Here is a 57,671-nt window from a genome sequence, read left to right as displayed (position 1 = left end):
ACCGCACCAGAAGCAGGTGGAGAAGTTCCTGGGGCTCAAGGTGGACGGCAAGCAGTCGACCGCCGACTGCAAGAAGATCCGCGCCTTCCAGAACGAGCACGGCATCACCCCGGCGCTCGGCTACGCGGGACCGCTGACGTGGCGGACGATGAACACGATGCTGGAGCAGCGGGCCGCCGGGAAGAACCCGAACAAGGCCGGCAAGTGCCCGGTGGACAAGGGCCGGATCGCCTGTGTGGATCTGACCCGGCAGCTGAGCTGGATCCAGGACGGGAAGAAGCTGGCGTTCGGTCCGGTCCCGGTGCGCACCGGGAAGGACGGGGACGAGACCCGGACCGGCGCCAAGAAGATCTACTGGCGGAATATCGACCATGTGTCGTCGATCTACAAGGTCAAAATGCCGTACGCGCAGTTCTTCGACGGCGGTCAGGCGTTCCACTCGGTGACCAAATCCGTATGGAACCCGCCGGGCTCCGCGGGCTGCGTCAATATGCGTCACGCGGATGCGAAGGCGTACTGGAAGCGTCTGAAGAACGGCGACGACGTGTACGTATACGGGCGTAAGCCGGGAACCTGAGCCCTCGTTGTCAGTGCGCTCCTGTAGGTTCCGAAGAGCCGGTGCCGATGGGCGACAGGGGTGGATCCGATGAGCGAACTGGCGACAACCGAACAAGTGAATTCCGAGTTGGAGAAGTACCGGCGGGAGCTGACCGGTTACTGCTACCGCATGCTCGGTTCGTCCTTCGAGGCGGAGGACGCCGTCCAGGACACGCTGGTGCGCGCCTGGCGGAATATCGAGAAGTTCGAGGGGCGTTCGTCGCTGCGGTCCTGGCTCTACCGCATCGCGACGAACGTCTGTCTCGACATGCTGAGCGCGGGCAGCCGCCGGGCCCGCCCGATGGATCTCTCCGGGCCCACCCCGGTGGCGCAGGCCCGGCTCAGCGCGCGGCCGGAGGCGACCTGGCTGGAGCCGGTTCCCGATGGGCGGGTGCTGCCCTCGGCGCCGGATGCGGCTGACCCGGCGGACCGGGCGGTGGAGCGGGAGTCGATCCGGCTGGCGTTCATGGCCGCGCTCCAGCATCTGCCGCCCAAGCAGCGCGCGGTGCTGATCCTCCGCGAGGTGCTGGCGTGGAAGGCCGCGGAGGTGGCCGAGCTGCTGGACACCTCGGTCGCCTCGGTCAACAGCGCGCTCCAGCGGGCGCGGGCGACGCTGGCGGAGTCGCCCCCGGTCGCGAGCGATCCGGCCGATCCGCTGGACGACGAGCAGCGCGCGCTGCTGGAGCGCTATGTGGCGGCCTTCGAGGGATATGACATGGAGGCGCTGACGAAGGTCCTCCATGACGACGCCACACTCTCGATGCCGCCGTACGATCTCTGGCTCCAGGGCCATGAGAACATCGTCGGCTGGATGCTGGGCGTGGGCTCGGTCTGCCGTGGCTCGCGGCTCGTCCCGACCGTGGCCAACGGGATGCCCGCGTTCGCCCACTACCACGCGGCGGAGGACGGCGACGGGCATACGCCCTGGGCGCTGATGATCATGGAGATCCGCGACGGGAGGATCGCCGGGATCCATTCCTTCCTGGACACGGCCCGTTGGTTCCCGCTCTTCGATCTGCCGGACCGGCTGGCCGGGGAGAGCGGATAGCGGCTGCCCGGGACCCGGGCCCTTCGACGGCCCCGGGCCCCGGGGGCGGCCCGGGACCCGGGGTCCACTCCCCAGCCGCCGCGATCGGCCGCTGCGATCAGCGGCGGCTTCTCTTCGGCACGGTCCATCAGACGGGCTCCAGACCGGCCAGCGTCAGCAGGGCGAGCAGTTCGGGCCCCGCGTTCCGCATCCGGACCCCGCGCCCGGCCCTGCGGGCGGTGAGCCGGAGCCTCGCCACCGCTTCGACGGTGGCGAGGTCGGCCCGGGTCAGCGCGGCCAGATCGCACACCACATCGTCGGCCCCGGCCCCGTACAGCGCGCGCAGCCGCTCACAGAGCGGCGGCACATCGGCGAGGGTGACGCGAGGGGGCATCACGAGAACAGCGGGGCCGAGAAGGTCAGCGGGGCCGACAAGGACGGCCGGGTCGGCGGGAGTGACCGGGCCGGCGGGGTCGGCGTTTTCCATGCTCATGTCTGGTGTGACCGGCCGGCCGGGCGCAACTCATCGGTGCGCCCGGGCCGGTCCGCCGGACGGGGGCCGGCGCACAGCCGCGCCGACCCCCGTCCGGACCGAGGACATCGCAGGTCAGGCGATGCGGTCCAGCACGATCGGGTTCGGGGTGAAGCCGGTGCCGGCCGGGGCGATCTCGTACGCGGACTCCAGGGACTTCAGCGCGTAGTCGAACTTCTCCGGGGTGTCCGTGTGAAGGGTCAGCAGGGGCTGGCCCGCCGTCACCGGCTCACCCGGCTTGGCGTGGAGTTCGACGCCCGCGCCCGCCTGGACCGGGTCCTCCTTGCGGGCGCGGCCCGCGCCCAGGCGCCAGGCGGCGATGCCGACGTCATAGGCGTCGAGACGGGTGAGCACGCCCGAGGAGGGGGCGGTGATCACATGCCGCTCGCGGGCGACGGGGAGCGCGGCGTCCGGGTCGCCGCCCTGGGCCGCGATCATGCGCCGCCAGACGTCCATCGCCGAGCCGTCGGCGAGCGCCTTCGCCGGGTCGGCGTCCTTCAGGCCCGCCGCGTCCAGCATCTCCCGGGCGAGGGCCAGCGTCAGCTCGACCACATCGGCCGGGCCGCCGCCCGCCAGGACCTCGACGGACTCGCGGACTTCGAGGGCGTTGCCCGCGGTGAGGCCGAGCGGGGTGGACATGTCGGTGAGCAGGGCGACGGTCTTCACCCCGCTGTCGGTGCCGAGCGCGACCATGGTGGAGGCCAGTTCACGGGCGTCCTCGATGGTCTTCATGAACGCGCCGGTGCCGACCTTGACGTCGAGGACCAGCGAGCCGGTGCCCTCGGCGATCTTCTTGGACATGATCGAGGAGGCGATGAGCGGGATGGCCTCGACGGTGCCGGTGACATCGCGCAGCGCGTAGAGCTTCTTGTCGGCCGGGGCCAGCCCGTCGCCCGCCGCGCAGATCACCGCGCCGGTGCCGGACAGGACGGAGAGCATCTCCTCGTTGGAGAGCAGCGCGCGCCAGCCGGGGATGGACTCCAGCTTGTCCAGGGTGCCCCCGGTGTGGCCGAGCCCCCGGCCGGAGAGCTGCGGCACGGCGGCTCCGCAGGCGGCGACCAGCGGCGCGAGCGGCAGGGTGATCTTGTCGCCGACCCCTCCGGTGGAGTGCTTGTCGGCGGTGGGCCGGGAGAGCGCGTCGAAGTTCATCCGCTCGCCGGAGGCGATCATCGCGGCCGTCCAGCGGGCGATCTCCGTACGGTTCATTCCGTTCAGCAGGATCGCCATCGCCAGGGCCGACATCTGCTCGTCGGCGACCTCACCACGGGTGTAGGCGTCGATCACCCAGTCGATCTGCTCGGGGCTCAGCTCCCCCCGGTCCCGCTTGGTGCGGATGACGGAGACGACGTCCATGGATTCCTCCAGAAGGCGGTTCTAGGGTCCCCACGCGCTCTACGCGCATAGAGACCGAGGGTAAAGGCCGCGGCCCCTCCACCGGAGCGGAGGGGCCGCGAAAGGCGTTACGCCAGATGCGCCGGGCCGAACGGCTGGGGCAGCAGCTCCCCCAGCGTCACGATCCCGCCGGGGGTGTCGAGCAGCAGCTCCGGCCCCCCGAACTCGTACAGCAGCTGACGGCAGCGTCCGCAGGGCACCAGGGCCTGGCCCCGGCCGTCCACGCAGGTGAAGTGGGTCAGCCGCCCGCCGCCGGTGGCCTGGAGCCGGGAGATAAGTCCGCACTCGGCGCAGAGCGAGAGCCCGTAGGAGGCGTTCTCCACATTGCAGCCGGTCACCGTGCGGCCGTCGTCGACCAGGGCGGCCACCCCGACCGGGTAGCCCGAGTAGGGGGCGTACGCATGGGTCATCGCCTCACGCGCCAGCTCCCGCAGGGCCGCCCAGTCCACGGCGGGCGCCGTCACTTCCCTTGCCCCTTGCGATAGCGCATGCCGTCCGCCTTCGGCATTCGCAGCCGTTGTGCGGAGAGCGAGAGCACCAGCAGCGTCACCACATAGGGGGTCGCGCTCACGAACTCGGTCGGGACCGTGTCCGTGGAGAGGAACCAGGCCAGTACGCCCACGCCGATGACGGCGCTGACCACGGCCTGCACCAGGCTCTTGCGGTAGAACTTCCAGGCCGCGAGCCCCAGCAGCACGACCACCAGCAGAAGCAGCAGCGCGTGGACGGACTCGCCGCCGCTGCGGAGCTGGAGGGCGTCCGCGTAACCGAACAGGCCCGCGCCCATGGCGAGACCGCCGGGCCGCCAGTTGCCGAAGATCATGGCCGCGAGGCCGATGTAGCCACGGCCGCCGGTCTGGCCCTCGTTGTAGATGGACGCCGTGACCAGCGAGAGGAACGCGCCGCCGAGACCGGCCATACCGCCGGAGACGATCACCGCGATGTACTTGTACTTGTAGACGTTGACGCCCAGCGACTCCGCGGCGACCGGGTTCTCACCGCAGGAGCGCAGCCGGAGGCCGAAGGAGGTCTTCCACAGCACCAGGAACGTCATCACGAAGAGCAGCGCCGCCACGATCGTCAGCAGCGACAGATTGGTGACCAGGCCGCCGAGCACGCCGGCGACGTCCGAGACGAAGAACCACTCGTGCTTCTCGATGGACCGCAGCCAGCTGGAGAGACCCGGCAGGGTGATCGAGGCGATCTCCTCGGACGGCGGGGACTGCTTGGGGCTGCCGCCCTTGAGCGCGGCTTCGCCGGAGTTGAACCACAGCTTGGCGAAGTAGGTGGTGAACCCGAGCGCCAGGATGTTGATCGCGATACCGGAGATGATGTGGTCGACGCCGAAGGTGACGGTGGCCACCGCGTGCAGCAGACCGCCGAACATACCGCCGGCGATGCCCGCGAGCACACCGATCCACGGGTCGGTCTGCCAGCCGGCCCAGGCGCCGAAGAAGGTGCCCAGGATCATCATGCCTTCGAGGCCGATGTTCACCACGCCCGCGCGCTCGGCCCACAGACCGCCGAGACCGGCGAGACCGATCGGCACCGCCATTGCGATCATGGCGCTGATCTGGCCGGACGAGGTGACGTCCTGTGCGCCGGTGATCAGCCGGACCGCGGAGAGCGCGAGCAGCGCGCCCGCGATGATCAGCAGGATGACGGGGAAGGACAGCCGGGTGCGGCCGGCTTTGCCGCCGCTCACCTTGGGCGCCGCCGCGGGCGGCGGCGTGGAAGTCGCCGTGGCGCTCACGCCGACACCTCCTGCTTGTCGGAGTTACGGGCCTGGGCGGCGAGCTTCGCGCCGACCTGCCGCTGCTGGCGCTTGAGGCCGTAGCGGCGCACGACTTCGTAGGCGATGACGACACAGAGGACGATCACGCCCTGGATGACGCCGACGATCTCCTTGTCGTAGCCCTGGAATTCGAGCTGACCGCTGCCGCGCTCCAGGAAGGCCCAGAGGATCGCGCCGAGGGCGATGCCGATGGGGTGGTTACGGCCGAGCAGGGCGATGGCGATGCCCGTGAAGCCGATGCCGACCGGGAAGTCGCCGCTGTACTCGTAGCTGTCGTTGAGCAGCGTCGGCATGCCGACCAGACCGGCCATCGCGCCGGAGATCAGCATGGAGGTGACGACCATCCGCTTCACATTGACGCCGCTGGCCTCGGCGGCGGAGCCGGACTGGCCGACCGTGCGCAGATCGAAGCCGAAGCGGGTCCGGGAGAGCGTGAACCAGTAGGCGATGCCCGCGATGATCGCGACCACGATGAATCCCCAGACCGGGGACGGGGTGGTCGGGAACTCGAAGAAGTGCGAGGACTCCGGGATGGGCTTGGTGGAGACCTTGGTGCCGGCGGTGTCCAGATGGCCGAGCCGGCCTTCCTGGAGCAGATAGCCGATGATCGCGGTCGCGATGGCGTTCAGCATGATCGTGGAGACGACCTCGCTGACCCCCCGGGTGACCTTGAGGAGACCGGCGATACCGGCCCACATCGCGCCGACGATCATCGCGCAGAGGATGATCAGCGGGATCTGCACCGGGCCGGGCAGCGTCAGCGCGCCGCCGAGGGCGGCGGCGAAGAACGCGGCGAGCCGGTACTGGCCGTCGACGCCGATGTTGAACAGGTTCATCCGGAAGCCGACGGCGACCGCGAGACCCGCGAGGTAGTAGGTGGTGGCCTTGTTCAGGATGTAGACCTGGCTGTCCGACTTCGAGCCATAGTCGAACATGATGGCGAAGGCGTTGAACGGCTCCTTACCGGTGGCCAGCAGCACCAGGGCGGTGACCAGGAACGCGACCACGATCGCGAGCAGTGGGGCGGCGATCCCCAGGAGCACCCGCTCCTTGTCGAACTTCTTCATCGGTCCTCTCCCCCGTCCCGGGGGCCGTCGCCTTCGGCGTCGCCGTCCGCCCGTTCGGGGGCGTCGGAGGCGTCGTCGGCGGCGGAGGCGTCGTCGGTCTCGTTGGTCTCGTGGGCTTCCAGATGGCCGGAGGCCGCGCCGGTCATGGCGGACCCCAGCTCCTCCGGGGTGATGTCGGCGGGATCGGCGTCCGCCACCAGTCGGCCGCGGTACATCACGCGGAGGGTGTCGGAGAGCCCGATCAGCTCGTCCAGGTCCGCGGAGATCAGCAGCACGGCCAGGCCCTCACGGCGGGCCTCGCGGATCTGGTCCCAGATCTGCGCCTGTGCGCCGACGTCCACACCCCGGGTGGGGTGGGCCGCGATCAGCAGCTTGGGGTTGTGGCTCATCTCCCGGCCGACGATCAGCTTCTGCTGGTTGCCGCCGGAGAGCGAGGCCGCGGTGACGTCGATGCCGGGGGTGCGTACGTCGTACTCCCGCACGATCCGCTCGGTGTCCGCGCGGGCCGCCTTGAGGTCGAGGAACGCGCCCTTGCTGTTGGGCTTCTCGGTGACATGGCCGAGGATGCGGTTCTCCCAGAGCGGGGCCTCCAGCAGCAGACCGTGGCGGTGGCGGTCCTCGGGGATGACCGCCATGCCGTCCTCACGGCGCTTACGGGTCGGCGTATGCGCGATGTCCTGGCCGTCCAGGGTGAGAGCGCCTTCGTCCAGAGCGCGCATGCCCATGATCGCCTCGACCAGTTCGGACTGGCCGTTGCCCTCCACCCCGGCGATGCCGAGGACCTCGCCCTTGTGGATGGTGAAGCCGATGCCGTCGAGCACCGCGCGGACGACGCCGTCGGGGTCGGTCGCGGTCATCCGCAGGCCGTCGACGGTGAGCATCGGCACATCGGTGACGGTGGACTCACGGGTCTCGGGCGAGGGCAGCTCGCTGCCGACCATCAGCTCGGCGAGCTGCTTGGGCGTGGTGCCGGCCGGGTCGGCGGTGCCGACCGTGGTGCCGCGCCGGATCACCGTGATCTCGTCGGCGACGGTGAGCACCTCACCGAGCTTGTGCGAGATGAAGATGACGGTGAGGCCCTCGGCCTTGAGCTCCCGCAGATTGTCGAAGAGGGCGTCGACCTCCTGGGGCACCAGCACCGCGGTCGGCTCGTCCAGGATCAGGGTGCGCGCGCCGCGGTAGAGGACCTTGAGGATCTCCACCCGCTGGCGGTCGGCGACTCCGAGTCCTCGACCATCACATCGGGGCGGACGTTGAGGCCGTACGCGTCCGAGATCTCCCGGATCTTGGCGCGGGCCCGGTCCCCGATGCCGTACAGCTTCTCGGAGCCGAGAACGACGTTCTCAAGGACGGTGAGGTAGTCGGCGAGCATGAAGTGCTGGTGCACCATGCCGATGCCGCGGGCGATGGCGTCTCCGGGGTTGTGGAAGGAGACCTGCTCACCGTCGACCGCGATGGTGCCCTCGTCCGGCTTCTGCATGCCGTAGAGGATCTTCATCAGGGTGGACTTGCCCGCGCCGTTCTCGCCGACCAGGGCGTGGACGGTGCCGCGGGCCACGGTGATGTCGATGTCGTGGTTGGCCACGACCCCGGGGAATCGTTTGGTGATGCCGCGGAGCTCTACGGCATGGGGACTGCTGGACGCTTTGATGGCGCACTCTCCAGGGCGGGAGCTTGAGCTTGAGGGGTAGAGGCGGTGGTGGCGAAAACTATCGCGAAGAGGGGAAGCTACGCGCGTAGCGCCGCCAAATCGTTGAAGGGCCGGGCACGGTGGGGGGATGCCTTGCGTGCGTCGGGGCCCGGAGGAACGGCTCGGCCGCTCGTCCGGGCCCCGATCAACGGTCCGGTCAGGTCGTGGTCTTGACCTTGATCTCGCCGTCCACGATCTTCTTCTTGACCTCGTCCAGCTTGCTCTGGATGTCCTTGAGGTGGTCGCCCGTGGTGGTGAGGCTGACGCCGTCCTCCGCGAGGGAGTAGGTGTGCGTGCCGGTCAGCGGCTTCTTGTCCTTGACCGACTTGGCGAGCTCGTAGACGCCGGTGTCGACGTTCTTGACGACCGAGGTCATGATCGAGGCCGCGTACTTCGACAGGGCCGGGTCCTTGGCCTGGTCCGAGTCGACGCCGATGGCCCAGGTGCCCTTCTCGGCGGCGACGGCCTGGATGGCGCCGGCGCCGGAGCCGCCAGCGGCCGTGTAGATCACGTCGATGCCCTTGTCGAGCATGCCCTGGGCAGCGGCCTTGCCCTTGTCGGGGCTGCCGAAGCCGGAGAGGTCCGTACCGGTGGTCAGGTACTGGATCTTCACCGATGCCTTCGGGTCGGTGTCCATGACGCCCTGCTCGAAGCCCGCGGCGAACTTCTTGATCAGCGGAAGGTCCACACCGCCGATGAAGCCGATCTTGCCGTCCTTGGACTTCAGCGCGGCGGCGACGCCGGCGAGGTAGGAGCCCTGCTCCTCGGTGAAGACGATGCTGTCGACGTTCTTGGCGTCGGCGACCGAGTCCACCAGGCCGAAGCTGACCTTGGGGTACTTGGGCGCGATCTCGTCGATCGTGTCCTTGTAGGCGAAGCCGACGGCGATGACGGGGTTGTAGCCGCCCTCGGCCAGCGAGGAGAGACGGGCCTCACGGTCGGCCGGGGTCTCGCCGTGCTTGGCGGTGAGCTCCTTGGTCTCGGCGCCGAGGTCGGCCTTGGCCTTGTCCAGGCCGCGGGCCGCGGAGTCGTTGAAGGAGTTGTCGCCACGGCCGCCGACGTCGTAGGCCATGCCGATCTTCAGCTTCTCGCTGTCCGTCTCCGCCGTATCGGTGGAGGACGCACCGCAGGCGGTGGCGGTGAAAGCGAGGGCCGCGGTGGCGAGACACGCGGTAGTGATCTTGGATACCCGGCGCAAGAGGAGGGGTCCCTTCGAGACTGACCGAAAGCGCCTCTTCCGGCGCTGGTTTTGCCGCGATCGTAACGCGCGTAGATGTCAGTTAAAGACCTGTTCATGAGTCGTTATCGGATCGTCGCGAACAGGGCTTCAAAGCGACTCAGCGTAGCGCGGCGGGCACGCGGAACATAGTCTTCGGCGGCTTCGGAATCGCTGGTCAGGGGGGTGCGCGGGGGTGGGTCGCCTGCGGTACGGGGGTGGGGGTCCCCACCCCCGTACCGCAGGGCACAGGGGTGGGGCCGGGCACCGCCTGTGCCGCAAGGCGCAGGGGCACCGCCCGTGCCTCTAGTCGAGTCCGCCGTCGATCAGGGCCGCCGCCGTGAAGAGCTCGACGCCGACCTCGATGGCCCGCTCGTCGGCGTCGAAATCGCCGCGGTGCAGATCGCGCTTGACGGTGTCCCCCGGCGTCCGGACGCCGAGCCTGGCCATCGCGCCCGGGACCCGCTCCAGATACCAGGAGAAGTCCTCCCCGCCCAGGCTCTGCTCGGTGTCCTCGATCGCGTACGAGCCCCGGCGCACCGACTGCGCCGCACGCAGCAGTTCGGTGACGGCCGGGTCGTTGACCACGGGCGGCACACCCCGGATATAGGTGATCTGCGACTTGGCCCGGTGGAGCGCGGCGATCTCGTCGATGGCCGCGTGCACCAGATCGGGCGCGGCACGCCAGCTCGGCAGATCCAGGCAGCGCACGGTCCCGGAGAGCTCGGCGTGCTGCGGGATCACATTGCAGACATGGCCCGACTGGATCCGCCCCCAGGTGACGGAGAGCCCCGAGCGGGCGTCCACCCGGCGGGCGAGCAGCGCGGGGACCTCGGTGGCGACCTTCGCCGCCGCGGTGACCAGGTCGGTGGTCAGATGGGGGCGGGCGGTGTGGCCGCCGGGCCCGTCGAGGGTGACTTCGAGCCGGTCGCAGGCGGAGGTGATGGGGCCGGGGCGCAGCCCGATGACTCCCGCGTCGACCCGGGGGTCGCAGTGCACTCCGATGATCTTGCCGACGCCTTCCAGCACTCCTGCCTCGATGGCTTCGGTCGCACCGCCGGGCAGCACCTCCTCGGCGGGCTGGAAGATCAGCCGCACCGGGCGGGGCAGCAGTCCGCGCCGGTCGAGCGCGGCCAGGATCAGGCCCGCGCCGAGGACCGCCGTGGTGTGCACATCGTGGCCGCAGGCGTGCGCCCGGTCGGGGATGGTGGAGCGGTAGGGCACCCCGGTCTTGGTGTCGGGGATGGGGAGCGCGTCGATGTCCGCGCGAAGGGCCAGAAGTGGCGTTTCTCCGTCCCAGTCGCCGATGTCGCACAGGAGTCCGGTGCCGGTGGAGAGCACCCTCGGCCGCAGCCCGGCCTGCTCCAGACGGGCCTTGAGAGCGGCGGTGGTACGGAACTCCTGGTTGCCCAGTTCGGGGTGCATATGCAGATCACGACGGAACGCGATCAGCTCGGCGCGCAGGGTTTCGGACAGGGTGCCGGGCAGTGCGACGCCCCCCGGCACATCGGTTTCGGACTCGCGGGACATCAATTGGTTCACCTGTTGAAGAGTAAGCCGTGGCAGGGGCCAACTGACCACTGATCAACAAAAGTTCAACCCGATAGGGGAAGGAAAGAGGGCCCCTCAGGCGCATGACAGTGGGCCTCCGTGGGTAGACTCGCGCCCCTTTCGACCGTACTCCACCTCGGAAGACTCCGCTTCGGGACGGTGGCGTCCGGGTGGGGCGGCGGGTCCGGTTCAGGGCCGTTCACTTCAGGCCCACTTCGGCAGTTCTTCCCGTACTCCGTCAGATCGATTCAAGGGCGCCTTCAGGCCGTACGGTCGCCCCGGCCGTCACCGTCATGGTCGTCCCGGCCGCCGCAATCGTCCCGGCCGCCCCGGTCGGGCGGCGGCCCGGGCTCAGGGCGGCCGGACAGTGGTCTTCAAGCCGGGGCGGGCAGCCGGCGCACATTCCGCGCGGTGCCCGTGACGGCCGCCAGAAAGCCCTGGGCGCGTGGCGCGGCGGTCTCCCTCAGCCACTCCGGGGCGATCTCGCAGACCGCGACCGTGACCCCCGCGCCCGTGAGCGCCAGCGGCAGGGTGTGGACCACGGTCGAGGGGAAGCTCAGCACGGTGGAGCCGATCGGGCCCCGCCGGGCCACCAGTTCCAGCGGGAGCTCCGGGCGGACGATCTCCAGACCGGTCTCCCGCGCCAGCCGGTGGAGCTTGTCGGGGTTCTCGCGCCGGTGGGCGAAGTAGCGCCGCGCACCGTGCGCGCGGGCGAGCGCCGAGACCGCGTCCGCGTACTGGCCGGGGTCGACGATCCCCGTCTCCACCAGCGAGGTGCCGACGAGATCCGCCCCCTCGAACGTCGTCGGCGGGCCGAAGCGGAAGCGGGTCCAGGCGAAGGTGTTCGCGGTGACGACGATGCCTTCGGGCGGCTCCACGGGCATCGCGGTGAAGACCTCGACGCGCCGGGTGCGGGAGGGCGCCAGCCGTCGGCGGGCCAGCGAGGTGACCGGCGCGAGCAGCAGCTCACGGGGGCCGCGCGCGTCGCGCCGGTGCCAGCGGACCAGCTTCTCGCCGCGCGCCAGCTGGGCCGCGAACTCCATGGTGGCGGTGCCGTCGTCGACCACGGTCAGCTCCTTGTCGCCGACGAGCGTCAGGAGCAGCTGCACATAGCGGGAGAAGGGGTCGCCGATGACGACCCGCTCGGCGCGGCGCAGCATCGGCGCCAGGTCGCGTATCGCCTTCAGGGGCGCGCTCGCCCCGCCGCGCGCCTCCTGCCAGCGCACGGCGGCCCCTTCGTCCCGGGCCAGCTCCGCCATGCGGCGCAGCTGGCCCCGTGACATGGGGTCGGTGGGCGAGAGCACCACGATCGTCAGCCCGGCCGCGGGCCCGCGCGCGGTCCAGGTCGCGTACGGCTGGGCATGGGCCCACTCCAGGACGTTCAGAAGCTGGACCGGACTCTCGACGAAGGCGAGATTCACTGGAGTTCACCTCGTGATGGGGGAGGGTGCGGACTGTTCCGTGCCAGGGCCCGGCCGTACGGGGAGGGCCTGGCCGTACGGCTGGAAAGGGGGCGGGGTCAGACGGCCACGGGCCGGCGGTCGTCCGCCTCCGCGACCACGCCCGCGACCCGGCGGAGCTTCTTCATCGGCGCGCGCTCCGAGTCGTAGACCTTCTTCACCCCGTCGCCGAGGGCGGCCTCGATGGTGCGGATGTCGCGGACCAGCCGCTGGAGGCCGCCCGGCTCGACCGAGGCCGCCTGGTCGGAGCCCCACATCGCCCGGTCGAGCGTGATGTGGCGCTCCACGAAGGCCGCGCCGAGCGCGACGGCGGCCAGGGTCGTCTGGAGGCCGGTCTCATGGCCGGAGTAGCCGATCGGGACGTTCGGGTACTCGCTCTGGAGGGTGCGGATCACCTTGAGGTTCAGCTCCTCCGCCTTCGCCGGGTAGGTCGAGGTGGCGTGGCACAGGATGATGTTGTCGCTGCCGAGGACCTCGACCGCGTGCCGGATCTGACGGGGCGTCGACATTCCGGTGGAGAGGATGACCGTCCGGCCGGTGGCGCGCAGGGCGCGCAGCAGTTCGTCGTCGGTGAGCGACGCGGAGGCCACCTTGTGCGCGGGAACGTCGAACTTCTCCAGGAAGGCGACGGCCTCGGTGTCCCAGGGGGAGGCGAACCAGTCGATGCCGCGCCGCGCGCAGTGCTCGTCGATCCGGCGGTACTCCTCCTCGCCGAACTCGACCCGGTGCCGGTAGTCGATGTAGGTCATCCGGCCCCAGGGGGTGTCGCGCTCGATGTCCCACTGGTCGCGCGGGGTGCAGATCTCCGGGGTGCGCTTCTGGAACTTGACCGCGTCGCAGCCCGCTTCGGCGGCGGCGTCGATGAGGGCGAAGGCTTTCTCCAGATCGCCGTTGTGGTTGATGCCGATCTCACCCGTGACATAGACGGGGCAGCCCGGCCCGGCGGTCCTGGCGCCGAGGGTACGGAGGAGGGACGTGCTCATGGGTGGTTCCTCACTGTGCGGGGGTGGTGTGCTGGGACTGGTCGGCGGCCGGGGCCCCGGGCCCCGGCCGGTGGTGGGGAGTGAGCTCCGGGCCGAGGAGCCAGGAGGCGATCTCGCGGATCGCGCCCTCGCCGCCCCGGGCGGCGGTGACCGCACGGGCCGCCGCCCGTACCGGGTCATGGGCGTTCGCGACGGCGACGGGCCAGCCGACGAGGCCGAAGCACGGCAGGTCGTTGACGTCGTTGCCGGCGTAGAGCACCCGCTGCGGGTCGATCCCCCGCTCCTCGCACCACTCCTTGAGCGCGAGGTCCTTGCGGTCGATGCCGTGCAGCACGGGGAGCCGGAGTTTGCGGGCGCGGGCGGCGACCACCGGGTTCCGCTCGCTGGACAGAATCAGCAGGGGGAGGCCCGCGGTGCGCAGCCGGTCGATGCCGAGGCCGTCGCCGCGGTGGACCGAGACGGTCTCGCGGCCGTCCGCGTCGATATGGACGCGGTCGTCGGTCTGGGTGCCGTCGAAGTCGAGGACGACGGCGTCGATGTCGTCGAGCCGGGGCAGACCTCCCCCGGCCGCTGCCGCTGCCGCCGGATGGTTCGCGTCGTCGAGCAGGGGGGCGAGCGCGCGGGCGCGGGCCAGATCGTGGTGGTCGTCCACTTCGAGGACCCGGGCGGGGTCGGCGGGTACGAGAGCGGTGCGGCCGAAGAAGCGGTGCCGGGCCGTACGGAAGCCCGCGGCGTCCATGGCGTACGCGGCCCCGGTCTCCAGGAAGTCCAGCGGCCGGTCCTGGCGGCGAGGGCGGACGGCGGGATCGTGGTTGACGCCGCGTCCGGGAGGGGGCGTGGCGCGGGCGGGCGCGGGGGGCTGTGCGGGGCTGCCGACCACCGCCGGTCCCTCGCGCTCGCCGTCACGCCCGCCTTGGCCGTCGCCCTCGCGCTCGCCTTGGCCGTCGCGCCCGCCCTCGCGCTCGCCCTCGCCCTCGCCCTCGCCCTCGCCCTCGCCCTCGCCCTCGCGCCAGACGAACCCGTGGAACGGCGCCACGGTCACCGCGCTGTCCGCGCCGTCCGCGACGACGGCGGCGGCGACGCCCTGCACATCGTCCCGGGTGAGGAACGGGCTGGTGCACTGCACCAGCAGCACCGCCCGTACCCGCTCGCCGCTCAGCGCCTCGAAGGCGTCCATGGCGTGCAGCACCGCCGTCTCGCTCGACGCCGTGTCACCCGCGATCTCCACGGGCCTGACGACGACCCGCGCGCCCGCGCTCCGGGCCGCCGCCGCGATGCCCGGGTCGTCCGTGGAGACCACGACATCGGTGACGAGCGGGGCGGCGAGGGACTCCCGTACGGCACGGGCCACCAGCGGCACCCCGCCCACGGGCGCGAGGTTCTTCCCCGGGACGCCCCGGGAACCGCCCCGGGCGGGTATCACGGCGAGGACGGTCATCGGCTGCTCTCCTGAGTCGTTCGCGTCGTTCGCGTCGTTCGCGTCGTCTGGTCCGGTGTGCGCGCTCGGCGCGCCCGTGCTCACAGCTCGCCCATCCGCCGGATCACGGGGGCCACCCGCTGGACGCCCTGCCGGTACGCCCCGCGCGCCGCGCCCCGTACGGCGCCGCGCACCACGCCCCGTACACCGCCGGGCTCCGCCTTCCGCGCACCGCCCGCCAGCGGGGTGCCGTCGGGGGCGAGATGGTGGCGCGCGAGCAGTCCGGGCAGATAGCCGGGGGCGCTGACGGGCGTGTAGTACGGGGCTATGGGAGGCAGTTCGTCCCGCGCCAGCAGTTCGGCGACCCGTGTCCGCGCCGTGTCGAAGGCCGTCTCGTATCTCCCGTCCGCCGCCACACCCTGTCCGGCCAGCCAGTACGGGTCGGGGGCCGGCCGGTGTCCGGCGTCGATACGGTCGAAGGAGGTCAGCAGCCCGGAGCCGAGGAAGTGATGGTTGCCGAGGGCCTCACGGACGCCGAGGTCGGTGAGGACGGCGGTCGGGATGCCCCGGTGCAGTGACTCCAGCGCCGCCGTGGACGAGACGGTGATCAGCAGATCGGCGCGGTCGAGGACCTCGCCCATATGCCCGTACACCAGCCGGAGGTTGGGCGGGACGCCGCCGGGGAGCCGCTCGGCGAGCCGCTGGTACGGGAGTTCTTCGAGGTGGGTGGTGTGCTCCCCGGGCCTGGAGCGCAGCTTGAGCAGCACCTCCCGGCGGGGGTGGAGCCGGGCGTGCCCGGCGAGCCGGCGCAGCAGATACAGCCGGTCGGCGCGGGTGGCGGGCACGGACGGCTGGGCGGCGAAGACCAGGGTGTCGCGCCCGGCCTCGGGCCGGTACGGCGTGCCGCCGAGGAAGGGCAGCGCGGCCTCCACGACGCCCGCCGGGTCGGCTCCGACGCCTTCGTACACCGCGCGGAAACGGTCCGCGTCATGACGGGAGTTGGCGAGGACGATGTCCGCGCCGTGCCGCAGCAGCAGACCATCGGCGAGCTTCTCGTAGACGACGCCGACATAGCCGGTGACGATGACGGGGCGGCGGCCGGGGCGACGGCCGGAGCAGCGGTCGGGGCGGCGGCCGGGGCCGAGCGCGGCGAGCCCGTGCAGCATGGCCTGGACGCCGCCGCCGACGAGAGCGAGGACGATCACGTCGAACGGGGTGTCGTCGGCGCCGTCCCCAGCCGCGAACGGAGCGCTGCCGTCGCCGTCCCCAGCCGCGAACGGGGCGCTGCCGTCGCCGTCCCCGGCCACGCGCCGGAGGAACTCGCCGCCGGTCACCTCATGGATCTCGTCCGCCTCCGCCCCGGTCTCGGCGAGCTGACGGGCCGTGGGGGTGGCGCGTCCGCGCAGCAGGAAGCCGGTCAGCCGGAGCGGGCCGGGGGCGATGCGGCGGGCGGTGAGCGCGCCCCATTTCCACCGGGTGTCGGAGTCGGCGAGTACGGCGACGCGTACGGCCTCGCTGGTAGGTGATGGCACATCCCGGACGTTAGGAAGGGATTCCGTTTCATGGCCCAACGCGATGGCAACAGCTGGTTAACAGCGCGCCTACGGACGGGGAAAGCGGCCGGGACGGGGAAAGGCGAACCCGTTCGCCGCTCTCCGTTCACCTGTTGTCCGGCTCACGGCAGGAATGCGGGCCGGGCTGCGGACTAATCTCACCGGGGTGGTCAAGCTCTCCGTCATCGTGCCGTTCTACAACGTACGGACATATGCGCCCGACACCCTGCGAAGTCTTCGGCGAAATACCCGGGGCGATTTTGAATTCCTGCTGGTCGACGACTGTTCGACGGACGGCACCCGGGAGATCCTGGAGCGCGCGGCGCCCGGGATACCGGGCGCCCGGCTGATCGCGCGGGAGCGGAACGGCGGGCTCGCGACCGCCCGCAACACCGGTCTCGACGCGGCGCGGGGCCGGTACATCGCCTTTCTCGACGGCGACGACTGGCTCGCCCCGGGCCATTTCGAGCGGCTGCTCGCCGCGCTGGAGGAGCTGGGCTGCGATTTCGTCCGCACCGACCATGTGCAGTGCACGGCCAGATCCCGCACGGTCCGCCGGGTGCCGGTGGGCCGGCGCGGGGAGGTGCTCAGCCCGCGTGAGGTGATCCTGCCCGCCGACCGGGCGACCGCGGTGGACTACCCCTTCGCCTGGGCCGGGATGTACCACCGGCGGCTGCTGGAGCGGGGGCTGCTGCGCTTCACGGACGGGCTGCGGACGGCGGAGGACCGGCCGTGGATCTGGCGGCTGCACCGGGACGCCGATTCATGTGCGGTGATCGGCGAACTCGGAGTCTTCTACCGGCGCGGAGTCGCCTCGTCGCTGACCCAGATCGGCGATATCCGACAGCTCGATTTCATCCCCGCATTCGATCAGGTGCTGGCGGAAACTGCCGCCGACCATGAATCGGCACGGCTGCTGCCGAAAGCGGTACGGACCTACTGCGCCGTCATCGCCCACCATCTGGGTTCGGTGGAGCGATTCGAACCGGCGGTGGCCCGTGAATTGCGGACGCTCAGTGCGGCGGCTCTGCGGCGGATGCCGCAGGGCGTGCTGAACGACGTACTCGATGCGCTGGACTCCGAACGGGCGCTGCGGCTGCGCAGACTCCGCCGTCGGCACTCCCTGACGGCCCGGGAGGCCACGGCCCGATGACCACGCGCGCACGGACCACGCAGATCTTCTACGCCTCCTCGCTGTACGGGGCCGCGACCCTGGCGGCGGCGCTCGACAGCGGTCTCTTCGCGGCGGCGGACCGCCGGCTGCTGCTGGTGGCGAACAACGCGCAGACCCCGGAGGTCTCACCGGCGCTGGACACCATGCCGGGCTTCGAGCGGCTGCGGGAGCGGTTCGACGGGGTGCTGTCGTGGAACGGGGCGATCGCGCCGTTCCACCCGGGCGGCTGGTCGCCGCGCGGGGACGACATCCCCCTGTGGGAGCGGTATCTGCGGCTGCTGTGGGGGCTGGGGGACGACCGGATCGAGCTGGCGGTGGAGTCGATCCAGGTCACCCCGGCGCTCTCGATCGCCCGGCTGTTCCCGGACGCGGCGCTGGATGTGTACGCGGACGGGCTGATGAGTTACGGGCCGACCCGCGACGCGATCGATCCGCTGGTGGGCGAGCGGGTGCGCAGGCTGCTCCATCTGGATCTGGTGCCGGGGCTGGAACCGCTGCTGCTGGCGGAGTTCGGGGCCGAGCCGCTGGTGGTGCCGGCGGAGGCGTTCGTCAAGGTGATCGCGGAACTGTCGGACGCGGCGGCGGAGGGGGAGTCGGTGGACTCGGTGGACTCGGTGGGGCCCTTCGGGGAATCCGCCGGGGAGCCCTCCGGGGAGTCCCTCGGCCGCGGGGAGGGCGCGGCGCTGCTGCTGGGCCAGTATCTGGCGGCGCTGGACATCCTCACCCCGGAGGAAGAGGAGGACCTCCATGTCCGGATGGTGCGCGCGGCGGTCGCCCGGGGGCATCGCCGTATCGTCTTCAAACCCCATCCGACGGCCCCGGCGTCCTGGACCCGGGCCCTGGAGCGGGAGGCCGCTGCGCTCGGTGCGGAGCTGACCGTACTGGAACGGCCCCTGCTCGCGGAGGTGGTGTACCGGCGGCTGCGGCCCTCGCTGGTGGTGGGCTGTTTCTCGACCGCGCTGCTGACCGCGAGCACGTTCTTCGGCATTCCGGCGGCGCGCGTCGGGACGGAGCCGCTGCTCGACCGGCTGACGCCGTACCAGAACAGCAACCGGATTCCGCTCACGATCGTGGACGCGGTGATTCCGGGACTCTCGGAGGACGGGCTGTCCGGGGACGGGTCGGACAGAGACGGGTCGGCCGGACCGGCCGGGCCGGAGCCGGTGCTGGACCGTACCGCGCTGCACGGGCTGGTGAAGGCGGTCGGCTTCGCCATGCAGCCGAGGATCAGAGCGGATCTGCGAGACGCGGCCGAGGAGTTCCTCGCCACCGGTCTCAACGGCCGTACGCTGCGCTACTTCAAGCGGCGGCGGCTCACGGCGCTGGGACTTCCCGGAGGAATGCCCGCGCCCAGGGGCGCTGCGGCCAGAAAGGTGGTGCGCGGGGCTCGCCGCCTGAAGCGAGCGGCTCTACGCTGAACGGACGGTCCCCGGGCTCCCGTAAAGAGCGCGGGGACCGTCCAGCTCCGTCCGGGCCCCGCCGCGCGCACACCGCCGCCCCGGCCCCTCTCGCATCGCATCGCCTTGCCTCGCCCTGCCCGGCCTTGCCTCGCCTCGCCTCGCTTCCGGACGCTCCGGCGTGACCGCTCGCCGTCGAGCCCGTACGGACGCCGACGCACACCGCACCGCCGCACCCCCGCGCACGCCGGGACCGGTGATTTCCCGGGAACACGGTCCGGGCAAGACGGCGGGCGCCCCCAAAAGGGGCCTAAGGTCCCTGTCCGGAGGTGTGGTGCGCGTACCACCCTGGTGATCGGATCAAGAGTCGATCAGCTCTATCAGTGCTTTCGGAAGGGGCTGGCGAACCATGAGGCACCGCAGGGTCGCCGACCTGATGACGCCCACCGCGGTGAGCGTCCAGCGCGGGACCGCGTTCAAGGAGATCGCGCGCCTGCTCGACGAGTACGGCATCACGGCCGTGCCCGTGATCGACGAGGACGAGCGGCCGGTCGGGGTCGTGTCGGAGGCGGATCTGCTCCGCCGGCACACGTCCCGGACGACCGCGAGCACCGCCGAGGGGCTGATGTCCAGCCCGGCCATCGTGGCGCAGCCCCAGTGGAGCGCGATCCGGGCGGCCCGGGTGATGGAGGAGCACCGGATCAAACGGCTGCCGGTGGTGGACGGCTCGGGCCGGCTCACCGGGGTGATCAGCCGCAGCGATCTGCTCCAGCTCTTTCTGCGCAGGGACCGGGCGATCCAGGAGGAGATCCTGGAGGATGTGCTCACCCAGACTCTGGGGCTCGCGCCGTCCGCGCTGACCGTGGACGTGTCCGACGGCAGGGTGACCCTCAGCGGCACGGTGGAGCGCAGATCCCTGCTGCCCGTCTTCGTACGGCTCTGTGAGAGCGTCGACGGTGTGGTGGAGGTGGTCGACCGGCTCTCCTACCGGCTCGACGACAGCGGCGCCACTGCCGCCCCCGGGACGCTCGGCGACTGACCGACCTCGCGGTCCGCCTAACAGGGCTCGGCGGGCCAGCCGAAGACCGGGGTCGTACGCTGCCGCTTGGGCGGCCCCGCGCCGACCGCCTCCAGCTCCCGGTCCGCCACCCGCATCAGCCGTCCGGACAGATCGCGCAGGGCGCGACCCGCCGCGAGCTCGTCGCCGATCTCCGGTATGTCGAGATCCTGGGGGTTGCAGTGGGCCGTGCCGTGACCGGTGAGCTCCGTCGTGCCGGTGTCCAGTACGGCTCGTGCCCTGGTCGTGCCGGACTCCTCGGTCAGGACCAGGCCGACCTTCCACTCCAGTGTCCGGTCCATGGCGCACCTCCTGCCTCCAGCATCCCCCCGCCCGCGCCGGCCCGCACGATGCCCCCGTTCCGGCCCCGGGACGGCTCCCCTGGGGCCCCTGGGGCCCACAGCAGGCACCGCACCGCCGAACGGTCCGCGTCAGGCGCTGCTGAGCGAGAGCTTCACCGCGAATCCGAGGAAGAGCGCTCCGGCCGCGGAGGTCGCCCCCGCCGACAGCCGCTTACGTCGGCGGAAGGCGGCGGCCAGATGGGTGCCGGTGAATATCAGCACGCTGAGATAGAGCATGCTCGCCACCTGGAGGCATCCGCCGAGCACCGCGAAGGAGAGCGCGGGGTAGGCGTACGCAGGGTCCACGAACTGCACAAAGAACGCGATCATGAACAGGATCGCCTTGGGGTTGAGCAGGCTGATCACGAACGCCCTGCGGAACGGCCGCTCGCCGCCCCGAGCCGGGTCGGCCCCGGGGGCGTCGTCCGAAACGTCGGCCGACCGCTCGTGCCGGGCCCGCCACATCGACCAGGCGGCCCGCAGCATCCCTATCGCCAGCCAGGTGAGATAGCCCGCGCCGACGAACTTCACTATGCCGAAGAGCAGGTCATTGGCCTGGAGCAGCGAGGCGACTCCAGCGGCTGACAGCACCATCAGCACCGTGTCGCCACACCAGACGCCCGCGGCGGCCGTGTACCCGGAGCGCACGCCGCGCCGCGCGGCGACCGAGAGCACATAGAGGGAGTTGGGCCCCGGCAGCAGAACGATCAGGACGAGGCCCGCCAGATAGGTCGGAAGATCGGTTACACCCAGCACAAGAGGGAGTGTCGCACAGAGGTACGACATTGCGGCCTGTGTTAGCTACCACCTGCGGAGATCGCCCCCGCCGCCCCCGCCGCCCCCGCCGCCCCTGCCGCCTCTGCCACCCCCCAGCCTTCTCAGAAGGCGTCCTTCGGCACATACGTCCCCCACACCTCACGGAGCGCGTCACAGACCTCGCCGACGGTGGCCCGCGCCCGCAGCGCCTCCTTCATCGGCACAAGGATGTTCCACGTCCCCCCGGCGGCCTCGCGCACCGCGTGGAGTGCCGTGTCCACGGCGCTCCGGTCCCGCCCGGCGCGCAGCGCGGCCAGCCGCTCGGCCTGCCGGGCCTCGATCGCCGGGTCGACGCGCAGCGGCTCGTACGGCTCCTCCTGGTCCAGCGTGAAGCGGTTGACGCCCACGACGACCCGCTCTCCGCTGTCGGTCTCCCGGGCGATCCGGTACGCGCTGCGCTCGATCTCGCTCTTCTGGAAGCCGTGCTCGACGGCGCCGACCGCGCCGCCCAGCTCCTCGACCCGGCGCATCAGCGCGACGGTCTCCTCCTCCACATCGTCCGTCAGCCGCTCGACGGCGTACGAGCCCGCGAAGGGGTCGACGGTGGCGGTCACATCGGTCTCGTACGCCAGCACCTGCTGGGTCCGCAGCGCCAGCCGGGCGGCCTTGGCCGTGGGGAGGGCGATGGCCTCGTCGAAGGAGTTGGTGTGCAGCGACTGGGTGCCGCCGAGGACGGCCGCCAGCCCCTGGACCGCGACCCGTACGAGATTGACCTCGGGCTGCTGGGCGGTCAGCTGCACTCCCGCCGTCTGGGTGTGGAAGCGCAGCATCAGCGACCTGGGGTCCCGGGCCCCGAACTCCTCCCGCATCACCCGCGCCCAGATCCGGCGGGCGGCCCGGAATTTGGCGACCTCCTCCAGGATCGTGGTGCGGGCGACGAAGAAGAACGAGAGCCGGGGCGCGAAATCGTCCACCGCCATGCCCGCCGCGAGCGCCGTACGGACGTACTCGACGCCGTTGGCGAGAGTGAAGGCGATCTCCTGCGCGGGCGTCGCCCCGGCTTCCGCCATGTGGTAGCCGGAGATGGAAATGGTGTTCCACCGGGGGATTTCGGTTCGGCAGTACCGGAAGACGTCCGAGATCAGCCGCAGTGACGGCTTCGGCGGAAAGATATAGGTGCCACGGGCGATGTACTCCTTGAGGATGTCGTTCTGCACGGTTCCGGTGAGCCGGTCGGCCGGAATGCCCTGCTCGTCGCCGATGAGCTGATAGAGCAGCAACAGCAGCGCGGCAGGAGCGTTGATCGTCATCGAGGTGGAGACCTGGTCCAGGGGGATTCCGTCGAGCAGCACGCGCATATCGTCGATGGAGTCGATCGCCACTCCCACCTTGCCGACCTCGCCGTGCGCGATGGGGGCGTCCGAGTCATGGCCCATCTGGGTCGGCAGATCGAATGCGACCGAGAGGCCCTTGGCGCCCTGGGCGATCAGCTGCCGGTAGCGGGCGTTGGACTCGGCGGCGGTGCCGAAACCGGCGTACTGCCGCATGGTCCACGGACGGCCGGTGTACATCGTCGGGTAGACGCCGCGGGTGAACGGGTACGAGCCCGGATCGCCCAGTTTCTCCGCGGGGTCCCAGCCTTTCTGCGTATCCGGACCGTATACCGGTTCGATAGGACGTCCGGACTCGGACTGGCGTGTCACTATCTGCCTCCCCTGTATCCGCTTCGGGACTTCTTCTCCATAATGCTCGGGATTACGCAACCGGACCGGGCGGAATTCCCTCTTCAGAGGTGGAACGGAATCCAGGGGGATGAGATGCCACGCACCATCGCCGTACGCGGAACACTCGCCATGCTGGCCGTGCTCGCCATGGTCACCGGCTGCACCGCCCAGGCGGCCGACCGGCCGGACGGGCGCGACGACTCACGGCCGGGCGGCTCATCGGCCGTTTCCTCCCCGGCTCCGGCACCAGCGGCGTCGCCCACACCGGAGCCGGCGGACGAACCAGGACGAGAGCCGGGACACGAGCCGAAGGCGGCCCCGGAGCCGAAGAAACCGCCCGAGTCCAGCGCACCCCCGGCCGACGTGCTGATGAGCCAGGGATCGCAGGGCGCCAAGGTCCGCGAGCTTCAGGCCAGACTCGCCCAGATCGGCTGGTTCGACGGTGCCCCGACCGGTTTCTACGGACAGGTCACCGTCGCCGCCGTACGGGGTTTCCAGGGCAAGCGGGGGCTGCCCGCGACGGGGAAGACGGACACCGTGACCTGGCGGCGGCTGCTCGCGATGACCACCGAGCCGACCGCCGGCGAACTGAACGGCGAGGCCGTGCGGAAACCGGCCGCCAAGCTCGACGCACGCTGTCTGACCGGCCGGGTGATGTGCGTCAGCAAGACGACCCGGACCCTGTCCTGGGTGGTGGACGGCACGGTCCGCGCCACCATGGACGTCCGCTTCGGCTCGGAGTACACGCCGACCCGGGAGGGCTCCTTCAGCGTCTTTCTGACATCACGGCACCATGTCTCGACGCTGTACGACACACCGATGCCGTACGCGATGTTCTTCAGCGGCGGCCAGGCGGTGCACTACTCGTCGGACTTCGCGGCCCGTGGCTACAACGGCGCGTCCCACGGCTGCGTCAATGTGCGGGACCGGGCGGCGATCGCCGCGCTGTTCGCGGAGGTCCGCAAGGGGGACAAGGTCGTCGTCCACTGGTGAGTACGCGCGACGGCCGGGACGGCGGAAGGGTGGGCCGGGACGGCGGGAAGAGGTGGCGCGGGCGGAACCGGGGGAACGTGCCCCGCCCGCGCCAGTGCGCCCAGCCGTAGGTACGGGGGGAACCCCGGCTTCTGGCGCCGCCGATGACCAGTCGGCTCACTCACTACTGCGCCACATGCCTCAGAAACGTCACACCGGGCCGTACGCAGGGGAAGAACTGCTGGTCAGCGGGGTGGAGATCGGTCCGGGCCGCTGACTGCCTCTGCCTCCGCCCTGCCCCTGTTCCTGCCCCTGTTCCTGCTCCTGTTCCTCGTTCTTGCCTTCGCCCCGGCCCTTGTCCTTCCCCTTGCCATGACCCTTGCCCTTCCCCTTGCCATGGCCTTTGCCGTTCCCCTGGCCCTTGCCCTTGCCCTCTCCCCCACTGCCGCCCGCGCCACCCCCATAGCCGGACTTATCGGGCTTATCAACCTTCTCGGGTCGGCGCTGCTCCCCGTCGAGCACCTGATCGCAGAAGCGCTCGACCCGGTGGGGACCCTTCGCGATCTTCTCCAGCCATCTCTCGCGCACCCGCCCGATGGTTCCGTCCCGGTGGTCACGGCAGGCGTCGGCCAGTGCCCGGTGCCGCTCATGCCCGTTGCCGCCCCGGCGCTCCCCGGGCACCGGATCCGGACCGCCGCCCGGCCTCCGGTCCCCTTCCCGGGAAACGGTGGCGGAGCCGGAGGGCCCGGTCACGGCGCTGGAGGGAGTTGAGGGAGTTGTCGACGGGGCGTCCGGGCCGTCCGCCGACGGGGACGCCCCGGGCTTCGCTCCCCCAGCGGTCCCGGGCGGCGGGGACTTCGCGATCCGGGCCCTGGGCGACTCGGTGGCCGGCTGCCCCGGCTGCCCGGCCCCGGAGACCGAGGAACCCGCCGGGGACTCGTCGAAAGGAGAGGGCAGCAGCCCAGCGCCCGCCGCCACCGCCACCCCGCCGAACGCGAACCCGGCCACGGCGGCGACCACCCCGAACCGCACCGGTCCGAGCAGCCGCGAGGAGAGCGCGGGGCGCGGCGGCGGAGCCAGCCGTACGATCCCCAGCTGGGCGTCCTCCACCGACCGCGGACCGCCTGCCGCGCCACCGGCCGGGACGGCGTCCGCCCGCGCCTCCCGGAAGGCCGCCAGCGCACGGGCCTCACCGGGCATCTCACCGCCGTCGGAGTGGCCGGGGCCGGGGAGTCGCGGTCCGCGCACCGTGCGCAGCGCCTGGTTCAGTCGTACGGCCTGGGTACGGGCTTCGCCTTCCGGCGGTTCGACCGGTTCACCGCGCAACAACCGCTCCGCCGTGCCCTCGTCAAGCCACTCGTACCGCTTGTCGGCCATCACATGTCCTTCTGCGTCCGCAGCCGAATATGCGTCACACCGGCCGGCGCGGCGGCACCCGGTCGTGGCACGCGCTGCGGAGGCAAGCCGTTCAGATCCGCGCCGCGGTCGGCGGAACCGGCGTCCGCGCCGTCCCCTTCGGCACCGTCCGCACCGTACGCCCTCCCGGCCGGATCCGGGTACTCCGCTCGCCCCGGACCGCCGTCCGGGTACTCCAGACTCTCCGCGCCCAGCAGTTCGGCCAGCCGTTTGAGCCCGCGGTGCGCCGCGGTGCGTACGGCTCCGGGGCGCTTGCCGAGGGTTCTGGCGGCGCTCTTCGCGTCGAGGCCGACCACGACGCGCAGCACCACCGCCTCGGCCTGGTCCTGCGGGAGCTGGGCGATGAGCGCCATGGTGCTGCCGGTGGAGAGGGACTCCATCGCCTCGTCGGCGGTGTCCGACTCCGCGGGCCGTCCGGTGAGTTCGCTCTCGTCGCCGCCGACCGCGGGGCGGCGGCCTCTCATCCGCAGATGATCGAGGGCCCGGTTCCGGGCTATTCGGGCGGCCCAGCCCCGGAAGCGGTCGGCGTCACCGCTGAACCGGTCCAGATCGCGGGCGATCTGGAGCCATGCCTCGGATGTCACATCCTCGGCGTCCGGGTCCCCGACGAGAGTCCGTACATAGCCGAGCAGCCGCGGATGCACCGCGCGGTACACAGTACGGAAGGCACACTCGTCCCCGCCCTGCGCCGCGAGCACCGCGGCGGTCAGCTCCGCGTCGTCCCCCAGCACTACCTCAACCTGTTCCGAATCGCAGCTGGTCACCACTGCCCGCGCCACCAGGGCGCGAGCTCAGCACGCTACGGCGTTCCCAGGGCCGCGTCCATAAGTTGTACAACTTGCAACAATATGCCGAATCAGCAGGGTGTGACAGAAAACGCCGACCCGGCGCTGAATGAAGTACGGGGACGCGACGCGACCCCGGCGGACGGCGATCGGGGCCTCTCCTGTGGGGGGTGGCGGCCCCGGTCGTCCTTCCATCTGCCACGACATGTACCCGCTAAAACCCGTGAGGCTCACCGAGATCACGGCGGGTTCAGCTCTGGACACGAGCCCGTCGCGAGACGACGGCGCGCAGCACCCGCTGGCCCTCGGTCGACACCGTCAGCACCTGGCGCAGCCCGGAGCCGCCGTCCCCGGCGGCGAGGATCTCCAGCACTCTCAGCTGCCGGCGCAGTTCCCCGGTGACCAGCGGACCGGCTCCGGCGGGGGGCTCTCCCTCACGGCATCCCTTGAGGACCTCGACGACATCGGCGGCCTCCGGCTCCCCGCCGCCGGGGCCCGCGTCGAAGCGGTGATGCAGTTCGAGCGCGGCGACGGAGCAGTCGTCGGCCCACTCGCGCAGCGGGCCCGCCGCCCAGACGGCGGGCGCGGCGTCGAGCATCTGCCGTACGAGCGAGGAGGCCGCGGCCCGTACGGTTCCGTGACCGCGCCCCGCCCCTTGACCCCGTACGGTTCCGTCCCCGCGCCCCGCCCTTTGATCCCGTACGGTTCCGTCCCCGTACCCCGCCTTCTGGTCCTTCACGGTTCCGGTCCGGCCGCCGACTTCCATCCGTACGGCCTCGGAGTCCTCGGAGTCCGCCATCGCCTCCCTGGCCACGGCGAGCGAGCCGGGCCAGCTCTCCGCTCCTCTGGCCAGCCCCGCCCAGAGCGGACGCAGCGCGCCGGCCTCGGACGAGAGCAGCGGCAGGCAGCGTTCCAGACAGGCGAGCCCGCTCGCGGCGAGCCCCCGCTCATCCGCTTCCGCGATCAATTCCCTCAGACACTTCGACGCCATGGACGCCTCCCCTCCCGGACGCGCCTCGCGGATCTGGACCTGACCAGCCCCGCAGGCCCGTTCAGCGGCGCGGTTTTCGGGCCGCTTGGCGCAAAGTACCCCCTTCCGCGCTCCCGCCGCCATGGGTTGTGCGGAGCTGAGCGGTCTTGCCGCTCCCCCTTCGATATCCATCAACTAAGCGCTTCTCATACACATTTACACCACACATCTGTTACATTCTGCCCACCTGCCACTCGGTTCACGGAGCGCGTAGCCGTTCCCGATCCGGGGTGGCGGGCAGCGGCGGTGTGAGCCCGCACGCCCCCGAGCGGACTCACACCGCGACGCTCGGCCCGATGCGCACCACGGACCACGCGCCGCGGACCACGCACCAAGGACCCTGCGCGCACCACGGACCCTGCGCGCACCACGGCCCCCGCACGCACCACGGCCCGGCCGGCTCAGCCGCTGACCTTTCCCGCCAGGGTGCGGAAGTCCTGCCAGCTCCGGGTGGGCGTACGCGGATCCCAGACCTTCTGCGCGGTCGCCGCCAGCGGCAGCGCGATGCCCTGGGCGATCTGCTCCTGGGTCTGCGCCTGCGAGAGATCGCACCAGATGGCGAATCTGCCGCCCAGGATCTGGCCGGAGTACTTCTCCGGAACCGGCTGGGTGCCGCGCAGCACCAGCGGGGTCCACTGCTCATAGATCCGCTGACCGGTCGGATAGTGGAACTCATTGGGCTCGCCGAGCACGTAGTAGAGGTACTCGTCGTTGACGTTCACCACCGGCCGGCCCTCCTCCAGATACTCCACGGGGGGCCGCGCCCCGATCTCCTTGCCGGTCCAGTACTCGACCTGGATGTCCTTGTCGACGGAGACCTGGCCGCCCCGGAAGAAGCCGTCGTTCCAGGCCATGAGCTTCCGGCCGAGGGGGCGCAGCACCGCCCCCCGGTCGTTCACCCAGGCGGTCGCCAGATCCTGGATGCGGCCCTGGGGCCCGTACTCCTGACGGGCGAGAGCGGCGAGAGCGGGGAAGGACGCCTCCGGGTTCTGCCGGGTCAGCGCCTGGTACTCGTCCCCGCCCAGATGCCAGTACGCGCCCTTGAACAGCCCGGCGTACTCCTTCAGCAGCTCGTCCACCAGCCGCGCGGAGGCGGGGTTGCCGATGTCGATGGCCCCGCGCACGGGGCTGCCCGCCGCGTCCTTCAGCTGGAGCTGGGGGTTCTTGGCCAGCACCGCGCCCAGATGGCCCGGTGAGTCGAGTTCGGGGATGACCGTGATGTGCAGCGAGTCGGCGAGTTCGAGGATCCGCCGGACCTCGGCCTTGGTCAGATGCTCGCGGGAGACGATGTCCGGGTGGGTGTCCGACGCGATACGGAACCCCTGGTCGTCGGAGAAGTGCAGGCCCAGCTGGTTGAGCTTGAGGTCGGCCATCTCGCGGAGCCGGTCCTCTATCCAGCCCGCGGTGAAGTACTTGCGGGCGATGTCGACCATCAGTCCGCGCTGCGGCCGGTCGGGAGCGTCGCGTACGACCCCTTCGGGCATCGCCCCGCCGGAGCGGACGGCCTGTTTGAGGGTGCGGGTGCCGTAGAACACCCCGGCCTCGGCGGGGCCGGATATCCGCACCCGGCGGTCGGCGGTGACGACCGTGTACGACTCCGGGCCGCCGGCCTCGGGGGTGGCTGAGGGAGCAGCGGACGGGGTGGCGGGGGACCCGCTGAGGGCCAGCTCCACATCGCCCGGGCGGGCCGCGGCCGTCCCCCGGTAGGCGATCTTCAGCTCCCCGGCGAGGAGCCTGCCCTCGTCGGCGAGCTCCTCGCTGCCCTTGGCGACCACGACTCCGGCCCCGGGCTCCGGCCGCCAGCCCGGCCCGCGGGCGGGCTCATGGGTCCGTACCGCGGGAATGACGGCGGGGGCCGAGGAGAGAGGGTACGTCTGCGAGGGCGTGGGGCTCGCGGAGGTCGCCGCCGCCTCGCGCCCGGGTTCCCCCGATTCACCGGTTCCCGACCCGACCGAACCGCCCGGCCCGCCGTTGGAGCAGCTGCTCAGCGCCAGGGAGAGCGTGACGGAGAGTGCGATGGCGAGCGTCGTGGCACCGACAGGGTTACGCCCGGATTGCCGTATCACTCGGATACCTCCCTAAATGTTCGAAAAATCCAGCGAGTACCCCCAAGATCCCCCAGGCCGTCGCTCACATAAAGCGAAACCCTCCCGTTCGGGTGAAAATCGCGCATTCATCGGACAGCTCTTCGCACACATCGATAGCGTTATGGCTCATCCGTCTCCCCCTTCCCAGCGGTTCCGCTGTTCTGTTCGAGGAGCCCACGCTGTCCAGCGAATCCCACGCCGGCCTCCCGAAGCGACCGCCGTCACTCCACCACACCGCGGGCGTCCCCGCCCCTTCAGCGGTGGCGCACCGGACCCACCCGCACCCCCGTCCCCCGGCGCAGCGCGGCGACACGCCCGGACCGGACCGGCGGGCGGCGCTCGGCGACACACCTGGACCGGACCAGCGAGCGGCGCTCGGCGACGCGCCCGAAGCGGACCGGCGCAGACCACTCGGCAACGCGCCCGAAGCGGACCAGCGCAGACCACTCGACGACACACCCGAAGCAGACCAGCGCAGACCACTCGACGACACACCCGAAGCAGACCAGCGCAGACCACTCGACGACGCACCTGGACTGGACCAGCGCAGGCCGCCCGGTGCCCCGCCCGTACCGGACCAGCGGCAGCCGCCCCGTGACACGCCCGGGCTGGCGCACTTCAACGCCGCCGACCAGCGGGCGGCCGTCGCCACCCTGCTGACCTGCTGCCGGAGCCGCCGCTGGGCGCGGCTGGTGGCGGAGCACCGCCCCTACCCCGATCTCGACGCGCTGCTCGCCGCCGGGGACGAGGCCAGCTTCGACCTCACCCCCGCCGACCTCAGCGAGGCGCTCGCCGGGGAGCCGTCGATCCGCGCCCGCCCGGACGCGCGCCCCTGGGCGCGTATCGCGCTCACCGCCGCACATGAGAAGTACCAGCGGACCTTCCACCACGGCTTCGTGATCGCGCTGGACGACCGCGAGCCCACCGAGCATCTCAACCGGGTCCTGGCCGACATCCACCGCCGCCTCTCGAACGAGCCGGAGCGGGAGCGCGAGATCGCCGCCGAGGAGCTGCGCGGACTCGCCCGTTCCAGGCTGGCGCGGCTGATCGCGGATCCCGTGGGACGGGCTCCTTCCGAGTCTTTCCGATAGCCCGTCCGTGGCTGTTTGATTGCCTGTTTGATCACACCTGAGGACCCCGGGCGAACGAACCGACAAGTCGTCGCTACGATGGCCGGGGCCGGTGGACCGTACCCGGCCGGGCCAGACCGACAAACCAAGCCGGCAGGCCCTAGTCCCCGCTTTCGGAGGGTTCTTCCGTGCCGGCTGGAACGCTGTACCGCGGCCGGGAAGGAATGTGGTCCTGGGTGGCTCATCGAGTCACCGGCGTCCTCATCTTCTTCTTCCTGTTCGTCCATGTCCTGGACACCGCACTTGTCCGCGTCTCTCCCGAGGACTACGACAAGGTCGTAGCCGTCTACAAGACGCCCATCGTCGCGTTGCTGGAGTACGGCCTTGTCGCGGCCGTCCTGTTCCACGCGCTCAACGGCCTGCGAGTGATCGCCGTGGACTTCTGGTCCAAGGGCCCCCGCTACCAGAAGCAGATGCTCTGGTCCGTCATGGGCATCTGGATCGTGCTGATGGCAGGCGCGCTCTACCCCGTCCTCGGTCACGCCGCACGCGAACTCTTCGGGAGCTGAGGCCGGATATGTCTACTGACACCTCTTCCGCCATCGGGCCCGTCGAGGGCGATGCCGTCGTCTACGACGTGGACAACCCCGCCCCGCTGATCGAGGCCCCTCGCAAGCGCACGGGCAAGACCCCGCGCGCCACCCGGGGCAATTTCGAGATGGCCGCCTGGCTGTTCATGCGCCTGTCCGGCGTGGTCCTGGTCGTCCTGGTCATCGGCCATCTGCTGATCCAGCTGGTGCTGGACGGCGGCGTCTCCAAGATCGGCTTCGCCTTCGTCGCGGGCCGCTGGGCGTCCCCGTTCTGGCAGGTCTGGGATCTGCTGATGCTCTGGCTCGCCATGCTGCACGGCGCGAACGGCCTCCGCACGGTCATCAACGACTACGCCGAGCGCCCGAACACGCGACTGTGGCTCAAGGGCCTGCTGTACACCGCCACGGTGTTCACCATCCTGCTGGGCACGCTGGTGATCTTCACCTTCGACCCGAACATCCGCTAAAGCCGGGGCTGACGAACCAATGAAGATCCACAAGTACGACACCGTCATCGTCGGCGCCGGCGGCGCGGGCATGCGCGCGGCCATCGAAGCCACCAAGCGCAGCCGTACCGCCGTACTGACGAAGCTCTACCCCACCCGCTCCCACACGGGCGCGGCGCAGGGCGGCATGGCCGCCGCGCTCGCCAATGTGGAGGAGGACAACTGGGAGTGGCACACCTTCGACACGGTCAAGGGCGGTGACTACCTGGTCGACCAGGACGCCGCCGAGATCCTGGCGAAGGAGGCCATCGACGCGGTCCTCGACCTGGAGAAGATGGGCCTGCCGTTCAACCGGACCCCGAACGGCACCATCGACCAGCGCCGGTTCGGCGGGCACTCCCGCAACCACGGCGAGGCCCCGGTCCGCCGCTCCTGCTACGCCGCCGACCGTACCGGTCATATGATCCTCCAGACGCTGTATCAGAACTGCGTCAAGGAGGGCGTGGAGTTCTTCAACGAGTTCTACGTCCTGGACCAGCTGATCACCGAGGTCGACGGCGTCAAGATGTCGGCGGGCGTGGTCGCGTACGAGCTGGCCACCGGCGAGATCCATGTCTTCCAGGCGAAGTCGGTCATCTACGCCTCCGGCGGCACCGGCAAGTTCTTCAAGGTGACCTCCAACGCGCACACCCTCACCGGCGACGGCCAGGCGGCCTGCTACCGGCGCGGGCTGCCGCTGGAGGACATGGAGTTCTTCCAGTTCCACCCGACGGGCATCTGGCGCATGGGCATCCTGCTCACGGAGGGCGCTCGCGGTGAGGGCGGCATCCTGCGCAACAAGGACGGCGAGCGCTTCATGGAGAAGTACGCGCCGGTCATGAAGGACCTCGCCTCGCGTGACGTGGTCTCGCGCTCCATCTACACGGAGATCCGCGAGGGCCGTGGCTGCGGTCCCGAGGGCGACCACGTCTATCTGGACCTCACCCACCTTCCGCCGGAGCAGCTGGACGCCAAGCTCCCGGACATCACCGAGTTCGCGCGTACGTACCTGGGCATCGAGCCGTACACGGACCCGATCCCGATCCAGCCGACGGCGCACTACGCGATGGGCGGCATCCCGACCAATGTCGAGGGTGAGGTCCTCCTGGACAACACCACCGTGGTCCCGGGTCTGTACGCGGCCGGCGAGGTCGCCTGTGTGTCGGTGCACGGCGCCAACCGTCTGGGCACCAACTCGCTGCTCGACATCAACGTCTTCGGCAAGCGCTCCGGCATCGCCGCCGCCGAGTACGCCGTGAAGAGCGACTACGTCGACCTTCCGGAGGACCCGGCCTCGCTGGTCGTGGACCAGGTGGAGCGGCTGCGGAACTCCACGGGCAGCGAGCGGGTCGCGGAGATCCGCCGTGAGCTCCAGGAGACGATGGACGCCAACGTCATGGTGTTCCGGACCGAGCAGACCATCAAGACGGCCGTCGAGAAGATCGCCGAGCTGCGCGAGCGCTACCGGAACGTGTCCATCCAGGACAAGGGGAAGCGCTTCAACACGGATCTGCTGGAGGCCATCGAGCTGGGCAATCTGCTCGATCTGGCCGAGGTGATGGCCGTGTCGGCGCTGGCCCGCAAGGAGTCGCGCGGCGGTCACTACCGCGAGGACTACCCGAACCGCGACGACGTCAACTTCATGCGCCACACCATGGCGTACCGCGAGGTCGGCGACGACGGCTCCGAGACCGTCCGTCTCGACTACAAGCCGGTCGTCCAGACCCGCTACCAGCCGATGGAGCGTAAGTACTGATGGCTACCCCTGTCATGGACAAGGCCGAGGCGGAGGCCGCCGCCTCGCCCTACATCACGGTCACCTTCCGCATCCGGCGCTTCAACCCGGAGCTGTCGGAGCACGCGGTCTGGGAAGACTTCCCGATCGAGATCGACCCGAAGGAGCGGGTGCTCGACGGTCTCCACAAAATCAAGTGGGACCTCGACGGCACCCTGACCTTCCGCCGCTCGTGCGCGCACGGCATCTGCGGCTCGGACGCGATGCGGATCAACGGCAAGAACAGGCTCGCCTGCAAGACCCTGATCAAGGACATCAACCCGGAGAAGCCGATCACGGTCGAGGCCATCAAGGGCCTGACGGTCCTCAAGGACCTGGTCGTGGACATGGAGCCGTTCTTCCAGGCATACCGGGACGTGATGCCCTTCCTGGTCACCAAGGGCAACGAGCCCACCCGCGAGCGCCTCCAGTCCGCCGAGGCCCGCGAGCGCTTCGACGACACCACCAAGTGCATCCTGTGCGCGGCGTGCACCACGTCGTGCCCGGTGTTCTGGAACGACGGCCAGTACTTCGGCCCGGCGGCGATCGTCAACGCCCACCGCTTCATCTTCGACAGCCGCGACGAGGCGGGCGAGCAGCGCCTGGAGATCCTGAACGACAAGGACGGCGTGTGGCGCTGCCGCACGACGTTCAACTGCACGGACGCATGCCCCCGCGGCATCGAGGTCACGAAGGCCATCCAGGAAGTCAAGCGCGCCCTGATCACGCGCCGCTTCTGATCGTCCTGCCGGCTGTATGTGGAGGGGCCCCGATCCGGGTGGGATCGGGGCCCTTCGGCATGGTGGCCGTCTCTTCCGGGTTCGTCGCTCTCAGCCGAACCGACCGCCGGTTCAGAGCGGAGGGACGAGAACAGTCACGAATCCGGGGATCTCCGTCTGCTCCACATAGATGCGCACACGACATGGCCCTGGTGACAGCCCAATCGTCACAAAATTATCCCCCGGTACATCCCTGACCCTGAGTCGACCATGCTGGAAATTCAGAGTCCCGTCAAAGAACTCCACCAGACCATCCGGCTTTCCCTCACCCTCTAGAACCTCAACCGAAACAAGGCCGTCCATTGCGTGCACCACACCTACGGACACAGATCTAGCAGGGTCGGGTTCCACGGGCTCGCCAGATGGACCGATCTCTGCACTGAGAGGCCTGTCTGCATCCTCGACGAATACCATCCCATTGGAGGCCGCGAACTCCACGGCCGCAAGCTTCTCGTTCACATTCACTCCTCAGGAATTCCACGAGATCGCGAAAGGTTTGGGACTCCACCGTCAGCCGGCATGTGCCCCACGAGCCCTCCCTGACGGTTGGAGCAGGGCCCGCAGTGCGGGTACAGCCGCTGCGACGCCCCAGGGCGAACAAACCTGGAGACCGGCTGATGATCCGGAGTCCAGTTTGGACGCCCCGGCGAGGACGCCCCGCAGCTATGGCAGCCAAACCAGTCTCCGATCCGATTGATCTCATCCTTCTCGGCTTTCGTGAAGCGCTGCGACTGAGATCGTGCAGGTATCGATTCAGCTGCATACGGTCCAGGCCGAGTGAGGTCGTAGGCAGGAGTAGAACCACAATCTGCATTGTGAACGAGGATCGGTGTCGCGCCTGCCAGCACATAGTACGTGTGAATATCCGCGACGGTCAGGTTGTAGACCCTCGCCTGCTGCGTCCAGCGCTTGACCGCGGTGATCTGGACGCGGGTGCCGCCGCCGGTCTGGAGGAGTTGGCCGGCCTGGAGGTCGGTCGCGTCGATCCAGGCGCTCAACTCCGGGACCCAGAACGGGTGGGCGTCCGTGGCGGTGATCGAGGTGGCGCGCTTGCCGTCGGAACCGTCGAGGTCGAGGGTGATCCTCACCAGGTCCTTGGAACCGTTGCTGGTGATCTCCGCCGTGACGGCCTTGGCCGCCGTCTCACCGGTTTCGGGATCGGTCGCCAGGACCTTCTCGCCGACCTTGACGTCCTCGATCGGCTTCTTCGTGCCATCCGCCATCAGGACCTTGGTGCCGGGCGTAAAGCTGCTGGCTGAACCGCAGGGACTGCCCTTCGACTTGCCGCCGGGGCGTGCTGCCCGGCCCATGCCGACACCGAAGAACATGCTCTGGGCAAAGAACTTCGCGAAAATCTGAGCCTTTCCTCCCGGGCAGACGCCGGTCTCATGACAGGCCCTCATCTGAAGCCCGGACAGATCCTTTTCATAGGAAGGCAGCTCGGGATCCGGACCGTTGTACCAGAGCTTTCGCTCTATCGCATCCTTGCGGATGAACTTGATATATTTCTTCGCCCCCGGGTAATCCGCAGCTATGCTCAGGCCCGGATAAATGGAGACATATTTTTTGTTCACCTGAGAAGGAGGAGCATGCCTGGCCCGCCAGTCGTCCCACGCCTTATTCATGGCATCGTGGGAATTCATCCCCTTGTCTCTGTTTATCTGATAGTAAACAGCCCGCAGTTCACCGTTGGTCGCTTTCCCGCTGCTCGGCTCGTACATATACGCCAGCCCCGACGGATCGCTCTTGCTGATCGGGCTGTTGTTGCTGTACGCGTACCCGTTCATCTGGAGTGGGTCGCCGATGTCGATCAGTGGGTCCGCCGAGATGAAACGGCCTGCGGTCTGGTCGTATTCGCGGGCTCCGATATGGGTCAGGCCGGTGGAGTCGTCGATGCCCACGCCGAGGTAACCGCGCTTGTTGGGCCACTGGGCGGGCTTGGTGCCGCGGAGTTCGCCGAAGGGCTTGTAGGCGCGGCGGGTGACGGACTGGCCGCTGTGGACCTCGACGGCGGTGTTGGCCGTGCCCAGATGGTCGGCGAGCATCACATTGCGCTTGTGGCCGCTGGTGGCCCCGTTCTCGGCCGTGCGGACGACCGTGGGCGCGCCGGGCTGGCCGTAGGAGCGGGAGGCCCGGACGATCACGCCCTTGGCGTCGGTCGTCAGCTCGGTTTCGCCCAGATAGAGCGTGGAGCCGGACGGTGAGTTCTCCAGGACGCGGTTGCCCTCGGCGTCATAGACGTAGGTGATCCTGACGCCGTTCTCGGTGACCGTGTCGACCCTGTTCTCGGCGGTCCAGGTCAGTGTCTGGTCCCGGTCGGCGCCGGGGAAGTCCCGGGTCTCGGTGTTACCCGTGGCGTCGTAGCCGTAGCTGCTCTCGCGGCCCGCCGGGGTGGAGGCGACGGAAGTCAGCGTGTGGGGCTGGACGGTGGCCGTGGGGTTGGTGCCGTTGCCCGCCTGTTTGCCGTAGGCGTAGGTGTACTTCGCGGTGTTCGCGGAGTCGGCCGGGTCGTGCTCGGTCATCGTGGCGCGGTTGCCGAGCCAGTCGTAGGTGAAGGACTGGCGGTAGGACGCGGCGCCGGTGGAGACCGTTCCGGCGAAGGGCGCGTTCGCGGCCAGGCCCGCCGTCAGGGAGGGGTCCGGGGCGGTGGCGTCCGTCTGGGCGTCGGGGGCGGCGGCCACCGGGCCGCCGGAGGGGGCCGCGTCGCTGCGATGGCCCCAGACCGTTCCGTTCGCCGACTTGCAGCCGGTGCCGTTCTGGGCCGGGGCGATGCTGGACGTCCAGGCATGGGCCAGCTCGCCCATCACGTCATAGGTGAAGCACTGGTTGTCCCAGGTGGACCCGGCGGCGTCGGTGAGCCTGCGGGCGCTGGAGGAGATCAGGCCGGCCGTGTCGTAGGAGTAGTAACTGTCGGAGATCCGGTGCGGGCCCGAGGTCTCCCGGTCCACGACGGAGCGCTGAAGGCTGCCGGAGTGCTGGTCGATGAAGTTGGTGGTCCACACCCGGTAGGGCTGGGCGCCCGAGACTGACCGCAGGACCTCGCCGAAGGGCGAGTAGGTGATGTCGGTGGTGTACCAGGCATGGCCGGAGGTGGTCTCGGCCAGGCCGTCCTCGTTGTAGCGGGTGATGACCTTCTCGGCCTGGAGGCCGCCCTTGGCGGGCAGGGTGACGCTCTCCGGCTTGCCCGTCGAGGTGTAGCCGTACCCGTACTTGTACGTGCCGGAGACGCCCTTGGTGATCGAGCTGTCGGGGATCACGGTCTCGCGGCCGGTGGGCCGGTAGTCCGTGTCGTAGCCGGTGACCCGGTTGACGTAGGAGCCGGACGCGGTGTTCCGGATGGTGGCGACGGGCTTGCCCACCGCGCCGGACAGCGAGTCGTAGGTGTACTCCTTGACCGGCTTGGTCGCGTCCCCCTCGCGTACCGAGGTGACCCGGCCGAGCAGGTCGTACGCCGTGTGGATCGTCTGAAGACGGCCGTTGGTCACCTCGACGGGCCGGTCGGCCGAGTCGTACCGGGTCGTCGAGGTTCCGGTGTCGGGGTCCCGGGTCTCGTACACCAAGCCGCGGGCGTTGTGCTTGTACGACCAGACGCTGCCCGCCGGGGCGTTGACCTCGTCGCGGTTGCCGCGCTTGTCGTAGCCGTAGGTCGTGGTGCGCGAACCGCTCCGGTCAGTGCTGGTGTAGTGCTCGACCGACGTGACCCGGCCCAGGGCGTCCGTCTCGGTGCGGATCGCCGGAGTGGACTCGCCGGGCGGGTCGACCGTGGTGTGGGTGTCCCCGTAGCTGGTACGGGTCTCGAACCTGGCGCTCCGGCCGTGGTTGGTGATCTGGCGGACCGGCCGTTCGAGGCCGTCGTACTGGGTCGTGGTCGAGCGCGGCACCTGCGTCGGCGAGCGCACCTCGAACAGCTCGGGCACGGGGTCGCCCTGCGCCAGATAGCCGCTGGTCTGCTTCGCCACCAGGCCGTGGTCGTTGTAGGTGGTGTCCGTGACGATCCGGCCGGGGCCATGGGCCTCGGCCTGGGTCTGGACCAGCCGCCCCAGACCGTCGTAGAGCGAGACCTGGCTGCTGTAGGAGCCGTCGTCCTTGAGGGTTCTGGTGGTGACGGCCGGCGGACGGGTCTCGTCCTCGGTGGCGATGGCGGGCTGGTAGCGGATCTCGACGACCGCCGACTTCCCGGCGCGCGACGGGGTCCAGCCCTTCACCAGCCGTCCGAGGGCGTCGTACTCGGACCGCGTCACCCGGCCGTTGGCGTCGGTGACCGTGAGCGGCAGGCTCCGGCCCGGGTCGTAGGTCGTCGTCGAGGTGTGCCCGAGCGGGTTGATCATCTTGGTGGAGGTGAGCGGGCCGCCCGCGTCACCCGGCGTGTACTGGGTCTCCGTGGTCCCGCCCCCGGGCTGGGTGACCTTGCGGACCCGGCCGAGCGGGTCGTACGACGTGGTGGTCTCGACCGTGTAGCGCGTCCCGTCGCCGTCGGTCTCGGTCAGGCTGGTGACGAGGCCCTTGTCGGGATCGGCGCCGTACCCCTGTCCGTCGTAACCGATCCGTTCGGCCTCGATGACCTCGGTCGCCGCATCGGCGCGGTCCCGGCCCGCGCAGCTCGTGGCGGTGGTGCGCCTCTCCTTGGGCAGGCCGATCAGCCAGCGCGAGGTGTTGTGGACATAGGAGGCCTCGACGCACTTGTGATCGGAGAGCTCGGTGCCGGTGCCGGTGGGTTTGACCACGGCGCTCTCGACGGTGAGCGGCAGCCCGTAGACGGGGTCGACCGTGGTGACCGTGCGCACCGCCCGCCAGCCGGTGCCCACCGTCTGGATGGCATCGGTCCGCTCGATGCCCGTGCGGTGGGCCAGCAGCGAGCTGGGATCGGCCCCTTCCTCGACCTCCCGCACGCGCTTCGCGGTCTGCCGGGACCAGGGGCGGTTGAGGGTCCGCTTGAGCACCCGGCCGCCGGTGCCGTCGTAGGTGATGGTCTCGGCCGGGGTTCCCGCGTACTGCGGCGCGTCGTCGGCGACCAGCACCTCGGTGCCGGTGGAGTCCATCACCTCGCCGCCCGTTCCCCGGAAGTAGCGGCTGACGGAGTACGACTGGGGCTGCGGGCTGCCTTCCCCCGTGGTGACCTTGCTGCCCTTGGTGACGGAGCCCCGCCGGTAGCCGCGCCAGTCGCTGTGGGTCCGCAGGGAGGAGCGGGTGAACTCGTCCTCGCTCTTGGCCCAGGCGGGCGCGGAGTAACCGTATGACGTTCTGACGGGAGTGCCGTGGGTAGTGACCTTGTCGGTCTCGGTGACGGAGTCGACGACGTACTTGTTGAACCACGCCTTGGCCGGCTTCTTGTCGTCGCCGTCCGGCGACCAGCGGACCGGATAGCAGGTGGTGTTGTCCTTCCCCTGATCCGTGGCCGGTTCCACCGCGCAGCCGCCGGTGTACTCCACTTCGATGTCGCCGCCGTGCTCGGTGGCGACGGCGCCGATGCGGGGGCGGGTGAAGGCGGGGCGCGGGTCGTTCGCGTTACGCGGCACCAGATTCGGCAGCTGCCGGTCCCTGAGGCGCTTCCTCAGCGGGGACTGGGAGCCCACGGTGTAGTGGGCGAAGCTGACGCCGTCCGCGTGCTGGAGGGTGCCGGTGGTGTCACCCGGTCCGTAGCCGGTACGGGTGATGGCGTTCAGCCAGAGGCCGGGAGAGGTGTCGTACCACTTCGAGGGGAAGGACTGGTGGAGCTTGTACGAGTCCACCTTCTGGAGGGCGGTGGAGCCGGGCCGCTGCGCCTCGGTGACGATCTCCGAGAGCCGCATCCGGGTCCAGAAGGAGGGGAACGACGAGCACAGCTTCGAGGTGGCCTTGCAGTTGAGGCTGCCGGGGGTGTCCCACCAGGGCCGGTACGCGCCCGGGTCGGCGGTCTTGTCGAAGTTGGCGCCGTCGCAGGCAGTGCCCTTGGCCAGACAGCGCTGGGCGGAGACGAGATCGACCCGCGCGGACGGCTTGGTGAGATCGGACGCCCGCATGCCGTACTCGATCAGATCCGGGTAGGCGGCACGGTCGTACTTCTCGGGCGTCTTGTGCTTCTTCCGCACCGCGTAATAGTTGGACGCCTGGCGCCAGTCGATCACCATGGCGTTGTCGTGGACGTCCACCACCTTGTCCAGGCCCCAGCGCCATGCCTGCTGCTTGCCCGCTCCACAGCGGGAGTCGGCGAAGGACGGCTCGTAGCAGGGCTCGCCGGGGTGATTGCCGAAGACGGGGACAGTCGAGACGGAGTCCGTGTCGGCACGGCCCCCGCCGACCTTGTTGAGACCGTAGTAGTGCTTGGCACCGTCTGGTGTGGTGACGATCCAGTGCTCGCCGTTGTCATCGGCGTTGGTGCCGCCGGTCTTCAGCTCGACCCGGGTGCCGTCGTCCTGCTGCGGGCGGAACAGCTTGGTGCCGGCCGGGACGGTGGCATCGGTGTCCTGCACCAGTTCGACGGTCCTCCCCCGGAGGGACATCACGGCGTTGTCCGAGACCCAGCACAGGTCGGACGTCTTGTCCTTCTTGGCCGTGTTGTTGGGAGTGCGGGAGCCGAGCGTCTTGTGGTCGTCCTCGCAGGAGCGGTAGCGGCGCTCGATATGGCCGGGGTCGTAGCTCCAGCCCTCGCCGATCCAGGACGCCTGCGGGGAGGTGACCGCCGTGCGCCCGTCCACGGTCTGGGAGTTGTAGGCGAAGGAGACCTCCGGGGCGGGCCCGGCCGGCGGAGCCGGAACGGTCAGCGGATACGCCCAGGTGAACGCGCCCGATGAGCCGCCCGCCGCCCAGGTGCCGGAGGAGACGAGCGGGGTCGCCTTGAACGAACCGCCCGCTCCGGCACCGGAGTCGACCGCGCCGAGCACCGCGCTGCCTCCGGCGGCGGCAGCCGCGGCGCGTGCGGCGGGCCCTTCCTCCCGGAGCGTGGCGCCGGCCGGGGTCGCCGTGCCGTCGGCGGCCGGGTCGACCGTGGCGGTGATGGTCTCCGTCGCGGTGTCGTTGACCGTCTCCAGTTCCTCGTACGCCTGGCACGCCTCGTCGTCGGGCGTGGTCAGATAGCAGTCCGGGAACTGGACGAAACGGAGCCGGGAGCCCCAGTCGGCTCCATAGAGGTTCTTGAACTCGGCGTAGTCCAGGGTGACCGAGAGCGGCCCCGCGTCGGCGGTGGGCGCGTCCACCGAGATCACGGCCCCGTCCACGCCCTGGCCCACGGGCAGGGCGCGGTCATGGACGCGGGCGGTCCAGGTGCCGGTGGGCGCGGGAAGCCCCTCGGCCTGGCCGAGTCTCACCGGCAGGGTGCCCACCGGTGCCGCGGCCGGCTGACCGTCCGCGCCCGCGGCGCGGGACGCGGCCGGGCTTCCCGAGGCGGGACTTCCCGAGGCAGGGAAGGTGATCTGCCCGGAGGCGGGTGCGGGCGGGGTGGCCGTTCCCGCGGGGGGCCGTTCCTGGTCGTCGGGTATGTCGACCTTCAGGCTGCGGAGATGTCTTTCGAGGGTCTGCCCGGAGACCGGTCGCTCACGGCTGAGGCTCTCCAGGTCGAGCGTCTCCCGCCCGGTCTCCGCCGCGGTGGGGCTGGGCGGCAGCGCCAGTGCCGTCGTCGGCAGCAGGCTCACCAGCAGGGCCGTGCCGACGCCGGTGACGACTGACTGGCGGACACGGGCGGAGCGAGCAGACAGAAGTCGACCGAGCACGGCGAGGTCCCCCGACCAGTCAGTGCGGGACCGGGCGGACCACGCGTGATGGCGTATCAGATGACGGAGATTCTGTGACCAGTCCGTGAAGCTACGCCAGAGTAGGGGCGCGCTCTGTGATGATCATCACAAGACGTAACGTATCGCAACGCACCGTAACAACCGGAAGGCCCGCTTCCTCGCCTATCGCGCCAAGTCGCCGATTGCGATCTTCGGCTCAATAGCCCATCGACAGGAGAAAGTTCGCATACGCGGGCCACTAAAAGGCGCTTTTGCGCGCTTCATCCCGTGGTTCGCTGAGCGAACACGGGAACGGGCGCCCTCGCCGCGCACTCATCGGAACGCGCCGGCCGCCGTCCCGGTTCCCGCGCTCCCGTGCGCACTTGAGTGACGGGAGAACAGCGATGGGTCATCATCAGCTCGCCTCGCCATGCCCTTTTCCGGATCGGGGTGATCCGGTGTGCCATGGCCGGCGTCCAGCTCCGGCCGCGCCGCAGGGCGCGACGGATCCCAGGGGGAAGGGGAATCGTCCGATGACGCGCAACTGGCGTCGCCTGCCCGGCCGCCGAACGACTGCGGCCCTGCTGGTCGCGGCCGTCGCCGCGACCGGCATCACCTACGCCGGTCTCCAGCCGGACGAACCCGGAACCCGGGCGGAGAGCACGCCCGAGCGGCGGTCCGGCGCCCCCCTCACCGAGGCGGAGGCGATCACCCGGGCGGCCGAGACGGACAAGCCCGTCGAGGTCGTCTCTCTGCGCACGGAACGCTCCACCACCTGGGCCAGGCCAGGCGGCCTTCTCTCCAAGGAGCTGTACGCGTCCCCGATCCGGGCCAAGGTGGACGGCGAGTGGAAGAGCATCGACACCACGCTCCGCCGGACCGGGGAGGGCTGGGAGCCCAGGGCCACGGGGAACCGGATGATATTTTCCGCCGGTTCGCAGGCCGAGAAGGCCGGGAGGAGCGGGAAGGGCGGGAAGGGCGGGAAGGGGGCCGGAGAGCGGGCTTCCCGCGCCCAGCCGCGCCGGGTCATCGAGACCGCCGAAGCCGCCGGGACCACCAGGACCACCAGAGCCACCAGAGCCACCAGGACGACCAGAGTCACCGGGACCACCAAAGCCGCGAACGAGCCCAGAACACCCCTGGCGAGCCTCCAGGTGGGCACCCACACCATCCAGCTCACCTGGCCCGGCCCGGTGCCGGCACCCGTCATCGACGGCTCCCGGGCCCTGTATCCCGAGATACTCCCGGGCGCGGACCTGGTCCTCACCGCCGACAACGACGGATTCGCCCCCCTGCTCGTGGTGAAGAACCGCCAGGCGGCGGCCGATCCACGCGTCCAGCAGCTGGCCTACGGCATCGACTCGCCCGACCTCTCGTTCCGTCTCGACCCCGAGACGGGCGTACTCGGTGCGGAGAACGCCGACGGCGAGGGAGTCGCCTACTCCCCCACCCCGCTGATGTGGGACAACAGCGGCTCCCCGGCCATCACCGACGGAACGGTGGGGGCCACCTCCCAGCCCACCGCCCCCGAGACGCCCGACCCCGTGGACACCGGCAGCCCCACCCCCACCACGGACACCAGCCCCGGCCCCGGCGAGGAGCCGATCGAGTCGGACGAGCAGACCGACCCGTCCCCCGAAGCGCTCCCGTCCGCCTCGGACGGCCCCGAGCCCACCCGGGCGCCGGAGCCGCTGCCCTCCGCACCGGCGGAGCCCACGCCCGCTCCCTCGCAGACCGGTTCGGCGGCCACCCTCGGTCTGCCCTCGCTCGACGGCCCGTCGCCCGATTCCCGCGGTGAGCTGGTCGAGGCCGATCTGAACGGATTCACCTGGACGCTCACCCCCGATCAGGACTTCCTCGCCGACCCGGCGACGGTCTACCCGGTCTTCATCGACCCGTCGGTCAAGGAGGCGACGCAGAACTGGACCACCGCCTACGACCGCCATCCCAAGGCGACCTTCTACAACGGCAAGGGCTTCAACAAGGGCGGCACCCACGAGGCCCGGGTGGGATTCGAGTCGGACTCCTGGGGCACCTCACGGTCGTTCTTCAACATCGGCTTCGACAAGGATCTGAAGGGCACCAAGATCAAGGAGGCGAATCTGCGCCTTCTGTCGACCTACTCCTGGTCCTGTAGCCCCCGTTCGATGAGCGTCCATCTCACCAGCGCCATCAGCTCCCGCACCAACTGGAAGAACGCCCCGGAGCTGCACGACGGGAACAAGATCACCACTCAGAGCTTCGCGCTGGGATACAACTCCGGATGCCGCGATGAATTCGTGAAGTTCGATGTGCGGAAGGCCGCGCAGAAGCGGGCAGACAAGGGCGCCGACAGCATCACCTTCGGGCTGCGCGCACGCGATGAGGACTCGCAGTACGCATGGAAGAAGTTCCGGGCCAACGGCGAGTACGCGCCGAGGCTGGAGGTGATCTACAACCGCAAGCCGAACACCCCCACCTCGCTTGATCTCGGCCCGGACGCCAAGTGCACCACCACGGAGCCGTACGTCCGCATGGGTTCGGACGAACTGACCTTCACCGCCCGGGTGTCCGACAAGGACAAGAATCTGGACTTCTTCGACTTCGACCTCTGGCCGACCGGAGCGTGGAACACCTCGGGCGATCTGCTGAACTCCACCGGAAAGGTGGACATCAGCGGGATGGACCGCGATGTCGCCCTGGGCACCACCTCCGGGTTTCCCACCAGCAGGCTCAAGGACGGCACGCTGTACTCCTGGCGGGTACGGGCTCTGGACGACGCCAGCTCCTCCTCCGCCTATGCCCCCACGGGGACGCCGTGCCGGTTCGTGCTGGATCTGAAGGAGCCCAAGCCGCCCGTGGTGGAGTCCATCGACTTCCCCAACGCCGACGAGAACGAGAACGGCTTCGGCAATGAAGCCGAGGACGCCAAATGGAGTGCCAAGAAGTTCGGCACTCCCGGAGATTTCATCATCCGTGCACGCAACACCGATGTGGTGCGGTACGAGTACGGCTTCAACTCGGCCAATTACACCGGGGAGGTGCCCCGTTTCGCCGGACTTCCCACTGCTTATCCCGGCAAGATCGACGGAGCCAAGCCTCCCACCGCCGGCCCCAATGTGCTCTATGTCCGGGTCGTGGACGGCGCGGGCAATGTCTCCCAGCCGACCAAGTACCTCTTCTATGTCACCCCGCGCGACCAGTCCGACTCCCCCGGGGACTTCACCGGAGACGATCTGCCGGATCTAATGACGGTCACCGAGGGCGGAAATCTCTCCCTCTATCCCTCGCAGGCCGTCAGGGACCTCACCAGGGGCAGCGGCGACCTCGACTACTCGATGTCCGGCGCCTACCGGGCCAACCCCGACAAGGACCCCAACGGCGACGATCTGCCGCCGTTCGCGAGTGCCTCCCCGGGCCACTTCAAGGGCTCGCTGATCACCCACAACGGAGACGTCTACGGCGGCGACGGCCTCCAGGATCTGCTGGTGCGGGTCGGCGGCAGGCTCTGGGTCTACCCCGGTGACGGCTACGGCGCGGTCAACATCGACAAGCGGCGGGAGATCCGGCTGCCGGACAACGCGCCCAGCCCGGCGTCGTTCACTCAGATCGTGGCGGCGGGCGACATCACCGACGACGCCCAGACCGATCTGTTCGCGCTCGTCGGAGACGAGCTCTGGGCCTTCACCGGCTACCGGGGCGGCGTCTTCGACGAGGCGAGGCGCCTGTCCTCCACTCCCTGGAAGGAGCGGGACATCGTCACCGTCCAGGACGTGTCCGGGGACGGCGTCGCGGATCTGGTCTACCGGACCGAGAACACCCACCGGCTGCTGCTCCGCAAGGGCATCAAGGCCGCCGGCGGCGGGGTCGACCTGGACTCCCTGGCGAGTGCGGCGGGCTCGGCGGGCGGGGTCGACGCCGAGTACGGGGCGTCGGGCTGGTCGCGGGCGAGCGTGCCGATGCTGATGGGCACCCCGGACGCCAACGGGGACTCCGTCCCCGACATCTGGGCCGTGCGCTCCGACGGCTCCCTCCGCTTCCACGCGGGCGGCAAGACCGCGCTGACGGGATCCGGCTCGGAGATCATCGGGCCGACGAGCTACTGGAAGACACGGATCGCCATCGGCTGACGCGTCCGTCGCCGACAGCGGCGCCCCCAGCCCATCGGCCCGGGGGCGACGCTGTTCGTTGTATCGCGCCCGGTCGCCTCCGCCCGCTGTCCCGGTGCGGGGCGGCGGGCGGGTTCCTCAGTGGAGGAAATCCGTCAGCAGCCCGGTGATCTCCGATGGGCGCTCCAGCGAGGGCAGATGGCCCGCCCACGGCAGTTCGCGGTGGACGGCGCGGGGTAGGAGCTCCGGCAGGCGGGCCGCCGGGGCGCGGAAGTCCGGCATGTCGTGGGCGCCGGAGACGGCCAGGGCCGGGGCGTGGACCGCCGCGAGGGCCGATATGTCGATGTCCTCGGCTCCGTCGTGCTCCTCGGTCGCCGCCAGTTGCCGCCGGAACGCGTTCAGCTGCATCTCCGCCACGGCGGCGCGGGTCGCGGCGTCCGCCTCGGGCCCCAGCCAGACCTCGGCGTTCAGCTGGGCCGCGCCCGCGAAGTCCTCGGCCTCGAACAGCTCCGTCTCGCGCCGGTCGTACTCCGTCAGGCGGGCGCTCGGCTCCTCGCCGGGCAGTGCGGGGCAGAGCAGCGCGAGCGCGGACACCCGGTGCGGGGCGCGGGCCGCCAGCGCCAGGGCGGCACGGCCGCCGTACGACGCGCCCACCAGCGCGGCCTGTTCGACTCCCAGGGCGTCCAGCAGGTCGAGCACATCGTCGGCGTCGCGGTAGGGGGCGTCCCCGGCGGGCGTCTCGCCGTACCCCCTGAAGTCGCAGCGCACCACCCTCAGTCCGCTGTCCGCGAGAGCCTGCCGCTGCGGGTCCCACATCCGCCGGTCGCAGACGGTGGAGTGGAGGAGTACGGCCGTGGGGCCCGTGCCGGTGATGTCGTAAGCAAGTGTCACTCGGGCGAGGGTAGGTCACATCCGCCCCACCCGCCCCTCCTTATCCGGAGCATGCCCCTCCCTCCTTGAACATGTTCAAAAACAGGTCTACCGTCGTCCGTGACAGGCTTTTTGAACGCGTTCAAGGAGTGCGGGACATGGATCTCAATGTGGCGGCCTACGTCATATATCTGCTGATCAGCGTGGCGCTGACCGTCTGGGTGGCGCGCACCCTGAGCCGTAATGGGCGGATTTTCCTCTCCGATGTGACCCAGGGGAACGAGAAGCTCGCCGACGCCGTGAACCATCTGCTCGTCGTCGGCTTCTATCTGGTGAACCTCGGCTTCGTCGCCCTCTACCTCCGGGTCGCCGAGACCGTCGACGACACCCGCGAGCTGTTCGACGCGCTCTCCGTGAAGCTCGGTGTGGTCCTGCTCGTGCTCGGCGTGCTGCACCTGTGCAATGTCTTCGTCCTCAACAGGATGCGCCGACGCGGCGCGCTGGAGCGCGAGACGGTCCCCCCGGTGGACCCGCAGGGCTGGGCGGGCCGGCTCGACAAGACTCCGCCGACCGTCTCATGACCGCCCGCCGCCGGGGCGGCGGCGTCCCCGTCCGCCGGCTGACCGTCCTCTACGACGCGAACTGCCCCCTCTGCGCCCATCTGCGGGCCTGGCTGATCCGTCAGCCCCAGCTCGTCCCTCTGAGCCTGGTGCCCGCCGGGTCGGCCGAGGCGGAGCGGCTCTACCCCGGGCTCGATCACAGCCGCACCCTGCGGGAGATCACCGTCATCGGGGACCAGGGGCAGATCTTCGGCGGAACCGCCGCCTGGATCGTCTGCCTCTGGGCGCTGGCCGAGCACCGGCCGAAGGCGTACTGGCTCGCCACCCCGGCCGGAGCCCCGTTCGTCCGGGTCACCATGCTCGCGGCGGCCAAGTACCGCGAGGCGACGGCGGACCGGCCGGCGGGCACGGCGGACCCCGCCGCCGGGCCGCCCTGCGACGACCGGTGCGAGATCCCCCGTTAGGCTCGGACACCGTGACTGACGTGCAGGCTCCCAGGAGCGCCCCCAAGAGCGAGCAGACCCGCACGCTCATTCTCGAAACAGCCCTCCGGCTGTTCCAGGAGCGTGGTTACGACAAGACCACGATGCGGGCCATCGCCAAAGAGGCGGGGGTATCGGTGGGGAACGCGTACTACTACTTCGACTCGAAAGCCTCTCTGATCACGGGCTTCTACGATCGAATGTCCCACGAGCACGCCACAGTGACAGGTGAACGCCTTCAAGGAGCAGAAGATTTCGGGGAGCGGCTTGAGATCGCCGTCATGGCGTGGGTGGACTGCGCGAAGCCCTACCACGAGTTCGCGGCCCAGTTCTTCAGCACAGCCGCTGACCCTGACAGCCCGCTGAGCCCCTTCTCAGACGAGTCATACCCCGCCCGCGCGGAAGTGATCCAGATCTTCCGTGACGTACTCGAAGGGTCACAGGTGGGCCCGAAGCTGGACTCGGAGCTGGCCGAGCTTCTTCCTGACCTGCTGTGGCTATACCTCATGGGCGTGGTTCTCTACTGGGTGTTCGACCATACCGAGGACACCGAGCGCACCCGCGCCTTTGTGCGCAAGTGCGCACCTCTCGTAGCGCGTGCTGTCCGGCTGTCACGCTTCCGGTTGGTCCGGCCTCTGGTCCGCGATGCTGTGGAGCTGATGCAGGAGTTCGTCATTCCGAAAGTCCGGAGCGGCGTCACCAAATGAACGGGGAGCCCCGCCCGGGGTGCTTGCTTGGGTCCGGGTGGTCCGGGTGGGGCTCTCGTGTCTGCCCCGACGAGCCGGAGCAGTCGGGGCTGATGCACGGCAGTGCCCCTCAGTAGGCTGAGGCGCCGAGCAAAGGAGCACTGCACATGAGTTTCCGCCTCAAGGCGATCACCCGTGAGGAGCACCTGGCCTTCGTCGCGGCCCGGCCCTCGGCGAGTCACATGCAGGTCCCCTCGTGGGGGGATGTGAAGCCGGACTGGCGGGCGGAGAGTCTGGGCTGGTTCGACGGCAGCGGCCGTCTCGTCGGTGTGGGGCTGGTGCTGTTCCGGCCGTTGCCGAAGCTCAAGCGGTACCTCGCCTATCTGCCCGAAGGGCCGGTCATCGAATGGGACGCGCCGGATCTTGAGCGATGGCTGGAGCCGATGCTCGCCTACCTCAAGGCCCAGGGCGCTTTCTCGGTGAAAATGGGCCCGCCCGTCGTCACCCGCCGCTGGAGCGCGGAGGCAGTCAAAGCCGCGATCGCCGACCCTCAGGCCCGACAGCTGCGTGATGCCAAGGCCACCGCACACGAGCCGGGGGCCTTCGACATCGCCGACCGGCTTCGGCGGATGGGCTGGCAGCAGACCGAGCCCGGCAGCGAGGACGGCTTCGCCGCCGGTCAGCCGCGCTATGTCTTCCAAGTCCCGTTCGCCGGCCGCTCGCTGGAGGACATCCAGCGCGGCCTCAACCAGCAGTGGCGCCGCAACATCAAGAAGGCCGAGAAGGCAGGCGTCAAGGTCGTCCTCGGCAGCTACGACGATCTGCCCGCGTTCCACCACATCTACGTGGAGACCGCCGAACGCGACCGGTTCATCCCGCGCCCGCTGGGCTACTTCCAGCGCATGTGGACCGCGCTGACGGCCGAGGACCCCAACCGCATGCGCCTCTACCTCGCCCACCACGAGGGCGAAGTGCTCGCGGCGGCGACGATGCTGACCGTCGGTGAGCACGTCTGGTACTCCTACGGCGCCTCCACCAACCGCAAGCGCGAGGTCCAGCCGAACAACGCGATCCAGTGGCGGATGATGTCCGACGCTCATGAACTCGGCGCGAACATCTACGACTTCCGTGGCATCACCGACACCCTGGAGGAGAGCAACCACCTGCTGGGCCTGCTCCGGTTCAAAGTCGGCACCGGCGGTCAGGCCGTGGAATACCTCGGCGAGTGGGACTTCCCTCTCAACAAGCTCCTGCACAAGGCCCTCGACCTCTACATGTCCCGCCGCTGATGCACAGCCCCGGAACAGAGCCGGGCCCTCCGAGAACACCTCGGATGCCCGGCTGCCCAATACCCAAGACTCACCCGGTGGGCGCGTAGCCCTGACGCGCATCCCGCTCCGTCACGGCGACCCTGACCATGTGTTCCAGTTCGGCTATGCACATCTCGCAGCCGTAGATCCCTGTCTCCAGCCCTGCGGCGGCGACCGATCCGAGCCAGAGAACGGGTCCGGTCTGTCGGCAGTAGAGCCAGCACATGCCGGAGGTCCACACTCGGTGGTCGCGGCGGTTTCGCGTACCAGTCGCGGCTTCGCTCACGGCGAGGGCCGGCCGTACGGATCTCGGTTCTTCGGCGTGATGTCCAGCTCGGCCCAGACGCGTTTGCCGGTGATGAGGCGCTCGGCTCCCCAGCGGGAGGTGAGGGCTGCGACCAGGAGGAGTCCGCGTCCGTGTACGTCGCCTTCGCCCGCCGTTGCCGGGGATGACGGGGGAAGCTCCCGTGACGCGTCGGTCACCGTGAGGCGCACGGTGGAGTCCCCCACGCGGCTGAGGGAGACTCCGACCTGCGCTGTCTCAGTGTGGGTGACGGAGTTGGTGACGAGTTCCGTCGCGACGAGGGCCAAGTCATCGGTTCCGTGGCCGAGTCCCCAGGCGTCTAGGCACGAGGCGATGTCGGCGCGGGCCAGTCGTGGGGCGTGGACTGTTGAGGGGTAGGTCCGGCGGTGGCGCTCGGGGTCTGTGGGGGAGGCGGGCGTCGTCATGAGCATCGCCTTCGCCTCATCCCTGTGTGGGTGTGCCGTATGACGTCAGGGGTGTGAGCGGTCGGGGGGTTCTGCCGCATCGGGGTAACGTTCTTGCCGGACATGGCCACTCCTCTCCGTAACGGTTCCGCTACCAAGGGCGTTCAGAGTGGCCTAGAGTCGAGAGCCCTTCAACTGGGCAGTCGAGAAGGAAGGATTGGTGCCCGCTCTTGAATCGCAAGGACCTGAACCCCGACGAAGGACCGGTAGCCGCCTTTGGGGTGCGGTTACGCGGCGCGCGTGAGGGGCGTGGCTGGACGCAAGAGCATCTCGCCGACTTGATGGGCTATTCCAGTCAGCACATCTCGGCGATGGAAACTGGTCGCAAGCCTCCGACCCTTCGGAGTTCGCTGAGTGCCGACACGGTCTTCGGGCTCGCAGGAACCACCGCGTCGTTCGAACGTGCGTACATCGAAATCAAGCGCGGCGCGCTGTTGGAAGGATTCCCGGAGTACCTGAGCCGCGAGGGCCAGGCAGCAGAGATCCGGTTTTTTGAATCGGGGCTCATTCCCGGTCCGCTCCAGACACGGGAGTACGCACAGGAGCTTGCCAATAGCGCAGTACAGCGAGGCGACATCACGCCCGAACAAGCTGTTGACCGCGTGGAGTTCCTGATAGAGCGTCAAGCCGCCCTTGTCCGGACGCCACCGCCGCTGATCTTCGTGGTGCTGGACGAGAGTTGTATCCGTCGGCCCATCGGCGGGCCTGCCGTAATGGATGCCCAGTTGGCGCGGCTGATCGAGTTTGCTGAGCAGCCGAGCACTGCGCTTCAGATCGCTCCATTCAGCATGGGGGCGCGGCAGCCTTTTATTCGGTTGGTCCACCTTCTGACGCTGCCTGACAGATCCCTGATGTCCTACGTTGAGTCACAGACTCAGGGGCACCTGGATCGCGAACTAACCTCTGTGCTACCGCTGGTGAGGAACTACCATCAGCTACAGATTGAAGCAGCCTCTCAGGCAGAGTCTGTCGCCATGATCAACCAGGCACGAAAGGGCACCCCGTGACGACCGAATCACCCTCCTTCCGTTGGGTCAAGTCCTCCTATAGCACTCAGAACGGCGGTTCCTGTGTCGAGTGGGCCCCCGAGCACGCGTCCGCCACCGGTGTCGTCCCCGTCCGGGACAGCAAGCTCAGTGACGGGCCGGTTCTCATGGTGTCCCACAGCGCGTTCACCGGACTGGTGACACTCGCCCGCAACACCGACATGTAGCCGCGGCAGACGCACAGAAGCCTCGTCACGAAAGGGCACCCCATGACGACCGAACCCCTCAACTGGACCAAGTCTTCATACAGCGGCAACGGCGGTACCTGCGTCGAGTGGGCCCCCACGTACGCGTCGACTCACGGCGTCGTCCCCGTCCGGGACAGCAAGCGCCCGACCGGCCCGGTCCTCATGCTCTCCGGCCACGCGTTCACCGGACTGGTGACACTCGCCCGCAACACCAACATGTAGCGCATCAGACGCAGAAAAGCCCCGCCACGAAAGGGCGCCCCATGACGACCGAACCCCTCAACTGGATCAAGTCCAGCTACAGCAACAACGGCGGAGCCTGCGTCGAGTGGGCCCCGGAGCACGCGTCCGCCACCGGTGTCGTCCCCGTCCGGGACAGCAAGCTCAGTGACGGGCCGGTTCTCATGGTGTCCCACAGCGCGTTCGCCGGACTGGTCGCGCTCGCCCGCAGCACCGACATGTAGCCGCACCAGACGCAGAGAAGCCCCGTCACCCCAAGAAGCTTCAGGGGAACGGGGCTTCTTCATGCTCCGGAGGCCGCCCGGCTCGCGGTCACGCCTGGCGGGAGGCGAGTTGGACGATGGTGATGTCCGACTCGGCTCCGACGCGTACCGGCGGGCCCCACGCGCCCGCGCCCCGGGTGACATAGAGCTGGGTGTCGCCATAGCGCTCCAGGCCCGCGACGGTGGGGTTGGCCAGTTCGGCGAGGTAGTTGCCGGGCCAGAGCTGGCCGCCGTGGGTGTGGCCGGAGAGCTGGAGGTCCACTCCGTGGTCGACGGCGTCATGGATGACCACGGGCTGGTGGGCCATCAGCACGGAGGCCCGGGAGGGGTCGCGGTCGCCGAGCGCCCTGGCGAAGTCGGGGCCCGCGCCGGTGGCCTCGCCTTCGAGGTCGTTGACCCCGGCGAGGTCGAATCCGCCGGCGATCTCGACGCGTTCGTTCTCCAGGGGGTCCAGGCCCAGCTCCCGTACGTGGTCGATCCACTCCTCCGCGCCGGAGTAGTACTCGTGGTTGCCGGTCACGAAGAACGACCCATGGCGGGCCCGCAGCTGGGCGAGAGGCTCGGCGGCGGAGCCGAGATCGGCGACGCTGCCGTCGACCATGTCGCCGACGACGGCGACGAGATCGGGCTGCGCGGAGTTGATGGCGTCCACGATCCGCTGGGTGTGGGCGCGGCCGAGGATGGGCCCGATGTGGATGTCGCTGACGACCGCGATCCGGAAGCCGTGGGCGGATCGGGGCAGCTTGGCGAGGGGGACGGTGACCCGCTTGAGCCCGGGGCCGCGCAGCACTCCGTAGGTCCCGTGGCCGACGATCCCGGCGGCGGCGGCGACGGCGCCCGCGCCGACGGCCCGGGAGACGAAGAGCCGCCGTGAGACGCCGGTCGCGGTGCCGCCACCGGCACCACCACCGGCACCACCACCGGCACCACCACCGGCGAGCGCCGTGACGCCGGCTTCGGCTTCAGTTTCGGCCATCGTCGCCGTACCGCTTCCCAGCGCCCGGCCGTCCGAGGCCGTGCTCGCGGAGGGCACAGTGGTGCGATCCGTACCATCCGTACCGTCGTCGGCGGACGGGGCGAACCCGGGCCCCTCAGGGGATTCCGGAGTCCCGGCGGCCCGGGGATACTTCCCCTTGCGGAGCCAGACCGCTCGTACGGCCTCCCCCGCCAGCAGCGCCAGCACCAGATAGAGCAGCACGACCAGCCAGAGATACCCCGGCCACGCCAGCGCCTGCTGCAACCAGAACGGCGCTCCCGCCCGGGCCGACACCAGCGCTCCCACCGACAGCACCGGCAGCACCCACACCGCCACCGTGCCGGCCCTGCGCACCGCCCCGGCACCGCGCGTGGTGTCGCGGAAGAGTCTCCGCCACACATACCAGTGCGCCCCCGCCAGCAGAGCGATCACCGCTATCAGAACCAGGACGAACGCAATCAAGACAGCTCCCCTATTCTTCGCGCCGCAAAGCACGAACCCCACGCAACCCGATGGCTCCGACCACCGTCCCCAGAATCAGGGATGTTACGGCGAGCAGCAGGTGGACCCAGAAGTACGCCGTCGGGTCACCCGCGTCGTCGAACGCCAGTCCACTGCCGTCCTGCCAGAGATTCTTAGCGAAAGTGATCCAGATGACCCAGCTCCACACACCGAAGGCGAGCAGGAACCAGGACGCGGGGCGGCTGAGCTTCATCCACCCAGTATCCGGGGCACCCGTCGGCCGGGGGTCGCGGGGTGGGCCGTCCTGGCGGCGTCTCCGGCGAGTCATCAACCCGATAAGCATATTTTCAGTTTTGCCCTGTACTTTCACGTCCGTGTCTGCCCTGAAGAAGTCCGTGCTGACGGCCACCGCCGCCGCGCTGCTCCCTCTCGTCCTGGTGGCCCCCGCCTCCGCCACCACACACGATGACAAGCCCAAGGGCACGTCGAAGAGCAAGACACGCAAACAGCCCAATCCGCCGGCCGCCATGTCCACGGTCGGCGGCCCGCTGCTGGGCCGGTCCGGCACCCAGGTCCGGCTGGGGGCGGGCGCTCCCGTACTGCCCGAGGAGCTCAGCGGGCGCTCCTGGATCGTCGCGGACGCGGAGAGCGGGGACGTGCTCGCGTCGCACAACGCGCACTGGCGGCTGCCGCCCGCGTCCACCCTCAAGATGCTCTTCGCGGACACCCTGCTGCCCAAGCTGCCCAAGGCGACCACCCACGAGGTCGCCCCGGAGGACCTGGAGAACGTCGGCCCCGGCAGCAGCCTGGTCGGCGTCAAGGAGAACCTCAGCTACTCGGTGCACGACCTCTGGCTCGGTGTCTTCCTGCGCTCCGGCAACGACGCCGTCCATGTGCTGTCCGCGATGAACGGCGGCATCGACAAGACCGTCGCGGACATGCAGGCGCACGCCGAGGAGCTTCAGGCCCTCGACACCCAGGTGGTCTCACCGGACGGCTATGACGCGAGTGGACAGGTCTCGTCGGCGTACGACCTCACGCTCATCGCCCGCAGCGGTATGCAGAAGAAGGACTTCCGGGAGTACGCCTCCACGGTGAGCGCGGAGTTCCCCGGCGAGGGGGAGGGAGAGAAGCGGGAGACCTTCGAGATCCAGAACACCAACCGCCTGCTCACCGGCGATTACGGGATGGACCCGTACAAGGGCGTCGCGGGCATCAAGAACGGCAGCACCACTCATGCGGGCGCGACCTTCACCGGCGTCGCCGAGCGCAAGGGCAAGGTGCTGCTCGTCACCGTCATGAATCCGGACTCCGGCGAGGACAACGCCGTCTACAAGGAGGCCGGACGGCTGCTCGACTGGGGGTTCGAGGCAGCGGGGAAGGTGACCCCGGTCGGGGAGCTGGTGGCCCCGAGGTCCACGTCGGGCGCGGACACGGGCGGCGCCGGGCCGCATCAGGAGAGCGACGACCCGGGCTCCGAGCCGGTGGCGGCGGCGAAGGACGGAGCGGGCACAGAGGGCGCAGAGGGCAGAGAGGACACAGCGGGGGCTTCGGGCGGGATGGGGGCCGCTCTGGCGATCACCGGCGGGGTGCTGGTGGTGCTGGCGGCTGGGGTGTTCGTGGTGAACCGCCGCTGGCCGTCCCGCCGGCCCTGACCGCTGGCCGTCCCGCCGGCCCTGAGTCACCCGGTGTTCCGGTGTCGTCGATCGTGGACCGCAGACCCCGAACCCGCCGGCGGCCGGTCCGTCGCCGTCCACGCCGCGCAGTACAGCAGCAGCTTCGCCGTGAAGTTGATCCAGAGCAGCAGCGCGATCGGCACCCCGAACGCCCCGTACACGCTCTTCGACGCCACTTCCCGCATATAGCCGCTGAGCAGCAGCTTCAGCAGTTCGAAACCGACCGCGCCGATCAGTCCCGCGACCACCAGCCGGCGGCGTGGCGGACGTACCCCGGGCAGCAGCGTCAGCAGATAGAGCAGGATCAGGAAGTCGGCGGCCACGGCGACGGCGATCGCCGCGACCGTCAGCAGCACCCCCTCGGCCCCGCCCCTGTCGATGCCGAGCCGATCGGCGGACCACCCGACGGCGGAGGAGCCGAGCGCCGAGGCGGCGAAGGAGGCGAGCGCGGTCGCGCCCAGGCCGAACAGCACCACCGTGTCCTTGAGCCTGCGGACCACGGGGTTGCCCTCGTCCTCGTCGTCCAGCCCCCATACGGCCCGCAGACAGTCCCGTATCGAGCCGACCCAGCCCACACCGGTGAACAGCAGCAGCACGCCCGCGACCAGACCGACCGTGCCGGCGTTGGCGACCAGTGAGCCGATGTCGAGCTGATCGGAGATCCCCGGGACCTGTTCGGCGAGCCGGTCCTCCAGCCGCTTGAGCCGCTCCTGGCCGAGCAGGGCCGCGCCGATGGCCGCCGCGACCGTGATCAGCGGGAAGAGCGCGAGAAAGCTGAGGAAGGTGATGGCGGCGGCCAGCCGTGACCAGTGCGCCTTCTCCAGCGTCTCGTACGAATGCCAGGCGTGGGTCCGCATCAGCCGGGCCGCCAGCGGCCCGACCACCGGGATCTTCGTCAACCAGTCCATGCCGTACGCCTGCCCTCCGCGCCGCGCGCCATCACCGGCGGGGGTCCGCCGCCCGGGGCGGTGTGTACGTGCCGCTTTGGGGGTACGCCCCGGACGCGCCGCCCCGGGCATACGCGCCGCCCCGGGCATACGCGCCGCCCCGGGCGTACGCTCACAGGCCCGCGACCGCGAGCGCGTACATCGCGGCCCACACCAGGCCGATGACGGCGAGGGGCCGGTCGCCCAGCACCACGTCCTCGGGTTCGCCCGCCGTGCCCCGGTCGGCGAAGACTGCGTACCGCAGCACGGCGAGGGTGAAGGCGATCATCGACAGCTGGCGCCAGGGCAGCAGCGCCTCCTCGTCCACTCCGCCCGCCTCCAGGGCCCACAGGCAGTAGGCGAGCACGGCGACTCCGGCCGCGAGCTGCCAGACGAAGCGGAGATACCCGGTGGTGTACTCGTTGAGCAGGGCCCGCGTCGCACCGTTGCCGCCCGCCATCTGGACGGCTTCGGAGTAGCGCTTCGCCGCCACCATGAAGAGCGCGCCGAAGCCGGTGGTGATCAGGAACCAGCGGGAGAGCGGGATGTCGAGCGCGACTCCGCCGGTCATGGCCCGCATCAGAAAGCCGGTGGTGACCACGGCCATGTCGACCACGAGCACATGCTTGAGCCAGACGCAGTAGGCGAGCTGCATCGAGAGATAGGCGGTGAGCAGCGCGCCGGTCATGGCGTTGCAGAGGGTCGCGGCGCCGACGACGGCCACGGCGGCGAGCAGCGCGCCGGTGGCGTAGGCGACGGGCACGGGCACCTCTCCGGCGGCGATGGGCCGCCGGCGCTTCACCGGGTGGGCGCGGTCGGCCTCGGCGTCGCGGGCGTCGTTGACCAGATAGACGGCGGAGGCGGCGGCGGTGAACAGGGCGAAGACGAGCGCCAGTCGCGCGATGGCGGGGACGGAGCCCAGCTCTCCGGCGGCGGCGGGGGCGGCGAGGACCAGGGAGTTCTTGACCCACTGGCGGGGCCGGGCGGTTCTGAGCAGCCCGCCGGAGAGCCCGCCGGGACCGGGAGGCTGCCCGGCGGGCCGCCGGGGTCGCCGTTCGGGGCGCTCGGGCCGTTCGAGCAGGGCCGCGCCGCGCTCGGTCATCGCGCTCTTCTCCCGGGGTGGAGGGGGCCGGTCAGCCCGCGGACGCCGATCCGCGCGGCGATCCCGCCGAGGACGGCGCCCGCGGCGACGTCCGTGGGGTAGTGGACGCCGACGACGAGCCGGGACAGGCACATGGCGGCGGCGAGCGGGGCGAGGACGCGCCGTCCGGCGGGGAGGAGCGCGCCGAAGGCGACGGCCGCGGCGGAGGCGGAGGCCGCGTGGGAGCTGGGGAAGGAGTAGGGCCCGGCGGTCCGTACGAGCGCCTGGGGTACGTCCCCGACGCGGCTGGTCCGCGGCCCCGGCCCCGGGCCCGGCCCCGGGTGCCCCGCCGCGACCGCCGGGCCGGTGTCCGCCGGACTCCCGCCGCCGGGCGCATGCGGGTGCCGGGGGCGGTACGCGGGTGCGGGGCTGGGTACGGGTGCGGGCTCGGACTCCGGGTGCCCGGAGCCGTACGCGGGTACGGAGCCAAATACGGGGCCGGGCTCGGACCCCGGCCTCCCGAGTGCGAACGCCAGGCCGGGCACGGAGCCCGGCTGCCCGGGGCCGTACCCGGGTACGAGACCCGGATCGGACTCCGGCCGCCCGGAGACGTACGCGGACACGGGCGCGGGCTCGGACCCCGGCCG

Annotated in this window: 49 protein-coding genes and 1 pseudogene (1 of these 50 running past the window's edge); 21 read left to right on the top strand and 29 right to left on the bottom strand. The window is 70.1% G+C overall.

Features of this window, described 5'->3' with window-relative positions:
• On the top strand, window positions 1-577 hold the 3' portion of the coding sequence (locus tag FF041_RS10650; RefSeq protein ID WP_153522447.1) for a L,D-transpeptidase. The gene continues 62 nt to the left of window position 1, outside the view; 577 of the gene's 639 nt are visible here — the last part of the coding sequence; its start codon lies beyond the left edge, outside the window; it ends in the stop codon at window positions 575-577.
• Window positions 578-646: 69 nt separating this feature from the next.
• Window positions 647-1,645 carry a sigma-70 family RNA polymerase sigma factor gene (locus FF041_RS10645; RefSeq protein WP_153522374.1) on the top strand — a complete coding sequence of 333 codons (999 nt, stop codon included), beginning with the start codon at window positions 647-649 and terminating at the stop codon, window positions 1,643-1,645.
• A gap of 127 nt (window positions 1,646-1,772) precedes the next feature.
• Here the strand turns inward: FF041_RS10645 and FF041_RS10640 are convergent, their stop codons facing one another.
• The 12 genes and pseudogenes from FF041_RS10640 to FF041_RS10585 all read right to left on the bottom strand — a co-directional run bounded on the left by FF041_RS10640 (window position 1,773) and on the right by FF041_RS10585 (window position 16,259).
• Entirely contained in the window at window positions 1,773-2,117 is a 345-nt protein-coding gene (locus FF041_RS10640) for an STAS domain-containing protein (protein WP_407698132.1), read from the bottom strand.
• A 114-nt stretch (window positions 2,118-2,231) separates the two neighbouring features.
• Window positions 2,232-3,509, bottom strand: coding sequence for a thymidine phosphorylase (locus FF041_RS10635; RefSeq protein ID WP_153522372.1), 1,278 nt, complete (start codon window positions 3,507-3,509; stop codon window positions 2,232-2,234).
• A 107-nt stretch (window positions 3,510-3,616) separates the two neighbouring features.
• The gene (locus tag FF041_RS10630; RefSeq protein ID WP_323371836.1) at window positions 3,617-4,012 is read right to left on the bottom strand and encodes a cytidine deaminase; all 396 of its coding nucleotides are present in this window, start codon (window positions 4,010-4,012) and stop codon (window positions 3,617-3,619) included.
• Window positions 4,009-5,301 (bottom strand): ABC transporter permease, encoded by a 1,293-nt coding sequence (locus FF041_RS38915; protein ID WP_153522368.1) that lies wholly within the window; start codon window positions 5,299-5,301, stop codon window positions 4,009-4,011. The genes FF041_RS10630 and FF041_RS38915 overlap by 4 nt, the downstream gene beginning before the upstream one ends.
• The gene (locus FF041_RS10620) at window positions 5,298-6,410 is read right to left on the bottom strand and encodes an ABC transporter permease (protein ID WP_153484324.1); all 1,113 of its coding nucleotides are present in this window, start codon (window positions 6,408-6,410) and stop codon (window positions 5,298-5,300) included. Before FF041_RS10620 ends, FF041_RS38915 begins: the two co-directional genes overlap by 4 nt.
• Window positions 6,407-8,061: pseudogene (locus FF041_RS10615) on the bottom strand (ABC transporter ATP-binding protein). Before FF041_RS10615 ends, FF041_RS10620 begins: the two are co-directional and overlap by 4 nt.
• A gap of 196 nt (window positions 8,062-8,257) precedes the next feature.
• Window positions 8,258-9,298, bottom strand: a complete 1,041-nt coding sequence (locus FF041_RS10610; RefSeq protein ID WP_153484325.1) for a BMP family lipoprotein — start codon at window positions 9,296-9,298, stop codon at window positions 8,258-8,260.
• A 324-nt stretch (window positions 9,299-9,622) separates the two neighbouring features.
• On the bottom strand, window positions 9,623-10,846 hold the full coding sequence (locus tag FF041_RS10605) for an amidohydrolase (RefSeq protein WP_153522443.1): 1,224 nt from the start codon (window positions 10,844-10,846) through the stop codon (window positions 9,623-9,625).
• 395 nt (window positions 10,847-11,241) lie between these two features.
• On the bottom strand, window positions 11,242-12,288 hold the full coding sequence (locus FF041_RS10600) for a hypothetical protein (protein ID WP_323391601.1): 1,047 nt from the start codon (window positions 12,286-12,288) through the stop codon (window positions 11,242-11,244).
• Window positions 12,289-12,386: 98 nt separating this feature from the next.
• A complete protein-coding gene (locus FF041_RS10595; RefSeq protein ID WP_153522366.1) occupies window positions 12,387-13,310 on the bottom strand; it encodes an N-acetylneuraminate synthase family protein in 924 nt (307 codons plus the stop codon).
• A 10-nt stretch (window positions 13,311-13,320) separates the two neighbouring features.
• Window positions 13,321-14,748: an acylneuraminate cytidylyltransferase gene (locus FF041_RS10590; RefSeq protein WP_153522364.1), complete on the bottom strand. Its 1,428-nt coding sequence runs from the start codon at window positions 14,746-14,748 to the stop codon at window positions 13,321-13,323.
• A gap of 80 nt (window positions 14,749-14,828) precedes the next feature.
• Window positions 14,829-16,259 carry a DUF6716 putative glycosyltransferase gene (locus FF041_RS10585; RefSeq protein WP_323391598.1) on the bottom strand — a complete coding sequence of 477 codons (1,431 nt, stop codon included), beginning with the start codon at window positions 16,257-16,259 and terminating at the stop codon, window positions 14,829-14,831.
• A gap of 187 nt (window positions 16,260-16,446) precedes the next feature.
• Here FF041_RS10585 and FF041_RS10580 point away from each other — a divergent pair, with 187 nt between their 5' ends.
• The 3 genes from FF041_RS10580 (at window position 16,447) to FF041_RS10570 (ending at window position 19,890) form a co-directional block, all read left to right on the top strand.
• A complete protein-coding gene (locus FF041_RS10580) occupies window positions 16,447-17,433 on the top strand; it encodes a glycosyltransferase family 2 protein (protein WP_323391596.1) in 987 nt (328 codons plus the stop codon).
• Window positions 17,430-18,872, top strand: coding sequence for an alpha-2,8-polysialyltransferase family protein (locus tag FF041_RS10575; protein ID WP_153522357.1), 1,443 nt, complete (start codon window positions 17,430-17,432; stop codon window positions 18,870-18,872). Before FF041_RS10580 ends, FF041_RS10575 begins: the two co-directional genes overlap by 4 nt.
• Window positions 18,873-19,260: 388 nt before the next feature.
• Complete coding sequence (locus FF041_RS10570; protein WP_153484332.1) at window positions 19,261-19,890, top strand: CBS domain-containing protein; 630 nt, start codon at window positions 19,261-19,263, stop codon at window positions 19,888-19,890.
• Window positions 19,891-19,907: 17 nt separating this feature from the next.
• Here FF041_RS10570 and FF041_RS10565 read toward each other — a convergent pair whose 3' ends face one another.
• The 3 genes from FF041_RS10565 to FF041_RS10550 form a co-directional block, all read right to left on the bottom strand.
• A complete protein-coding gene (locus tag FF041_RS10565) occupies window positions 19,908-20,210 on the bottom strand; it encodes a DUF1876 domain-containing protein (RefSeq protein ID WP_153522355.1) in 303 nt (100 codons plus the stop codon).
• 129 nt (window positions 20,211-20,339) lie between these two features.
• Window positions 20,340-21,005: a leucine efflux protein LeuE gene (gene leuE / locus FF041_RS10560; RefSeq protein ID WP_323391593.1), complete on the bottom strand. Its 666-nt coding sequence runs from the start codon at window positions 21,003-21,005 to the stop codon at window positions 20,340-20,342.
• 122 nt (window positions 21,006-21,127) lie between these two features.
• Window positions 21,128-22,708, bottom strand: a complete 1,581-nt coding sequence (locus FF041_RS10550; protein WP_323391592.1) for an acyl-CoA mutase large subunit family protein — start codon at window positions 22,706-22,708, stop codon at window positions 21,128-21,130.
• 114 nt (window positions 22,709-22,822) lie between these two features.
• Here FF041_RS10550 and FF041_RS10545 point away from each other — a divergent pair, with 114 nt between their 5' ends.
• Window positions 22,823-23,722, top strand: a complete 900-nt coding sequence (locus FF041_RS10545) for a L,D-transpeptidase family protein (protein WP_153522348.1) — start codon at window positions 22,823-22,825, stop codon at window positions 23,720-23,722.
• A 189-nt stretch (window positions 23,723-23,911) separates the two neighbouring features.
• On the opposite strand, the gene FF041_RS10540 is transcribed toward FF041_RS10545, so the two are convergent.
• From FF041_RS10540 to FF041_RS10525, 4 genes are all read right to left on the bottom strand, one after another.
• Complete coding sequence (locus tag FF041_RS10540; RefSeq protein ID WP_153522346.1) at window positions 23,912-25,078, bottom strand: hypothetical protein; 1,167 nt, start codon at window positions 25,076-25,078, stop codon at window positions 23,912-23,914.
• Window positions 25,078-25,848 (bottom strand): RNA polymerase sigma factor, encoded by a 771-nt coding sequence (locus FF041_RS10535; RefSeq protein WP_323391589.1) that lies wholly within the window; start codon window positions 25,846-25,848, stop codon window positions 25,078-25,080. The genes FF041_RS10540 and FF041_RS10535 overlap by 1 nt, the downstream gene beginning before the upstream one ends.
• Before the next feature lie 304 nt (window positions 25,849-26,152).
• Window positions 26,153-26,893: a hypothetical protein gene (locus tag FF041_RS10530; RefSeq protein WP_153522341.1), complete on the bottom strand. Its 741-nt coding sequence runs from the start codon at window positions 26,891-26,893 to the stop codon at window positions 26,153-26,155.
• A gap of 440 nt (window positions 26,894-27,333) precedes the next feature.
• Complete coding sequence (locus FF041_RS10525) at window positions 27,334-28,998, bottom strand: beta-N-acetylhexosaminidase (protein ID WP_323391588.1); 1,665 nt, start codon at window positions 28,996-28,998, stop codon at window positions 27,334-27,336.
• Between the two features lie 281 nt (window positions 28,999-29,279).
• Between FF041_RS10525 and FF041_RS40315 the strand changes: the two genes are divergently transcribed.
• From FF041_RS40315 to FF041_RS10500, 5 genes are all read left to right on the top strand, one after another.
• Window positions 29,280-30,110: a 2-oxo-4-hydroxy-4-carboxy-5-ureidoimidazoline decarboxylase gene (locus FF041_RS40315; RefSeq protein ID WP_323391587.1), complete on the top strand. Its 831-nt coding sequence runs from the start codon at window positions 29,280-29,282 to the stop codon at window positions 30,108-30,110.
• 167 nt (window positions 30,111-30,277) lie between these two features.
• On the top strand, window positions 30,278-30,658 hold the full coding sequence (sdhC, locus tag FF041_RS10515; protein ID WP_323391586.1) for a succinate dehydrogenase, cytochrome b556 subunit: 381 nt from the start codon (window positions 30,278-30,280) through the stop codon (window positions 30,656-30,658).
• 8 nt (window positions 30,659-30,666) lie between these two features.
• Window positions 30,667-31,146, top strand: coding sequence for a succinate dehydrogenase hydrophobic membrane anchor subunit (locus FF041_RS10510; RefSeq protein ID WP_153484343.1), 480 nt, complete (start codon window positions 30,667-30,669; stop codon window positions 31,144-31,146).
• Window positions 31,147-31,165: 19 nt separating this feature from the next.
• Window positions 31,166-32,920 (top strand): succinate dehydrogenase flavoprotein subunit, encoded by a 1,755-nt coding sequence (sdhA, locus tag FF041_RS10505; RefSeq protein WP_153522339.1) that lies wholly within the window; start codon window positions 31,166-31,168, stop codon window positions 32,918-32,920.
• Window positions 32,920-33,678 (top strand): succinate dehydrogenase iron-sulfur subunit, encoded by a 759-nt coding sequence (locus FF041_RS10500; protein WP_153522337.1) that lies wholly within the window; start codon window positions 32,920-32,922, stop codon window positions 33,676-33,678. Before sdhA ends, FF041_RS10500 begins: the two co-directional genes overlap by 1 nt.
• A gap of 111 nt (window positions 33,679-33,789) precedes the next feature.
• Here FF041_RS10500 and FF041_RS10495 read toward each other — a convergent pair whose 3' ends face one another.
• Together FF041_RS10495 and FF041_RS10490 are read right to left on the bottom strand one after the other, a co-directional pair.
• The gene (locus tag FF041_RS10495; RefSeq protein ID WP_153522335.1) at window positions 33,790-34,176 is read right to left on the bottom strand and encodes a hypothetical protein; all 387 of its coding nucleotides are present in this window, start codon (window positions 34,174-34,176) and stop codon (window positions 33,790-33,792) included.
• A 2-nt stretch (window positions 34,177-34,178) separates the two neighbouring features.
• Window positions 34,179-41,402 (bottom strand): polymorphic toxin-type HINT domain-containing protein, encoded by a 7,224-nt coding sequence (locus tag FF041_RS10490; protein WP_323391585.1) that lies wholly within the window; start codon window positions 41,400-41,402, stop codon window positions 34,179-34,181.
• Window positions 41,403-41,935: 533 nt separating this feature from the next.
• Between FF041_RS10490 and FF041_RS10485 the strand changes: the two genes are divergently transcribed.
• A complete protein-coding gene (locus FF041_RS10485; protein ID WP_153522333.1) occupies window positions 41,936-45,511 on the top strand; it encodes a DNRLRE domain-containing protein in 3,576 nt (1,191 codons plus the stop codon).
• A gap of 117 nt (window positions 45,512-45,628) precedes the next feature.
• Here the strand turns inward: FF041_RS10485 and FF041_RS10480 are convergent, their stop codons facing one another.
• The gene (locus FF041_RS10480) at window positions 45,629-46,381 is read right to left on the bottom strand and encodes an alpha/beta fold hydrolase (RefSeq protein WP_323391583.1); all 753 of its coding nucleotides are present in this window, start codon (window positions 46,379-46,381) and stop codon (window positions 45,629-45,631) included.
• Between the two features lie 137 nt (window positions 46,382-46,518).
• Here FF041_RS10480 and FF041_RS10475 point away from each other — a divergent pair, with 137 nt between their 5' ends.
• The 4 genes from FF041_RS10475 to FF041_RS10460 all read left to right on the top strand — a co-directional run bounded on the left by FF041_RS10475 (window position 46,519) and on the right by FF041_RS10460 (window position 49,377).
• The gene (locus FF041_RS10475; protein WP_153522325.1) at window positions 46,519-46,941 is read left to right on the top strand and encodes a hypothetical protein; all 423 of its coding nucleotides are present in this window, start codon (window positions 46,519-46,521) and stop codon (window positions 46,939-46,941) included.
• Entirely contained in the window at window positions 46,938-47,384 is a 447-nt protein-coding gene (locus FF041_RS10470; protein WP_153522323.1) for a thiol-disulfide oxidoreductase DCC family protein, read from the top strand. The genes FF041_RS10475 and FF041_RS10470 overlap by 4 nt, the downstream gene beginning before the upstream one ends.
• A gap of 11 nt (window positions 47,385-47,395) precedes the next feature.
• Complete coding sequence (locus FF041_RS10465) at window positions 47,396-48,109, top strand: TetR/AcrR family transcriptional regulator (protein WP_323391581.1); 714 nt, start codon at window positions 47,396-47,398, stop codon at window positions 48,107-48,109.
• A gap of 146 nt (window positions 48,110-48,255) precedes the next feature.
• Entirely contained in the window at window positions 48,256-49,377 is a 1,122-nt protein-coding gene (locus FF041_RS10460; protein WP_153522321.1) for a lipid II:glycine glycyltransferase FemX, read from the top strand.
• A 70-nt stretch (window positions 49,378-49,447) separates the two neighbouring features.
• On the opposite strand, the gene FF041_RS10455 is transcribed toward FF041_RS10460, so the two are convergent.
• Window positions 49,448-49,624: a hypothetical protein gene (locus tag FF041_RS10455; RefSeq protein WP_153522319.1), complete on the bottom strand. Its 177-nt coding sequence runs from the start codon at window positions 49,622-49,624 to the stop codon at window positions 49,448-49,450.
• Window positions 49,625-49,680: 56 nt separating this feature from the next.
• Window positions 49,681-50,127, bottom strand: a complete 447-nt coding sequence (locus FF041_RS10450) for an ATP-binding protein (RefSeq protein WP_228388129.1) — start codon at window positions 50,125-50,127, stop codon at window positions 49,681-49,683.
• A gap of 209 nt (window positions 50,128-50,336) precedes the next feature.
• On the opposite strand from FF041_RS10450, the gene FF041_RS10445 reads away from it, so the two are divergent.
• From FF041_RS10445 to FF041_RS10430, 4 genes are read left to right on the top strand one after another with little or no spacing between them, the layout of a single operon-like run.
• A complete protein-coding gene (locus tag FF041_RS10445; protein WP_153522317.1) occupies window positions 50,337-51,173 on the top strand; it encodes a helix-turn-helix domain-containing protein in 837 nt (278 codons plus the stop codon).
• A complete protein-coding gene (locus FF041_RS10440; protein WP_323391579.1) occupies window positions 51,170-51,379 on the top strand; it encodes a DUF397 domain-containing protein in 210 nt (69 codons plus the stop codon). The genes FF041_RS10445 and FF041_RS10440 overlap by 4 nt, the downstream gene beginning before the upstream one ends.
• Before the next feature lie 42 nt (window positions 51,380-51,421).
• Complete coding sequence (locus tag FF041_RS10435) at window positions 51,422-51,622, top strand: DUF397 domain-containing protein (RefSeq protein WP_153522315.1); 201 nt, start codon at window positions 51,422-51,424, stop codon at window positions 51,620-51,622.
• Window positions 51,623-51,663: 41 nt separating this feature from the next.
• Entirely contained in the window at window positions 51,664-51,864 is a 201-nt protein-coding gene (locus FF041_RS10430; RefSeq protein WP_153522313.1) for a DUF397 domain-containing protein, read from the top strand.
• A gap of 88 nt (window positions 51,865-51,952) precedes the next feature.
• Here FF041_RS10430 and FF041_RS10425 read toward each other — a convergent pair whose 3' ends face one another.
• Window positions 51,953-53,341: a metallophosphoesterase gene (locus FF041_RS10425; RefSeq protein WP_153522311.1), complete on the bottom strand. Its 1,389-nt coding sequence runs from the start codon at window positions 53,339-53,341 to the stop codon at window positions 51,953-51,955.
• Window positions 53,342-53,351: 10 nt separating this feature from the next.
• Complete coding sequence (locus FF041_RS38910; protein ID WP_228387055.1) at window positions 53,352-53,594, bottom strand: SCO4848 family membrane protein; 243 nt, start codon at window positions 53,592-53,594, stop codon at window positions 53,352-53,354.
• Between the two features lie 121 nt (window positions 53,595-53,715).
• Between FF041_RS38910 and FF041_RS10420 the strand changes: the two genes are divergently transcribed.
• Entirely contained in the window at window positions 53,716-54,996 is a 1,281-nt protein-coding gene (locus FF041_RS10420) for a D-alanyl-D-alanine carboxypeptidase family protein (protein ID WP_323391577.1), read from the top strand.
• A gap of 26 nt (window positions 54,997-55,022) precedes the next feature.
• Here the strand turns inward: FF041_RS10420 and FF041_RS10415 are convergent, their stop codons facing one another.
• The 3 genes from FF041_RS10415 to FF041_RS38905 all read right to left on the bottom strand — a co-directional run bounded on the left by FF041_RS10415 (window position 55,023) and on the right by FF041_RS38905 (window position 57,569).
• Window positions 55,023-55,925, bottom strand: a complete 903-nt coding sequence (locus FF041_RS10415; RefSeq protein WP_153522307.1) for a YihY/virulence factor BrkB family protein — start codon at window positions 55,923-55,925, stop codon at window positions 55,023-55,025.
• A 151-nt stretch (window positions 55,926-56,076) separates the two neighbouring features.
• Window positions 56,077-57,045, bottom strand: coding sequence for a decaprenyl-phosphate phosphoribosyltransferase (locus tag FF041_RS10410; RefSeq protein WP_153522305.1), 969 nt, complete (start codon window positions 57,043-57,045; stop codon window positions 56,077-56,079).
• The gene (locus FF041_RS38905; RefSeq protein WP_407698133.1) at window positions 57,042-57,569 is read right to left on the bottom strand and encodes a phosphatase PAP2 family protein; all 528 of its coding nucleotides are present in this window, start codon (window positions 57,567-57,569) and stop codon (window positions 57,042-57,044) included. Before FF041_RS38905 ends, FF041_RS10410 begins: the two co-directional genes overlap by 4 nt.
• Between the last annotated feature and the right edge of the window lie 102 nt (window positions 57,570-57,671).

Origin of the sequence: Streptomyces jumonjinensis (assembly GCF_009600885.1) — a bacterium.
Taxonomy (GTDB): Bacteria; Actinomycetota; Actinomycetes; order Streptomycetales; family Streptomycetaceae; genus Streptomyces; species Streptomyces jumonjinensis.
The sequence above is the reverse complement of the archived record's forward strand: the minus strand, read 5'-3'. Positions and strand labels throughout refer to the sequence as shown.

What these genes read in the sequence shown, in the direction of transcription:
- FF041_RS10530 (WP_153522341.1), bottom strand. Translation starts at nt 26,893, where the DNA reads ATGGCGTCGAAGTGTCTGAGGGAATTGATCGCGGAAGCGGATGAGCGG.
- FF041_RS10635 (WP_153522372.1), bottom strand. Translation starts at nt 3,509, where the DNA reads ATGGACGTCGTCTCCGTCATCCGCACCAAGCGGGACCGGGGGGAGCTG.
- FF041_RS10475 (WP_153522325.1), top strand. Translation starts at nt 46,519, where the DNA reads ATGGATCTCAATGTGGCGGCCTACGTCATATATCTGCTGATCAGCGTG.
- FF041_RS10575 (WP_153522357.1), top strand. Translation starts at nt 17,430, where the DNA reads ATGACCACGCGCGCACGGACCACGCAGATCTTCTACGCCTCCTCGCTG.
- FF041_RS38910 (WP_228387055.1), bottom strand. Translation starts at nt 53,594, where the DNA reads ATGAAGCTCAGCCGCCCCGCGTCCTGGTTCCTGCTCGCCTTCGGTGTG.
- sdhA (WP_153522339.1), top strand. Translation starts at nt 31,166, where the DNA reads ATGAAGATCCACAAGTACGACACCGTCATCGTCGGCGCCGGCGGCGCG.
- FF041_RS10485 (WP_153522333.1), top strand. Translation starts at nt 41,936, where the DNA reads ATGACGCGCAACTGGCGTCGCCTGCCCGGCCGCCGAACGACTGCGGCC.
- FF041_RS10455 (WP_153522319.1), bottom strand. Translation starts at nt 49,624, where the DNA reads ATGTGCTGGCTCTACTGCCGACAGACCGGACCCGTTCTCTGGCTCGGA.
- FF041_RS10470 (WP_153522323.1), top strand. Translation starts at nt 46,938, where the DNA reads ATGACCGCCCGCCGCCGGGGCGGCGGCGTCCCCGTCCGCCGGCTGACC.
- FF041_RS10570 (WP_153484332.1), top strand. Translation starts at nt 19,261, where the DNA reads ATGAGGCACCGCAGGGTCGCCGACCTGATGACGCCCACCGCGGTGAGC.
- FF041_RS10645 (WP_153522374.1), top strand. Translation starts at nt 647, where the DNA reads ATGAGCGAACTGGCGACAACCGAACAAGTGAATTCCGAGTTGGAGAAG.
- FF041_RS10430 (WP_153522313.1), top strand. Translation starts at nt 51,664, where the DNA reads ATGACGACCGAACCCCTCAACTGGATCAAGTCCAGCTACAGCAACAAC.
- FF041_RS10590 (WP_153522364.1), bottom strand. Translation starts at nt 14,748, where the DNA reads ATGACCGTCCTCGCCGTGATACCCGCCCGGGGCGGTTCCCGGGGCGTC.
- FF041_RS10540 (WP_153522346.1), bottom strand. Translation starts at nt 25,078, where the DNA reads ATGGCCGACAAGCGGTACGAGTGGCTTGACGAGGGCACGGCGGAGCGG.
- FF041_RS10510 (WP_153484343.1), top strand. Translation starts at nt 30,667, where the DNA reads ATGTCTACTGACACCTCTTCCGCCATCGGGCCCGTCGAGGGCGATGCC.
- FF041_RS10500 (WP_153522337.1), top strand. Translation starts at nt 32,920, where the DNA reads ATGGCTACCCCTGTCATGGACAAGGCCGAGGCGGAGGCCGCCGCCTCG.
- FF041_RS10640 (WP_407698132.1), bottom strand. Translation starts at nt 2,117, where the DNA reads ATGAGCATGGAAAACGCCGACCCCGCCGGCCCGGTCACTCCCGCCGAC.
- FF041_RS10410 (WP_153522305.1), bottom strand. Translation starts at nt 57,045, where the DNA reads ATGACCGAGCGCGGCGCGGCCCTGCTCGAACGGCCCGAGCGCCCCGAA.
- FF041_RS10605 (WP_153522443.1), bottom strand. Translation starts at nt 10,846, where the DNA reads ATGTCCCGCGAGTCCGAAACCGATGTGCCGGGGGGCGTCGCACTGCCC.
- FF041_RS10565 (WP_153522355.1), bottom strand. Translation starts at nt 20,210, where the DNA reads ATGGACCGGACACTGGAGTGGAAGGTCGGCCTGGTCCTGACCGAGGAG.
- FF041_RS10415 (WP_153522307.1), bottom strand. Translation starts at nt 55,925, where the DNA reads ATGGACTGGTTGACGAAGATCCCGGTGGTCGGGCCGCTGGCGGCCCGG.
- FF041_RS10450 (WP_228388129.1), bottom strand. Translation starts at nt 50,127, where the DNA reads ATGACGACGCCCGCCTCCCCCACAGACCCCGAGCGCCACCGCCGGACC.
- FF041_RS10435 (WP_153522315.1), top strand. Translation starts at nt 51,422, where the DNA reads ATGACGACCGAACCCCTCAACTGGACCAAGTCTTCATACAGCGGCAAC.
- FF041_RS10460 (WP_153522321.1), top strand. Translation starts at nt 48,256, where the DNA reads ATGAGTTTCCGCCTCAAGGCGATCACCCGTGAGGAGCACCTGGCCTTC.
- FF041_RS10595 (WP_153522366.1), bottom strand. Translation starts at nt 13,310, where the DNA reads ATGAGCACGTCCCTCCTCCGTACCCTCGGCGCCAGGACCGCCGGGCCG.
- FF041_RS10545 (WP_153522348.1), top strand. Translation starts at nt 22,823, where the DNA reads ATGCCACGCACCATCGCCGTACGCGGAACACTCGCCATGCTGGCCGTG.
- FF041_RS10620 (WP_153484324.1), bottom strand. Translation starts at nt 6,410, where the DNA reads ATGAAGAAGTTCGACAAGGAGCGGGTGCTCCTGGGGATCGCCGCCCCA.